Raw genomic sequence first — 57,671 nt, 5'->3', positions numbered from 1 at the left:
CGTCGCCTTCGTCGCTGTCGACCTCCAGCGTGTTGCCGTTCACGGCGTAGACGGCGAACGCGTCGGCTTCATCGTCCGCGAGGACAGTCTCGCTGAACTCGTACGTCACGACGTCACCGTTGACCTCGACGTCCTCAAGGTCGGGGTACGTTGTCGAACCGCCGTTCGCTACGTCCACCGACTGAAGGACGCTATCGGCCCCGGAAGCAAGTGCCGTCCCGTGGTCGATGTTGATCCGGCGGATCTCGTCGTCGTCGTCGTCAAGGTCAAACTCGACGGTCACGACCTCGTCATCGACGTCCACCACACCCTCACCGGACTGGCTGGCAGTCTCGTCATCGTCGTCGACGTACACAGCGTTGAAGCCGTCCTCCCCAAGATTACCGGCATCGGTGTCGATGTCCTCGTCGAAGACGAACTCAACCTCAAGGTTGTCGGCGTCGTTCTCGTCGATGTCGCCGACGTCCATCAGGTTTGGCAGGTCAGCCAGCCCGTCGAACTCCAAGTCCTGGTACCCGGCCGAGCCCTCGGGGTTGGCGTCCCCGGCGGCAGTGCTGACCGTCCCGTACTCGACGGTTCCAGCGGTCACGTCGTCCAGATCCAGATTCAGATTCTGGAAGTCGACGTTCACGACGTTGTTGTCGTCGGCACGAGCCGCCGCATCTCCCTCCTCGGATTCCCCGAAGGCATCGTGGAGGTAGAACCCTTCTTCGTCGATGTTGGCGTCGCCAGCGACGACGTCTTCGTCGAACTCGAACGCAACGCGAGCGGTGCTGCCGACCTCGCTCACCAGGTCAACGGACTGCAGCTCAGGACCATCGACGAACCCGACTGCCGGGGTGACCTCAGTGGTGGCCGCCGACTGGATCGCGCTCTCGACGTTGGCCGAGACGGCAGCGGTGCCACCGAAGATGGTGATGAGGTCGATCTGCGCGGCGTTGTCCGAGGCGTAGTCCTCGATCGCGTCCGGCAGCTCGTCGCGGATGTCGTTGATCGGCAGGAGCGGGCTGGTGTTCTCGCCGCCGTACGGGGCCGCCGCGAGGGCGTCCGCCGGGACGTTGTCACCGTCCGGGTTCTCCGGACCGAAGCCCGTGGCCACGAGGACCTCGCTGCTGTCCGCGAAGTCGTCGTCGTACTGTGCGATCTCGATCGCGGTCTCGAAGCGGGTGTCCCCGTCGAGGCGCTCCACCGAGTCGTCGCCGGTGATGTCCTCGATCTGCTCGACGACCTCGTCGCTGACGGCACTGCCGCCACCAAGGACGAGCACGTCGTCCACGTCGAGGTTCTCGAGGGCGTCAGCCGAGAAGTCCGGCAGGTCGTTGACCTCGGTCAGCAGGATCGGGTAGCCGTTGCCCTGGGCGAGCGGCCCGACCGACAGCGAGTCGGCGGCCACGCGGCCGGTGGCCACGACGGCGGTGTCGACGTCGTCGCTGTCGAACTCGCCGGCCATCTGCGCGGCGGTCTCGAAGCGGTCCTCACCGTCGAACCGCTCGATGTCCCAGTCGCCCTCGAGCTCAGCTTCGATGCTGGCGCTGACCGCGCTCTCGCCACCCGCGACGTGCACGGTGCTGGGGTCGAGGCGGTCGAGCTCGTCGAGCGTGTCGTCGGTGGCGCTGTCCAGCACGTCGTTGACGAGCAGGATCGGCGCGTCGACCGCGCCCGAGAGCCCGCCCGAGGCGAGCGCGTCGGGGAAGTTGAAGCCCGCGGCGATGATGACGTCGTCAGCATCGTCGTAGGTCTCCTGCGAAGCCTCAGCCGCTGTCTCGAACCGGTCGTCACCCTCGATGCGCTGGGTTTCCGGTTCGTGCTCATCGGCTGCGGCCGGAGGCGCGTAGACGACCACGGACGCGACCAGCGCGAGTGCGGCAAGCACCGCGAGGGCGCGTCCTGGTGCGCGCACTACGGATGTACTCAATTTGACCTCCTGGATCTGTGGTTCCACAGATGGAGCCGCCCCTGCGGGGCAGCCTCCGTGCTGGTGACCGGCCCGGATGGGTCGCACCCGGAGCCGTCCCAAGCTCTTTCGTCGTCCACCGCCGGCACGAGGAGTGCCGTCGGCTCGCCGGTAGTGATCTTGCGACCGGGGCGATACCTCACCGCCCGTGGTCGCGGATGGGGCGTCACGTACGATTCGTGCTTCCGTGACACGACCTCACTTACTGACGGGCAGCCCTCCTCGTTTGTCGCTTGCGGTGACGCTCTTGCCATGGCCTCAGACGCGTGGGGTGACCGGACCGTTGCGGGTGGCCTTCGCCTCCTACCCGGATCTTCCCGGACGAATCCGGTCTGACCGCTTTTCCGGTTTACCCGCTTTGCGGGCATCTATGCCCGGTCCAGTGGGCCACTGCGCGTGAAGCCCCAGCCGTCGACCGATGTCGTTCCTCCGCGTTGCCCGGGCGCGCGGTCAATTGCGAGCGCCTCACGGCGCGCGTTCGCAGCTGGCCCGGGGGGTCGAGGCCGAGCGGGACCTTAGCCGACACAACGGACGAGGGCAACGAACCCGATCGGAGAAGCCCGGCGGCCAATGGAGCCCTGAGCCGATCCGGCCGCGAATGCGCTCGACGTCACAGCTGCGCGTCCACCGGACACCGCAGCTCTGGGGCGCCCGGGCCAGACCCGGGCGCGGCCCGGCTGAACTACCACGCCTGATGACTCTGAGTCACCTTCCCTTACAGGGCTCCCCTCGGGGGCGAGACGGCCGACCCGTCCCGCGAAGGCCAGAAATCGGAGACGCGATGTCCGCCACCGCCGCTGCCGCACTCGCCGCGATCTCCGGCCTCGCGCTGGGGGCCGCAGCCACGCTGCTGTGGCGCGTGTCCGGCTCCGGCGGTCCCAGCACCCCGCGTTTCCCCGACCGCTTCGACCTTCAGGCCCGGCTGGCGGGACTCGGCCCGCGCGTGTAGGAGGCACGGCTGATGGTGGTGCGGATCCATCCGCCGTGGGTGGTCGCGGGTGACCTGGAGTCGAACCCGAAGGGCGGGCACCGCGCCCTCGGAGCGGAACTGGTCGCCGCCTTCGGCAGCGACGCGGTGTTCCAGCTGTCAGCGGGCGAGTACGCGGTCCTCGACCCCGAGGGCGGCGCCAACTCGCGCGCTGCCGACCGAGCATGGCGCGCCGCGCGCGACGCCGGCCAAAGAGCGGGGCTGGGCGACCGGGTCGTCTCCGGCTTCAGCGAGGGCCAGTCCGGCGACGCCCGCAACCCCGACGCCCTTTGGGAGCGCGCGGAAGCCGCCGCCGGACGGGCCGTTCGCGACGCGGTCCCGACCGTGTCGTTCGCCCGGCTGCCCCTGCCCCCGATCCCCGTCAGTGCACCGCAGACCGAGGCCGTCCGCGAGACTCTGCGCAACGCGACGTTGCGGGTCGTGTACGAACCGGTGGTCGACCTCTTCACGCAGCAGCTGGTCGGGTACGACGTGCAGCCGCGACCGGCGCAGCGCTCCGAACTCGCCAGCAGCAGCCAAATGCTCGCCACCGCGCAGCGGATCGGCGAGACCCGCGCGCTCGAGGCCCTCACCCTCCTAACGGTACGCACCGACGGACCCGGGTTCGGCATGCCCGCGGACGCCCGCTTGTTCCTGCGCGTCTCGGCCGCCCACCTCGACGAGGAGGCGTTCTCGCGCGACGCGCTCGTGACGTGGGCCAAGGGCTGTGGCCTCACGGTCCCCCGATGCGTGGTGCTGCTCGATGGCAATCCGACCGACACCACGACCGAGCGGGTCGCGGAGCTCGCCGCCGCCGGCTTCCAGATCGGCGTGGACGAGGTCGGACACCCCCACACGCCGCTGCACCTGCTGACCAGCATGGACGCCGCCTACGTGCGTCTGGACGGGGCGTTCCTCGCGAGCGTCCTGGGCAGCGAGTCCGGCCGCGCATGGGTGCGCGGCGTCTGCGCGGCCGCCGCGGAGGTCAGCGCGACCGTGATCGCTCCGCAGCTCGAGGACGAGGACCGGCTCGCTGCCGTCCGATCGCTCGCCTCGCAGCCGAGCCCGGTGCGTGCCGCCATTGCCGGCCAGGGCGCGGTGCTGGGGGCGACCACGCCCGACCCGGGGACGACGGTGGAGTCCGCGGCGGCGGAGGCCGAGGACGACCGTGCCGAGCAGCCGGTCCCCGACCTGCCTCGGGCCGTCGAGGCGGACGACGGGTGAGCCTGGTGGGTGGCGGGGGATGCGGGGCGCCCGAGCCTCGACGAGGCTGACGCGGACCGATCGGGGCCTGCTCCCGTTTCCGCATCCACACCCGTGACGGGTCCCGCTGGCGGCGAAACGAGCCAACGAGCCCCTGATGGCCATCACAGGGGGGACATCACGCAGGGGGCCATCATGCAGGGGGTCATCACGCAGGGGGCCATCATGCAACTGCCGCAGCCAGGCTGGTTCGAGGACCCCACCGACGAGCGCATGCTGCGGTACTGGGACGGCAACCAGTGGGCCGAGCAGTGGCATCCCAAGCAGGACGCCGACCTCCCCCCGTCGGCGGGGCGGTCGTCGTCCGAGGAGTCGTCGCAGCGTCCGGTCCCTGCCGAGCACCCTCCCCCCGGCTGGCACGCCGATCCTTACGGGCTGCCGGGGCAACGCTGGTGGGACGGCGATAGTTGGACCGAGCACGTGAGCGACGCAGGAGGCGCGGACGCGCACGCCCCTGCGGCCTCGACGGACCCGCTGCGCTTCGGCGAGGCGATCGTCACGGTGTTGCGGAAGTTCAACCACTTCGACGGACGCGCGCCCCGCGCGGAGTACTGGTGGTGGGTCCTGCTCCAAGGGATCGTCTCGCTGGCCGCGTGGGTCATCGGCTCCGAGTGGCTCTCGCTCATCGTCTTCCTCGTGTTGCTGCTTCCCTACCTCGCGGTGACCACGCGCCGCTTCCACGACCTCGGTCGCAGCGGCGTGTGGGTGCTCGCGCTGCTGGGACCGCCGTTGGTCCTGAGCCTGCTGCCGCTGCTGTTCCTACAAGCCGGGGCCCTCGGGGCACTCATCGTCGTCACGCTGCTGCAGCCGGTCAGTTGGCTCTTCGTGATCGCGTTGCTCGTGTTCTGCGCGCTGCCAGGACAGCCGCACGCGAACCAGTACGGGACGCCGCCACTGCACCCCTCACCGGCCACGGATGCCGCACGAACCGACCGCCCAGGAGGCAGGTCGTGACCGAACCGACCGACGACCAGGGTCGGACGATCGGGCCGAGGGGGATCAGTCCGTGAGGTACTGCGAGCAATGCGGATCCCGGTTGAGCACCGGGGTCGCGTACTGCATCGAGTGCGGGACCCGGGTCGATCGGGTCGACGAGACGGCGGAGCTCCCACCCCCGGAACGGCCGGACGGCGGTGCGGGCACCGCCTCGGGGCCGCCGCCTCCCCCGCCCGAGCCCTCGTCGTCATCCGGTCCGGCCCTACGGGCGACGGCGTCGCCGCCTCCGCCTCCACCTCCACCTCCACCACCGCCACCGCCAGCTGCCCCCACGGCGCGGGCGCAGCGCAAGCCGCCCGATCGGCTCCTGTGGGGTCTCGGGGCGCTGCTGATCGTCGGCGTGATCGGCGTAGGGGTACTGGCATGGTTGCACCTGGCCGAGCCCGCCCTGTTGGACCAGCTGCTCACCGGCGACGTCGACCCCGAGACCCACAAGGTCGACGAGGTCGACGAGGTCGACGAGCCAGCCGGGGACGTGCCGCCCGACGCGCCTCGCGAGGACGCCCAGGACGAGCCGCGCTCCGCGGCAGAGGGCCCCCATAAGGCCGAGGCATCGGGCCCGGCAGACGGGGACGAGACATCGGCGACGTCCAGCGCGCACGAGCTCACGCGAGCGTTCGAGCGCTACCACGCGACGATGGACGCGGGCGACGTCGACGGCGTCCTCGCGCTCCAGTCGCCTGGGCTCCGCAGCGAGGACGGATGGTCGTCCGGTGACGTCGCCGCGTTCGTCGAAGACACGATCGTCGGGGTGGATGTCGTCGACGTCACCAACGTGGAGCCGAACAGCGGGCGAGTCGAAGGGCGGGTGGAGTTCGCCCTGCCTGACGGCGCCGTCTCCAAGGAGCTCCTGCGGGTCGAGTTCGTCCCCGACGATGAGGGTGACGTGCTGCTGCTCGACGACTACGAGGTGCTGGAGGCCGAGCACGTCCCCGAGGGGAAGGTGGAGCCACGATGAGCCACGGAGCGTGGCAGGCCAGCGACGGCAACTGGTACCCGTCCGAGCAGCACCCCGACCCGGCCTACCGCGCGCGATACGCACAAGCTCCCCCGGATCCGCCGCCCGCGGTCCGCCGCCGGCGCGACCCCACCCTCGCCGCGCTGGCGCTCGCCGTCGTCGCAGCCGCCGGCGTCACGGTCGCCACGTTCACGTTGGGCGGCGACGAAGGCGAGGCCGAGGGGACGGTGGACGCGAACGACGTCGAGGAGACCGCCGACCCGAACGACGCGGACGGGACGCTGGTGCGACTGCTGGACGCGATCCCCTACCGCGAGACCGGCGGGGCGCTGCCGTTCCTCGTCCTCGGCGACCTGGAGCTGGGCTGGGAGGTTGCGCCCGCGGGACGACCCGCCGACGCGCGCGACTGGCAGGCCCTGGACGCGGACACCGCGACTGACCATGACCACCCGCTGAGCGGCACGCGAGGCTCGCTGCCGCCGGGCAACGATTTCATCGCGGCGATGATCCGGCTCGAGGAGGTCGCGTTCGGCGACGAGCTCGGGTTCGGCCCGGTCGACGTCGACCAGTTCGTGGAGTGGCACGGGGGCTCGGCTTGGGCCGGCACGTTGCGCGACGAGGCGGCTGAGGTCGCCGCGAGCCTCGACGAGCATGACCGCTGGGGACGCCGCGACGACCCGACGTGGTTCGAACGCGAGGGCGAGGACTCCGTGCTGGCCAACGCGAGCGCGATCGTGCCCGACGGGGACACGGTGGCGATCGGCGAGAGCCCGACCACCGGCGGCCCGGAGGAACTGCCCACCGCGCTCGGCCCCGACGCGCGACGGCTCAGCGACGTGAGTGGCCTGCGCACGCTCGCGGCGGCGCTGGAAGGGCGGAGCGCCTACGCGTGGGTCTTCCACGCGCCGCCGGCGATCGACCTTGATTGGGGCGAGCTGGACGGCGCCGAGCACCTGCCCGAGCCCTACGCGGCAGGGGCGTACGCGACTGTGGCGGACGGGCCGGAGCTCACCCCGACCCTCGTGCTCGTGCACGACGACGACGGGACCGCCGAGACCAACGCCGAGGCGCTGCGTGAGCGCAGCGACGACGAAGCGGGCACCATTGCCAGCGTCGAGCGCGAGGGCGCGGTCGTGTGGGCGACGGCCGATCCCGACGAGGCGGGCGACGTGGTGCGGGCCATGAGGCGTCTGGACCGGACCGTTCTCGAGCAGGCAGCCCCGGGCGACTGACGCGCGACGACCGGCCGCCCACGGGTTCACAGCCGGAGTTCGATCGTGTCCATCACTGATCGCATTGACAGCGAGCTCGGCGGCGGCGAAGCGCTGCGGGCCCGGCACGCGCGTGACGGTGGACGCCTCGGCGCGCCGGCCCGCCTCATCGAGCGCCTCCTCGGGCAGTGCCGCCGGGCCGGGCCACCGGAGGATCCCGGATAGCCCGCCATGGCCCGCCGCGCCTCCGCCCGCACGATCCGTGGGGTTGACCGGACGGCTGCCGCGCCGGCAGCGAGTGTGAGGATCGAGACTATGAGACCCCCTCGTCGAGCCGTCCTGAGCGTGCTGACACTGTCGGCCGTGGCGGTGGCCGCCACGGGGATCAGCGACCCGTGGGTCGCCGATGCCGAGGAGCCGACCGAGGCCGCGGGCGGCCAGACGGTCGCGTCGTCACGGCTGGCCGGCGACGACCGGTTCGCCACCGCCGTGGCCATCGCCGAGGCCGCCTACCCCGACGGCGCCGACACCGCGTACCTCGCGCGCGCCGACGAGTTCGCCGACGCGCTCGCCGCCGGAGCCTTGGACGACGGACCGACCCTGCTGACTCCCAGTGGCGGCCCGGTCCCCGACGTGGTCGTCGACGAGGTCGAGCGCCTCGACCCGGCACGCGTGGTCGCCTTGGGCGGCACGGCGGCCGTCGAGTCGGCGACGTTGACCGAGGCGGCAGGCGGCCGCGCCACCGACCGCTTGGCCGGCGACGACCGGTTCGCCACCGCCGTGGCCATCGCCGAGGCCGCCTACCCCGACGGCGCCGACACCGTGTACCTCGCGCGCGCGGACGAGTTCGCCGACTCGCTGGCGGCCGGGGTCATCGACGCGGGCCCGGTGCTGCTGGCCCGCGACGCCGCCCCGCTGCCGGGCGGACTCGCCGACGCGATCGAGGCGCTCGACCCCGCCGAGGTCGTCGGGCTCGGCGGGCGCTCGGCGCTGTCTCGCGAAGTGCTGCTCGAGGCCGCGGAGGGCCGCGCCGTCGATCGCCTCGACGGACGCGACCGCTTCGACACGGCCGCGCGCGTCGCCGACGAGGCTGCCGGCACCGCCGACGGAGACGCGTCGCGGCTCTACCTGGCCCGTGCCGACACCTTCCCCGACGCGCTGGCCGCCGGCGCGCTCGACGACGGGCCCCTCATGCTGGCCCCCCGCACCGGCCCGGTGAGCCCGACGGTGTTGGAGGCCGCGCGGCTGCACGCCCCCGACGAGGTGGTGGCCCTGGGCAGCGACGCCGCGATCGACGACGAGGTGCTCGCGCAGGTGGCGGCGGCCGCCGCCGGGCAGGCGGCGCTGCGTGCCGACGGCGAGCGGCTCACCGGGGTCGTCGAGCCGTTCCACGGCGGCGCGCCGCGCCTGCTGGACCACCTCGACGGGCACCATGGCCAGCAGGTGCGCCTTGACCTCGCCCTGCGCGTCGACGCGGACGCCGCGACCCGCCCCTTCGACAGCGAGCCGCTCGCGGGCGCCACCGTGCTCGCCGTCGACGGGGTCGGCGAGCGCTGCGAGCCCGGCGACGCCGGGTGCGCTGTGGACTTGGCGGTGTTCGGCGTGGACGACGCCGCCACGAGCCTGGAGCGCCACGCGACGTCGTGGCGGCTACGGGGCGCCTTCGACGTCGATGCCTCCTCGACCGCCGGCTCGGGTGACCGCCGTGTCATCCTGCGCGCCGACGGTGTCGGGCCCGACGCGCAGCGCGAGGGTGTGCAGCGCGCCGGTGAGGCCTTCGCCGACGCGCTGCGCCGCGACGATCGCGACGCGGGCCTCGCCGCGGAGGACCGCCGCCTTCGTGGCAGCGTCTACGATCGGCAGCGCGAGGTCGCCGATCGATTCGGCGGGCCCGACGCCTACATCGTCGGTCCCGAGTGCGGGCATTGGGGGTGCGACATGTTCGCGGCCACGCACGGCGGCGTCATCATCGAGCCGCGCCGCGGCGCGCCGCGGGTCATCGGCTCGCCAGGCGAGGCGGCCAACTTCGTCGAGATCAGCCCCGATCCTCCGGTGCCGACCTGCGTCACCGACCCACGTGGCGCGCCGTTGCTCGACGTCCCCGGTGGCGTCGAGATGGGGCGCGCCGGCTTCGGCGAGTGCTCGCTGCAGGTCGTGCCCGGTGAGGACGGGGTGACCCTCGGGCCCGAGGGTGAGGCGCTGCGCAGCGCCCGCTGGGGCGTGCACGCGGGCGTCGTCCCCGACGAGGCGGTGGAGCCGCCATGAGCCGGGGAGCGTGACAGGCCAACGACGGCTTCTGGTGCCCGCCCGAGCAGCACGCCGACTCGGCCTACCGCGCGGTTCGCGCAGACTCCCCCGGAGCCCCCGGCCGTGGATTCAACCCCACGGGTCGCGCGGCCGACGGGCAGGCGACCAAGCGGGCTGTCCCGCGCGAGCGGACAAGAGGAGTGACGGATGCGCGTGCGGCTGATCGTCGCGCTCCTGGTGGGCGCGCTGGCCCTGGCGAGCTGCGGGGAGGGGGAAGAACCCGAGGCGACCGCCGGTGCCGACGGGACCGACGACGCGACCCCGCCGGCCGACGAGCCACCCGACGCACCCGAGGGATCCGACGGATTCGACGGATTCGACGGATTCGACTCCGACGGAGCCGACGACCCCGACGAGTCCGACGAGGACCCCGGCGAGGTCGACGACGACGGACTCGGCGGAGATGCGGGCCACCACGACGGCGGCGAGGACGACCCCGAGGAGGACGACGAGCCGACCGACGAGGACGACGGCGGGTCGAAAGAGGCCGCGGACGGCCCCCTCGACGGCGCGGTGGTCGCGATCGACCCCGGCCACAACGGCGGCAACGCGGACCATCCCGAGGAGATCCAGCAGCCGGTCGACGCCGGTGGGCTCACCAAGCAGTGCAACACCGTCGGCGCGGTCACCGACGACGGCTACACCGAGGCGCGGTTCAACTGGGACCTGTCACGGGTCGTGCGCGACGAGCTCGAGGACGAGGGCGCCGAGGTCCACCTGACCCGCGAGGACAACGAGGGCTGGGGACCGTGCATCGACGAGCGCGGCGCGTTCGCCGGCGAGGTCGGCGCCGACCTGCTGGTGTCCATCCACGCCGACGGGGCACCGGCGCAGGCCCACGGGTTCCACGTCATCCACCCCGACGCCGTCGAGGGCCACACCGAGCACATCGTCGAGCCCTCGGCGATCCTCGCGGCGCACATCCGGGACGCGTTCCTCGATGCGGGCCGCGAACCGGCGACCTACGTCGGCGAGCACGGCCTCGTCCAACGCGACGACCTGGGCACGCTGAACCGCTCGGACGTGCCCGCCGTGCTCGTCGAGGTCGGGAACATGGGCAACCCCGACGACGCCGCCACGCTGGCGAGCGAGTCGGGGCGCGCCGAGCTCGCCGACGCCCTCGTCAGCGGGATCGAGGCCCACCTCGACGAGGTCGCCGCCGACGAGGACTGATCTCAGGGCCGCTCGACCCACTCGCCGTCGGGGCCCAGACGCAGCCGCAGCGTCTCCTCGATGCTGGGGCAGCAGCGCGGGTCGTCGTCGACGTACTCGTAGCGGGTCAGGCGCAGCCCGCCGTCCTCGAACGCGGGCTGTGAGCCGACCAGGCGACCACCGACGTCGATGACCTCGCCGTCCTCGACGCCGAACACCTGCACCTCCCCCCAACCGGTCGACGCCCCCAACGCGCACGCGAAGGTCACGAGCGCGACCTCGCCATCGTGGCCCTCCACGTGGCCGTACTCCCACGCGACGCCGTCGACGTCCAGGCGCAGGGCGTCGGGCGCGTCGCCGGGGCCCGGCACCCACTCGCCGTCGCGCACCTCGCCGGGCTCGCCGTCGCACAGCGGGTCGTAGGCGCGCGTGGCCCAGTCGACGTCGCGGACGCCAGCGGGCCCACCCTCCTCGGGAGGCTCCTCGCCGGCGCCGGAGTCGTGAGGCTCGTCGGCAACGTCCGGCGCGCCGGGATCGTCTGGGTGGGCCGCGACGTCGGGATCGCCGGCGCACTCGACGGCGGTGGCGGCGTCGAGCACGCCGAACGGCTGGCCGCCCACGTCGCGGCCGTCCGCGGAGGCCAGCAGACACGCTCGGGCCTGCTCGGCGGTCAGGTCGGGCTCAGCCGCCATCATCAGCGCGGCGGCGCCGGTCACGATCGGAGCGGAGAAGGACGTGCCGTACGCGAGGTCGTGCACCCCGCCCTGGCACCCGCGGCTGATGGCCGGCGCCCAGGCACAGGCGCTGGTGGAGGTCGAGAGGATGTGGTCGAACTCGTCGCCGACGCGCCCGGCCCCGCTGCGCCCACCCGGCGCGGCGATGTCGACGCTGGCGCCGCGGTTGGAGAAGTCCGACAGCTGCTTGTGCTCGGTCGTCGCACCCACGGTGACGACCGGGACCGGCACCTCGTCGGCCACGCTGCCGGGCCAGAGCAGTTCCTCCTCGCAGGCGTCGTTGCCGGCGGCGACCACGATCAGCGGCTCGTGGCGGTGCTCCGCGACCGCCTGAGTCAGGACCTCGACCGTCTCGAATCGGAGGTCGCGCAGGTGCTCGCGGACCTCGGGATCGTCGAACACCGTGCAGTCAGCGCCATCCTCGAGTTGCGTCCCGAAGCTGAGGTTGATGACGTCCGCGCCGTCCTCGATCGCCCGGACCAGCGCCTGATGGACCAGGGGCCGGGACAGCACGTGGTCGCCGGCTTCGTAGCGGAGCCCGTCATCCTCGGGGTCGTCGGGGTCGGGGTCGTCGGGGTCGGCGTCGGGGGCCGGCAGGTCGGTAAGGGCGTTCCAGAACACGTCGTGGCCGTGCAGATCGCAGTCCCAAGCCACCCCGCTGATCCCCGCGCCGTTGTGGCCGTCGGCGCAGGCGACGCCGGCGACCATGCTGCCGTGATGCTCGGCGGTCGCGCGCTCGCCGTGGACCGCGGCGAAGTTCAGATCAGGGTGGCTGGGGCTGAAGTCGCCGTCGATGACGGCCACGTGCACCCCGCCGGCGTCGGTCTGGTGCCCCCACGCCTCGGGCACGCGGGCCTGCTGGAGGTGCCAGTTGTTGCCGCGCGGCTCGCCGTCCCAGCTGTCGTCCCAGAGCGGCGCGGCGGGCCTCGGAGGGTCGGCCTGGCCCGCTGGGCCGCCACCGAGCACGTGTCGGGTGGCCGAGGCGACACGGTCGTCGTCGTCCAGTCCGGCGAGCGCTCCCTCCAACGCGTCGTGGGCGTCGTCGGGGTCGTCGGCGCCGTCAGGGTCGTGGGCGTCGTCGGGGTCGTGGGCGTCGTCGGGGTCGTGGGCGTCGTCGACGCGGAGCTGGTACATCGCGGCGGGCGGGGTGGCGCCCACCACCGTGGCCCCGTGGTCGTCGGCGACGGCGCGCGCGGTGGCGGCCGGACCACCGTCGGCCTCCTCGCGGTCGATGACGACCAGTGCCTCGTCGACCACCGCACGTCCGAGCGGGCGGGCCTCGCCGATGCGGTGGGAGGCCGGCTGCAGCGGCCGGTCGAGCGCGCCGTCGCCACCGGCGGCCACCACCTCGACGGTCACCGCCAGCGGGCCTCCCGCGGACCCGTCGCCGTCGCGTACCGCCACCTCGCCCGTCACGGTGTCGCCGACATCGGCCTCCGGCGGCGCCTCGGCGACCAAGGCGAGCTCGCCCGCGCCGGCCGGCAGTGCAGCGTCCGGCACCGCGTCGACGACGGCCAGGGCGTCGGCCAGCTCGTCGGAGACCTCGACGTGCGGATCGCTGACCCCGTCAGCGGCCTCGAAGCCAGCCACGATCGTGGCCGCGCCGCCCTCGGCGACCTCGACGACCACCTCGTCGTCCTCCCAGGCGAGTGCGCCCGCCTGCGCATCGGCGGTGCTGCCTGCCGAGTCACCCCCGGGGCTGCCAGCTGTGTTGCCGCCGCTCACTTCGGCATCGGAAGGCGCCCACAGGAGCCTTACCGTGCCGACGCCGCCGACGGCGACCGCCAGGCCCGCGGCCGCGAGGGCGACCGCGGCGCGGCGTCGGCGACGGGACCGGACGCGCCCCGCCGACGCGAGCCGATCCGGCTCCCGCGACGCGGCGGCAGCGAAGCGAGCACGATGCGCCGGGTCAGGGTGGCGCTCCGGGCTGTACCACTCGCCGTCGCTGGCCTGCCACCAGCCCGGCCCCGGCGGTTCACTCATCGGCCGGCTGCCTCCGTCGCGGCCGGACCGGCGCAGGCCGCCGCTCGTCGAGGGCTCATGGCCGCCATCATCAGGGTCGTGGGCATGGTCCCGCATGGTGGGGTACGGGGGATCTGTGCGCGTGTGACAGGACAGTCACGATAGGGCCTCCACGCTGAAAGTGACGATATTGTCACGAAGGGGTAGGCAGGAAGCGGGACCGGTGGAGAGGCGCCTACCGATGCGCCTCGCCCAGAGCCCTGTGAGTGGGACCCTGGGCCTCAGCGCGTACTCCTCTCGTTCGACAGGAGGGCGGCTTGCCTTCACGAGCTTTCACGGGCCGCGGACCCCGCTGGGGCTGCGTCCCAGTAGTGCAGACGTTCGATGGATGGCAGCGCAGACGTTCGATGGATGGTAGTGCAAATGTTCGATGGATGGTAGTGCAAATGTTCGATGGATGGTAGCGTAGCGAGTCAGTGCACCGGACTGTCCCTCTGAGTTACCAGAGAGGGGGTACATGGCCGGCTATATCCGTCGCGTCGTCGATGACGAGCTCGACGAGGTTCTGCCGCAGTTGCCTGCCGTCATGCTCGACGGGCCAAAGGGCGTGGGAAAGACCGAGACGGCGCTCCGGCGCGCGCAGAGCGTCTGGCGGCTGGACGACCCAGCTCAGCTTCAGATCATCCAGGCCGACCCAACCATCGTCACGAAGGACCCACCGCCGATATTGATCGACGAGTGGCAGCTGTTCCCTGCGGTGTGGGACGTCGTCAAGCGCGCCGTGGACGCTGACGCGGCTCCCGGCACGTTCGTGTTGACTGGATCTGCAGCGTCACGAACCACCACCCACTCCGGCGCCGCGCGGATCGTCACCGCGAGGATGCGCCCGATGACGCTTCCAGAGCGGAGCGACTACGAGCCGACCGTGAGCCTCGCCGAGCTGCTCACCGGCACCCGTGGGCCAGTGACCGGCACGACTAGCCTTTCGATGAGCAACTACACGCACGAGATCATCTGGTCCGGGTTCCCTGGGCTGCGCGAGCACTCCGGGCGAGCGCTTCGTACGCAGCTCGACGGTTACCTCGACAGGATCATCGACCGCGACGTCGGTGAGGTAGGACACAGGATCAGAAGCCCGTCCAAACTCCGTGCCTGGTTTACTGCCTACGCCGCCGCAGCCGCAGAAGCGGTCTCCTATGAAAAGGTGAGGGATGCCGCAACTCACGGCCATGGGGAGAAGCCAGCGAAGACGACGACCTCGCCCTACATCGACGCCCTCACCGACCTGCGCATCCTCGATCCACTACCCGCCTGGCACCCCGGATCCACCCACCTTCATCGACTCACGCAGACGCCGAAGCATCACCTTGCCGATCCAGCCCTCGCAGTGCGCCTCCTCGGTCTGGACGCCAAGGCGCTCCTCGCCGGTGACAGCGGCGGCGTGACCCTGCCGCGGGATGGCGTTCTGCTCGGTGGGTTCTTCGAGTCGCTGGGGGCACTATCGGTGCGTGTGTTCGCCCAGCACAGCGAGGCGACGGTGTCGCATCTCCGTACCTATGGCGGCGAGCACGAAGTCGACCTCATCGTCGAGACCGGAGGCGGTGACGTCGTCGCGATCGAGGTAAAGCTGTCCACGACAGTCGACGATTCCGACGTCCGGCACTTGAACTGGCTCGAGGAGCAGATCGGGAACCGCGTCCTCGACAAGGTCGTACTGAACTCGGGACCGCAGGCTTACCGACGAGCGGACGGGGTAGCCGTCGTTCCTCTCGCGCTCTTGGGCGCGTAGGCAACGCGGCACTCCTGCTCATCCTGGTCTTATCCCAATGCAATCGACACAGGAGCTTGTGCCCACCCGGCCCGCCCGTGCCCCCGGGATCGCCCGGTCTGCCACACTTGACCACGACGGCGGAAGGCCGACCGGCGGGGCAGGACGGGATCGACAGGGGGCGGGTGACACATGGGCGCCGACGCGTGCCGTGGGTGCGGGGAACAGCTCTCGGGGGAGCAACGGTTCTGCGAGCAGTGCGGCCAACCGGTCGCAGATGCCCCGCCGCCGCCGGAGGGTGAGTCTGCCCCGCCGCCTCCGCCACCTGACGCGGGACCGCCCCCTCCCGCGCCTCCGGGACGCGCCGCGCCGCCCCCTCCGGCCACGGGGACGGCAGCCGGCCCCGGCGGTGCCGGGTGGTCGAGTGACGTCGGGGAGGAGACGCCACGACGCTCGCGCGCTGGGCTCGTGGCGGCGAGCCTGCTGCTCCTCGCGGTCATCGGCGCCGCAACGGTCGCGGCGCTGACGCTGTTCACCGACGTGTCGCTGCTGCCCGGCTCCGACGACGAGGAGCCCGTGCCGGTCGCCGACGACGAGGCCTCCGATCCGGACGAACCCGACGCGGCTGCCGACGCCGAACCGGAGGACGCCGAACCGGAGGACGCCGAAACCGCCGCCGACGACGAGGAGCCCAGCGACGACGAGGAGCCCGACGACGGCCTCGAAGGGCTCGGAGAGCCGGACGACGCCGAGGGCGAGGCCACCGCCCGGGGGACGCTCCGAGCCGACGGCGACCCGGTCGGCGGGGCGCGTGTCACCGTCTTCGAACAGGACGGGACCGAGGTCGCGTCCACCTCCACCGACGACGACGGGGGGTGGGAGCTCGACCTCCCCGGCGCCGGGACCTACGACGTCGAGCTGGATCCCGAAACCCTGCCCGACGGCGTCGAACTCGACGAGGCCCAGTCCCCCACCCACACCGTGGAGATGGCCGACGGGCAGGGCCGAACCGTGCTCTGGCGGCTCGAAGCCACCGCCTCCACGCCGCTCGGCGAGGCGGTCACCCGACGGCTCGAGGACGAGGAGTTCCCCGGCGAACAGCTCCGGGTCGACTGTCCCGAGCTCGACCGGTTCGTCGCCGGCGACCTCTACACGTGCGAGATCGTCGACGCCGACCCGGGGACGGACGTGACGAGCGACGCCGTCCTCGTGAGCATCCACGACGCGGACGGGGAGCACGTCGCGTTGCCGTGGACCGGCCCGGGCTCCCCTCCCGACCTCGACGAGGTCGTCGACGGGGCGGGAGGCAGCGGGCAGTTCTGCGCCGACGTCGACGCGCCCGGCTTCGGCTACCAGGAGGCCGTCGCCTACTGGCACCGCGAGGGCCAGCCCGACCGCATGGACGCCTCCGGTGACGGGATCCCCTGCGGCACGGTCTACCCCCCGAACGAGATCGACGCCTACTGGGACGCGGTCAGAACACTGCCGGACGAGCGGTAGGGGCAGGCGATGGCGGGAACGACACCCGAGGCGGGCTGGTGGCAGGCCAGCGACGGCAACTGGTACCCGCCCGAACAGCACCCCGACCCGACGCACCGGGCACAGCCTGCCGATGCGACGGGGCCGGGCGCGGGCGGCGGGGCCGGGCGCACGGCGGCCGACAAGGGGTTGCCCGCGGGGGGACGTGGCGCGCTGCTCCTCGGCGGTGTCATCGTCGTCGCGCTCCTGGCCGTGCTCGTGGTCGTCTGGGCCGTGCCCGGCGGGAGCGCCCACCTCGCCAACGCCGACCCACGGTCGTCGATGTACGGCTACAACCCGGACGGCTCCATCGCCGAGCCGGGGCCCGCGCCCGGCGAGCCCTCCGCCGAACCGGTCTGGACCGCCGAGCTCGACGTCGGCCCCGGCGAGTCCCCTGAGCCGTGGGCCAACCTGGTGTCCGTCGGCGGCCAGCTGTTCGCGCGCACCCATGACGGACGGCTGCACCGCCTCGACCCCGACAGCGGGGACATCCACGGGTCCGAAACGGTGGACCCGCAGGGCCCTGAGCTGTGGGTCCACAACGGCGTCGTGCACGCCCGGGGCGCCGTCGGGTTCGACGGCGAGCACCGGTGGAGCGAGCCGGACGACGCAACCCCGCTGGTGATGGTCGACACCGACGTGCTCATGCACCGCACGGACCAGGACGGCTTCGGCGAGCGCATCGCCCGCGTCGATCTCAACACCGGCGAGGACCGTTGGGAGCAGCACCTCGGCGACTTCGACCCGGCCTTCCAGTTCAACACGTTCGCGGCAGCGGAGGACACGGCGTTCCTCCGCCTCGATCGTGGCGCGGGACCCGAACTCGTCGCGCTCTCGGGGGAGAGTGGTGAGGAGCGATGGCACTACGCGCTCAGCGGCCGTGGCATGGCCGACCACCGCTTCACCGCCGGCGCGACCCCGGTGCTCGGCAACACGGTATTCGCCGCATTGTCGCGCGATGTCGGCGACACCACCGCCCACGAGGTGGTCGCGGTGTCGATCGACAGCGGCGAGGAGCGCTGGTCCACGTCGCCCGGGCCCGACGACGGGCAGCTCACTGCGGTCGGCGACACGCTGGTCTGGGAGGAGTGGGCCGCGGGCCGCCTGGTAGGGATCGACCCGGCCGACGGGGAGCAGCAGTGGGAGGCCACGCCCGAACTGCCGGACGGCAGCATCTCCGCGGTCACCGGGGTCGAGACGACGCTGGTGGGCGTCGTCTCCGGCGGCGACGCGCCCCGCCTGTTCGCCATCGACAGCGACACCGGGGACGAACGGTGGTCGCTCACGCTCGACGCGGTCGACTGGGCGTGGACGAACGACGTCACCGTCCGCGACGGTCGGATCCACGTGGCCGGCGTGACCGAGGACGGCGATGTCGAGGTGGCGGCCTTCGAGTAGTCACCGCTACGCACTCGACCCCACCGGGGTCCGTCGCTTTCGTGGCTGTTCGGCGAACCAGCGCGACGAACCCTCACCAAGACCCACTACAGCGACCACCACCCTCACAGCGAACACCGAAAGGAGGCGGGATGGCGTTCTGCGAGCAGTGCGGAACCCGACTGGGCGAGGACGAGCGCTTCTGCACCGGCTGCGGGACCGCGGTGGCGGAGGGTCCGGCAGGCGACCCGGCCTCGTCCGCCGGCACCCAGCGCCTCCCCGAGGATCCGCCTCCGCCCCCTCCCCCGGGGGCCGGTCCAGGCGCACCACCGCCACCGCCCCCACCGGGCGGGGGCGCACCGCCTCCGCCGCCCCCGACCGGCGCAGGACCGCCTCCACCGCCCCCGAACACGGGGGGTACACGGCCTCCGCCGCCCCCGACCGGCGCAGGACCGCCTCCGCCGCCACCTCCCCCAATCGACGGCCCTGCACAGGAGTTCGAATGGGAGACCGGTCCATCGCGTCGGGGCTCGCGGCGTGTGCCCTGGATCGTGCCGGTGGTCGTCCTGCTGCTCGCGCTGACCGGCGGCGGCGTCGCCGCGTGGTCCCTGTTCGGCGGCGGTGAGCCCGAGGAGCCGGAGCCAGCCACCACCGACGCATCGGACACCGACGACGCGGACGACGACCCCGACCCCGCGCCAGCCGAGCCCGACGACGGAGCGGTCGGCGACGACGAGCCCGAGCAGGAGGGGGAGGACGACGACGACGACGAGGGGGAGGCGGAGGACCTCGACGTCCCGCCCGACTTCGAGGCCGTCGCGGACGACGCCGCCGGCTCCATCGTGTCGGTGGCCGCGCTGTCGTGCGGTTCGGGCCACACGCTCGGGACCGCCGTCGTGACGGACGACGGGGTGCTCACGGAGACCCGGATCACCGAGCGCGCGATGGTGCTGGTGCTCGAACTCGGCGACGACACCGTGGCCCAGACCCGGGCTCGCCACGTCGACGACGCGAGCGGGGTCGCCGTCCTCGACCGTCCCGGCTCGGCCGAGGATGCCCTGTCCCTCGCCGACGATCCCGATCCCGACGACCCGCACCTGGCGCTCCTGCGGCTCGGTGACGGACGCGTGGCACCCGACCCACTCGAGGCCGACGGCGGGGACCTGAACACCCTGCCGCTGAGCACCGAGGCGCGGGATCGCGGCGCCCCGATCGTCGATCGGGACGGGCAGCTGCGGGGGATCGCGACGAGCACGGGCGACCCCACGGCCGTCGCCGACACCGGCATGATCGACCAGGCCCTGACCGCCTCCGACGACGGCGTCGAGCCGATCGAGTTCGAGACGTGCGACGACCCCGAGCGTCCCGAGCGTGACCTCGACGTGGTCGTCGATGAGGCCCTCGCGCACGACGAGACCGAGGCCGTCGCCGCCATGTACCGGGACTACTTCGGGGGGATCAACCGCCGGGAGCTCGACCTCGCCTACGCGCGGTACAGCTCGTCCTGGCGTGACGCCAACACGTTCGACGGATTCGCCCAGGGAGTGCAGACCACCCACTACCCCACCGACCCGCAGTTGGTGGCGTTGACCGACCGCAGCCCGGACCTGGTCGCGCGGATCGAGTTCGTGAGCCTGCAGCACCCCGGCGAGGAGCACGCCCCCGAGCCGGGCGAGACGTGCTCGGTGTGGGAGATCGAGCACCTGCTCGTGGCCGAGGACGGGTCGTGGCGCATCGACGGGATTCCCGACGACGCCGACAACGGGGCCGTCCACACTCCGTGCCCGGGCTGAGCTGCACGGGCTGAGCTGCACGGGCTGAGCTGCACGGACTGAGCTGCGCTTCCCGGTGCTTCCCGGTGGGCGGGCCGCCCCACCCAGTTCGCGTGGGCTGCGGGCTACGCGAGCTGCGCGCTACGCGAGCCGCGGGCTACGCGAGCTGGGGGCTACGCGAGCTGCGTCCCGCACCCGCCACAGAACTTGCCCTTGGAGGTCTTGCCGCAGTTCGGGCAACTACGACCCTCGGGCGGGCCGGTGCTCACGGCCTCGTCGGGCGTCCCGCTCGAGTCCGGCCCGACGTCGGGCTCGGCGGGCAGCTCCGAGGTTGGGTCACTAGCCGGTGGGTGGCCGGGTGCCGGCGGCTGACTCGGCGGAGGCGGCGGCGCCTCTTGGCTGGGAGGCGGGGGCGGCGGCTGCTGACCCGCCGGCGGCGGGGGCGGCGGCTGCTGACCCGCCGGCGGCGGGGGCGGCGGCTGGCCACCCGGCGGCGGAGGTGGCGGCGGCTGGCCACCCGGCGGCGGGGGCGGCGGCTGCTGGCCGTGGCTGCCCTGGGACACGTCGGTGTCCAGCGCGGTTCGAGCCGAGTCGCGGGCGGCGCGCGCCACCGACGACGCGAACTGCCCCGGGGACTGGTCGGACTCACCGAGATCGAGGTTCGGCAGCGTCGCCCACGAGTTGGTGCTGTCGTTGACCGCCCTCGCGTAGGCGACGGCACTGGCGATCGCGACCAGCAGTACCACCTGCAGGAAGACAGAGAACGGCAGGCCGGACACCTGAGGATCGACCGCTCCGCTCAGCCCGCCGGTGGCGTTCACGGGGTCACCGGAGGCGGCGAGCTCGACACCACCCAGACCGAGCAGCACCGACATGCCGATCCATGCGACGCCGAAGCGGATGCCCGTGAAGATCCAAAACTGCCGAATGGACGTGCCCACTTCGGCGACCCAGCCCCACACGGCGACGAGGGCGAGCGTCAGCACCGGCAGCAGCCACAGCCACGGATGGTCGGCGGCGACCGAGAAGAAGCCCTCCTGCACGCCGTACACCTCGACGGGCGCACCGACCGGCCACAGCGGCGCGACCACGGCCGCGTTCACGCTCAGGAGCAGGCCGCCCAGAGCAGTGACGGCGCTGCCCGCGGCGCCCTCGAGCTCCTCGAAGACCAACAGCATCCCGAGCAGCCACGCCGCCCCGGCGAGACCCAGCAGACCCCACAGCACGAGGCGGAACTCCCGGACCCACGTGACGGCCCACGCGACGACCCAGACGAGCGCGGCCCCGACGATGTGGTAGCCCGGCCGAGCGGTCGCCTCGAGCGCCAGTTCCCTCTCGGCGGTGGGGTCGAGGCTCACCGCGCCGGCGATCAGCCCGACGATCAGCCACAGCACGACGGACATGCCGCCGCCGATGAGCACGACCCGCCAGCGCAGCATCCCCCGCAGCCCCGGGAGAACGCTGACGAGCAGCCCCGATCCCACGACCAGGAGCAGCGCGAGCGTCGCGGCCTGCAGGTCGCCACCGAGGTCGGCCGCGAAGAAGTTCAACTCGACGCGGTTGCCGAGCAGGAATCCCAGGGCCGCGAAGAACAGCGGGAAGGCCCCCACCCCGGAGGGTGTCGCGGGCGCGACTGCCGCGGTCCCGACGACCGCGAGAACGACCGCCACGAGTACGGGCACGGCCGCTCCGAGGAGCAGCCGACCGTACGTGAGCCTCGGCCTGGCAACATGCTGACTCGCCATCCCACCGCACTCCCGTTGTCCTTGCGTCCTCCGGGCCGCCCCGCGACCAGAGACCCTACGAGCCGCGAAGTGCGCTCGACGATCCCCGTCACTCCCGCCTCACGGCTCCACCCGCCGCCGATCCCGGGCTACCATGCATCTCTCGGGTCAGTGTCGGCGGACCCCCTGGCTCGGTCAAGCTGATCTGACACAGACTTTGCACGCCCACGGCGGGGCGGCAGCATTGGCGGCCGGCTGGTCCGGTCGCACGCGCCGCATGTCGTGCCCGGTGGGGCTTCGCGGGTCGGGGTGAGCGATCGGCGCGTCGCGCGAGGTGGCGGGTAGGCGAAGGCGGGAGCATCGGAGTCGGCAATGTCGAGCACACCCCCGAGTGGTTGGTGGCAGGCCAGCGACGGGAACTGGTACCCGCCCGAGCAGCATCCCGAGGGACCCGAGGTGGCGTATCAGGGTTGGTGGCAGGCGAGCGACGGGAATTGGTACCCGCCTGCGCAGCACCCGGATCCCGGGCATCGCGCGCGCTTCGCGAGGCCGGAGGCGGACGGTGCGGGCGCGACCGGTAAACCCCCTGCCGGCGCGTCCACTGGCGGCACGACCTCACCGGCGGTGGCGGGTCCCGGTCGGCGACTGGTGCTGGTCGGCATCGCCGTAGCCGCTGTCCTGCTGGTGGGGGGCACCGCGGTCGCGTTCTTCGCCCGTGAGCCCGCCCCGGAGGACGCGTTGCTGACGGGGATCAGCAGCCTCGACGAGCCGGCAACCATGACGTTCGGGCTCGAGGGATCGCTTGACTACGACGCGCTGCCCCCCGGCGAGGCCGCCGACGCGCGCGCCGCGTTCGGCATCGCCGAGAGCGTTGCCACCGACGCGCGCGTCACGGTCGCCCACGACGCCCGACGGATCTACACCGCCTTCGACGTCGGGGGCCTCACGGCGTTCGAGCTCGACGTCGACACGGTGACCCCCGAGGAGGCGCTCGAGGCGGCTCGCGACCGTGGCGGCGACCCGCCCGAGCAGGTCGTCGCCGAGCTCGAGGGGCTGCAGCGCCTGCCGGAGGCCGTCACCGCCCGGGTCGATCTCGACGCGTTCGCCGCGCTCGACGACGGGGCCGGGCCGATGGGTCCCGACGCCGCGGCGGGGCTCGGGTTCCTGCACCCGATGCTCGAGGAGCTCGCGGGCGGTCAGCCGGTCGCGGTCACCGAGGTGGCCTGGGTCTGGGTCGCCGTCAGCGAGGCCTTCCAGGAGCTCGCCACCGGCGAGGGTGTGCCGCTCGACGAGGACGAGCTCGAGTCGCTTGTGCGCGACCTCGTGGAGGCCTCCCGGGACTACTACGACGAGCACGTGAGCGTCACAGAGGTCGACGAGCCCGCCCCCGAGGGCGTCCCCGAGAACGCGAGACCGCTCGAGGTTCGGGTGCCGGTCCCCGAGGCGCTCGAGGCGCTCGCCGACCGGGCGCCCACGATCGCGGAGCTGTTCGGCGACGACCCGGCCATGCCCGCCGCCGCCGAGATCGAGGCCGAGCTCCGCGACGCCGCCTCCCGGCTCGAGGCGGGCGGGCAACCCGTGGAGCTGCGCCTGCTCGCGTGGATCGACGGCGACCACCTCGTCGGCGCCAGCCTGCCGCTCGGCGACCTCGTGGACACCTGGGCTAACGGCCTCGCGGCCATCGACCCCGGCGATCCGTTTGTGCAGGACGCCGCCGAGGTCTCCTCCGTGCTCAACGACATGGCCCTGACCATGACCGTCGAACCCGGGGGCATCACCGCCGAACCGCTCGAAGCCACGAGCAGCGCCGACCTCACCGAGCTCGTCAACGACGTCGGCCAGCTCGGCGGCACCACGCTCGAACCGGGTCGCGAGTACCCCGACCTCCTCGACCTCCTCCGGCCGCTTACCGATCCCACGCAGCTCCCCGGCCCCGACCCGCTCGAGCCCGACCAGGAATCCCTGGACCTCGAGCCGGCGCCACTCGATCCCGAAGGGGCGCGGGCGGCGAGGTGTTCACCGAGGGCCAGGACGCCTCGGCGTTCCTGGAGGGCGACGCGGCCGAGACCGCCATCACCTGGCTGCAGGACGCCTTCGACGAAGAGGTCCTCGCGCCCGGGTTCAACACCGCGGTCGAGGACGACGCCCGCAACCTGTTCCAGGCCGGCGACGCGATCTTCATGCGCAACTGGCCCTACGCGGTGCCGCTGCTGGAAGGCCAGGAAGAAGACGACCCCAGCGAGGTCGAGGACGACTTCGACATCGCGCCCCTGCCGACCTTCGACGGTGAGGGCACCATGAGCACGCTGGGCGGGCTGAACAACGCCGTCTCAGCGCTGTCGGACAACCAGGACCAAGCCATCGAGTTCGTGCTCTGGCTGGCCACCAGCGACGAGGCGCAGAACATCCTCGCCGACATGCAGCCACCACCCACCATGGCCTCGATCTACGAGGAACGCGCCGACGACGAGCTCTACGGGCTACTCAACGAGATCCAAGAGGACGCCCGCGCCCCCGCCCACCGGTGCCCGGCTACAACTCGTTCTCGCTGGCGGCGCAGGACAACCTGCACCCGGTCTACACCGACGCCGGCGCCGACCCCACCGACGCCCTCCAAGCCGTCGACCAAGCCGCCGAAGAAGCCCTCATCGAAGAGATCGACATCGAGGATCGCTAACTGCTGCGACGAACCCACCTGAGGACTCCAGCACACCGGGCGCACGCGACCAGCGATCTAACTCTCCGCAGTGGTTCGGTACGCGCAGTGGGAGTGGTTCAGGACGTGGCCACAGCTGCCGACAGACCGGTTGGACCCGATCACGGTGCGGGCGGACGGCCCAAGCCACGCGACGGAAAGCGACGAGGCACATGCCAGGCTCTATTGAAGGACAGGCCACGCAGCGCACGGGGAACACGACCGGCGTCATGATCTGGAGCGACGGGGCCGAAGGGCTCTGCATCCGGGTCGCCGGAGGGGAGTACGCCGGCGACTGGCGGCTGCGCGACGACGCCCGCATCGTCATGAACCAGGAGGTGATGTTCCGCCTGGAGGGCCGCCACACCGGTCAGGAGATCACCCTCACCGCGCGCGAGGCCCCCTGGCTCGAGTTGGACGCGGTCGTCGTGCCGAGCTGTGACCGTTGCGCCGGCCCCGCCCCGCGCGGGGCGTGCGCCGACTGCTGATCCCTGCCCGGGTCGACTCACACCTGACGCGTCCGCCCGGCGCGAAACCCCGCGGCCGCACGACGCAGAGCCCGGGAAACCGCACGGCGTGGCGGGCAGCCGTCAGGGATCCCCGCCCACCCGGGATGCCGGCCCGGCATCCAGCAGCGACACTGTCCTCCGGGACTAGGCGGGCGCGAGGACGACGCGATGGGTACCGCGGACACGGCCGAGCCACGACAGACCCCCGTCACGGTGGGGCTGCTCGACGACCACGAGTTCTTCCGGCGCGGGGTTCGTCCCGCGCTCGAGGAGCCCGGCGAGCCGGCGCTGCGCGTCACCGTCGATGCCGGCGACATCGAGTCCTTCAACCGGGCCTGCGCCCGCCTCGGCGATCCGACCGTGGTGCTGTGCGATCTCTACCTCTCCCGCGAGACCGGCGCTCGGCCCCACCTGCCGGTCATCTCCTCCCTCTCGGCGCGCGGCTGCCGGGTGGTGGTGATCTCGGCCGGCGGCGAGCCCGCCGACGTGTACCGCGCGCTGCGCGAGCACGGCGCGATGAGCTACGTGGTCAAGGACATGAAGGCACACGAGCTCGTCGAGGTCGTGCGCGGGGTCGCCGCCGGGCGGCGCCCCATCCCGCCCGAACTGGCCGACACGCTCCTGCAGTACGCGCCGCTCACCCGACGCCAGCACGAGGTGCTCACCCTCATCGCCGAGGGCCTCACCTACCGGGAGTTGGCCGAGGTCCTCAACCTCACCACCCACACCGTCGAGACGCACGTGCAGAACATCTGCGACCGGCTGGGAGTCAGCGGACGGCGCGACCTGACGCGGCTCGCGTACCAGCACCACCTCCTCGCCCCGCCTGACGACGCGGTCGGTCGCTAGCCGCCCCTGCGACGAGCCTCCAGCGCCGCGGTATCCTCGCCACCGGCTCACAGATGCGGCGGGAGCACTCCGATGCCGGTGGACCACGGTGACGCGGCCACGCTGCTCAAGGCCGTGCGCGAGCTGCTCACGTGCCCGCTCGAACCACGGGTGGAGGTCCCCGAGGAGGTCGCCGGCTGGCTCGAGCCGCAGCCAGGCGAGCCACGCGACGCCCGCGGCCAACGACCGGTCGCGCTCGTGGTCCACGAACTGTCGGAGCGCTGGCGCCAGGCGAACATGAATCGCCTCGATCGGCGCGTGGCGGCCGCCTACTACGGTCTCGCGGCGTTCCCCGTCGACCTCGCCGGCGAGGACGCCTCCTCGGTCGCGTCGCGGATCGCCGCGGAAGGCAGTGCGAGGCCCGCCGCCAGCACGCTCGATCTGCGCCGCCGGCGCGCGGTGGCGGCGGTCGCCGAGGTGCTGGACCCGAGGCCCGCCGTGCCGCGCACACCGGACACGTGCCCGACCGACCCGGGCGACGACCGCTGGTGGGCAGAACCCTGGGCGAGCCCCGGCGCCGCGTTGATCGCGCGCAGCCCGCACCCGCGGCGCAGCGAGCTGCTCGTCCGCCGCGCCGCGCTCGACGCGACCGAGGACGACATCGCCGTGGGCGGGCACCGCGAGGCGCGCCTCCGCGACGCGCTCTGCGTCCTGCGCCGCGACGTCGACCGGGCCCTGTCCGGACGATGGCAGCCTCCGCCCCGCGCGTTCCGCCCCAGCACGGTCGATCGACGTCGGATCCGCGCGGCCGCCACCGTGGAGCTCTGGGAGCTGCTGCAGTCCCGAGCACGGACCGCCGATGCCCTGACGACACCTCCCCCGGATGCCCTGACGACACCTCCCGCGTCTGTGTTGATCTCCGGTCCCGTGCCCCAGCCAAGTCAACGCACCGCCCCGTGGCACCCGGTCGTTCCCGCACCGACCGACACGAGCGACCACGCCGGGGTCGAGCGACTCGAGCGCGAGATCGAGGCCGCGTGGTGGGCGCTCGCGACCGGCCCGCAGGCTCCCCGCAAGGGGGAGGCCCACCTTGCCCGAGCGCACGAGGCCTACGTCGCCCGAGCGCACGAGCTGACCTCCGCCCTACCGCGCGAGACCCGCGTCCGACTGAGGAGCAAAGCGGTCGCGTTGTTCGCCCGCGAGGGGGTCGGCCGCGGGGACTGGGGCGCCGTGGTGGCCGCTCGTCGGCTGAGGACCACGGTCGGCGCGTCGTTGGTGACGTTCCCCTCACTCATCGACGGGGCGATCGCCGCGACCGCGCACCGGCGCTTCGACGTCGCCGAACGGTTGCTCGCCGACGGCCACGGCCTCCTCGGGGCGTGGCGCGCCCCCGCGGCGCTGCCGTGCCCGTGGGAGCCCGCGCGCGAGCGACAACGCGCGGTCGAGCGCACGGAGTTCGCCCAGCAGCTCGCGCTCGTCGCGGCGAACGTCCAGCGTCGGCGCCTGCTCACGCTGCTCGCGGAAGCGCACCCCTCACGCGAGGCGGTGGCCCGCGAGGAGGTTCCCGTCGTGCTCGCGTCGGCCCGGCGGTTCGCCGCCCGGGCGGACCAGTTGCTCGAGTCGTTGCCCGACGGCTGGGACGGGCACGGCGACCCGCGCGAGCGACACGGAGGCGACGCGACCGGCGCCTGGCGGATCCTCCCCCGCGTCATCAAGGGCGAACTCGAGGCCTGCGCCGCCCTCTGGCGCAGGACCCAACCATTCTCCGGAGTGCACGTGCGCGGGGACCCGCTCGATCGAGCGGCCGAGCACCTCGCGGAAGCGCGGGCGTGCGCCGCGGCCGGCCCGCGCGACCTCGCCATGCTCCACCAGCTCGGCACCGGCATCGCCTACTTGGCTGGATCGCACGACGCCTCGCACCCCACGGAAGCCGGCCCGCCCCCCGCGGAGGCCGGCTCGCACCCCGCGGAGGCCGGCTCGCCTCCCGCGGAGGCCGACTCGCGCCCCGCGGGCGCCGCGGCGCCCGGCGACGCTGCCTCCACCGAGCTCGCCACGCAGCTGCGCCGCATCCTCGACGCCGACCTGCCGACGCCGGCGGCCTAAGCCGACGCCCGAGCCCTAAGCCGGCGGCCTAAGCCGACGCCCGACGCCCCAAGCCGGCGGCCTAATCGGAGGGCTCCCGCACGAGCTCGGGCTGGCCGTGCACCGCCCCGAGACCGCCGAGCACGTCGGTGTAGGGGTAGGCGACGCGGTCGGGCCGGTAGCCCTCGACGGCCGGGTTCGCGAACAGCGGCAGGTGCGGCACCTCGTCGTGCAGGATCGGCTCCAGCTCCTCCCAGACGACCCGGCGCGCGTCGGCGAGCTCGTCGGCGCGCGCGAACGCCTCCGCCGCCTCGTCGTACGCCTCGTGCGCGAACGCGGCGTTGTTCACCGGGCTCGCCGAGGTCCAGAAGTCCTCGTAGAAGACGGGGAACGCGGGGCTGCCGAGCCCGAAACCGAGGATGACGAGGTCGTGCTCCGGCCCGTCGGTGGGGTCGACGCGGTCGAGCAGCTGCCCGAACTCGGTCGCCTGCGCGTCGACCGGGACACCGAGCTGGTCGACGAAGTCGGCGATGTGCAACCCGGCCGTGTGCCGCAACGGGTCATACCCGGCGGTGGGGTGCGCGAGCTCGACCTCGCGCACCGGCTCCCCTTGAGGGTCCCGCAGGCCCTCGCCGCGCACGATCGCCTCCTCCTCCGGGGCCTCGGGCTCCGCGCCGTCCCACGTGTAGCCCGCGTCGGCGAGCACCTCCTGGGCGGCCTCGACGCGCGCGCCCATGTCGTCGTAGCGCCACCGGTCCGCGACCTCGGCCGCTCGCGCCTCGTCGTACCAGCCCTCGTTCGCCGGCGGCAGGAAGGTGTAGCGGGGCTCGGCCGCCCCGCCCATCACGGTGTCGGTGATGAACTCCCGATCCACGACCGTGGCCACGGCCTGACGGAACGCGCGGTCGGCCATCGGCTCGTGCGACAGGTTGAAGCCGAGGTAGTGGAGGCCGTAGGTCGGGTTGGCCACCGTCTCGACCGTGTCGGCCTCGAAGAGCGCGTCCTCAGCGGCCTCCCCGAGACCGGGCCCGGGGAGCACGACGTCGACCTCGCCATCGACGAGCGCTCCCACCGCGACCGACGGGTCGCTGGACACCTCGTAGTGCGCCTCGCCGGCGAAGGGACCCACCGTGTAGCTCGCGAGGCTCTCGTCGTCCTGGCTGTCCGTAGCGCCGAAGCGGCCCTCGAGGTCATCGGCGTCGATCTCGACGCTGCCATCCGCGTAGTGGGTGACGGTCGCACCGGTGAGCGCGTAGTGCTCGTTGGCCTCGGCGACGGCGAAGGCGCCGGGCTCGACCTCGTCGAGCGTGAACGGCCCGCACGTCGGGGCGCCCTCCCCCGAGGCCTCGAGGAGCGCCTCGGCGTCCTGAGCCTCGTCGACGATCTCGTCCCAGTGGTGCGCGGGCATGATCGGCGCGTTGCCGAGCCCCATGGGCCAGGTCGCGAGGCCGGGCTCGCCGGAGAACTCGAACCGCACCGTCGTGTCGTCCACCGCTGTGACGCCCGTCGTGATCCCCGCCTCGAGGGTTTCGGGCTCGTACGCGCCGAACCACCCGCCTCCGAGCTCGAGGTCGACGATCGTGTCCCACGTGAACGCCAGGTCGTGGGCGGTCAGCGGCTCGCCGTCGCTCCACCGCAGCCCGTCCCGCAGGCGGACCTCGACCACCCACGCGTCGTCGTCGTGCCGCGCCTGCGGCCAGTCCTCGGCGGCCAGCTCCGGCGCGAGCGCGAAGGTCGGCGCCGGCAGGTCGTACAGCGCGCACGACGTGGGCTCGAGCACGTAGCCGGTCCAGGTGTCCGGCGCGTTGAAGTAGGCCCAGAAGTTGGCGGTCGCCGGCCCCTTGAAGACGCCCACGTTGTAGGTGAAGCCGCCGTCGGCCCCGGCATCGGGGAGCCCCCCACCGGGAGGGCCCGCGTCCCCGTCGCCCTCGTCAGCCCGCGCCTCGTCGTCGGCTCGCGCCTCCTCGTCGGCCTCCGACCCCTCGCCGGCACCGACCTCGTGGTCCTCGTCGCGGTCGGTCGCGTCGTCCTCGGCACCGTCGCGTTCGCACGCCGCCGCGAGCACGACGATCGCGACACCGACGAGCAGCCAGCGCCGGTGACACCGTGCCAGACCGGTCATCCCGCCCCTCCGTTCCTGCGGCACACGGAATCGCAGGGCCGCCCGTCCACCATGTCGCCCGCGCCACACGCGTTGACTCACCCGCCCCGAGATCCAGCCGCGCTCCTACCGGTTCCGCAGAGTAGAGGATCTGTCGCCAAGGGCTGGACGGCGCAACCCGAACGGCACGGATACGGGACCGCAACTGGCCCGATCCGCCGCGCGTCCTCATCCTCTGATCGCCGGCCGCGAGAGAACCCACTTCGGCCCCGCAAATCAGTAGGGGCCGATTGGGTGAATCCGACACAGAGTACGCAGCCCACCCGCTGTTCACTTACCGTGATGCGCCACGGAGTCCTCCAGGGCGGGCTCCGGAGGGATCCTCGGCGGGATCATCACGCGGGAGGCAGCATGCGTTCCACCAACGTCGACGCGCACCCGAGCAGCGACGAGCACGCCCACGACGGTTGGCCTTGGGACCTCCGCGTGATCCACGAGCTCGTCGAGCGGGACGACCGAGAAGCGGGGGAAGCGGCGCGGGACGAGGAGTCGAGCACTGGAGCCGACGAGTCGACCGCCGTAGGTGAGGCGGCGAACATCGCCGCCAGGCCGGCCAACACCGGAGCCGCAGCGGCCAACCCCGGAGCCGGAGCAGCCTCCCGCTCGCCGCGTGAGCCGGAGGGGCCGAGCTCGGCCTCGGCGCTCCACGACGACTGGCGACGCACGCTGCACGACGAGGTGCTGCACCACCTCGTCGCGGCGCGCGACGCGCTGGCTCACGACCCCGACCGTGCGCAAGCGCAGATCCAGCTCGCGATCGTGGGCGCCCGGCAACTGTGCGAGTCACCCCGGGACCTGATCGAGTTGCCCGGCGACCTCGACCTCGTCCTCCGGCGTGTCGCGCGCGAGGTGATCGACGAGGGTGCCCACGGCGCGCCGGTCGTGACCGTCGAGGTCCAGTCCCACCCACCGATCGGCCAGCCACAGCTCGACGCGACTGCTGGCGCGGTGCGCGAGGCACTGCGCAACGTCGCCCGGCACACACCCAGCGGGACCGCGACCCGCGTCCGGGGCGCGCCCACCGCTGACGGTGGACTGCGGGTCAGCGTCGTCGACCGCGGCGGCGGTCCTTCGCGGGACTTGCTCGACGGCTTCGGGGTGCGCGTTTCGATCGTCGAACGCGTCGCATCCGTGGGCGGCCACGCGCAGGTGGAACCGCTCGACGACGGCGTGCGGGTCCTGATCTGGATGCCGACGGCTGAGCAGTGACCTCGCGCGCCCACCAGCAGGCCAGTTCCCAGCTGGCTCGCCTCGGGTTCCGCCGACTCGAACCGCCCCCCGCCCGGGGGAAAGGGGGCGGCTTCGTGGCCGCCGCGGGTGAAGCCAGGTGGATCCGCTCCATGTCGAGCGCATCAGACGAGCGCTCGGAGCGAGCGACCGCAACGACCTTCAGCTGCGCCGGATCGGGCCCGCGTGGAGATTCGCGAGCTCGGTTCCGGCGCTCGACCGCGCCGCTGCTCCACCACTGACGGGAGCATCGGACCGCGCAGCGGCCGCGTCGGCGCCGGGCACACCGGCCCGCGCCGTGGTCGCGTCGGCGCCAGCAGCCGAACCGCTCACCGCCGAGCGACTGGCGCGACGCTCGCGCCAGGCGTCGTACCGGGCCCGCACGCTCTCGACCACCGTGCGGAACCAGTGGTAGAGGTCGCGCGCCCAGTCGTACTCGGTCGCGAGCAGCGCGAGGGCCGCCAGCGCCGTCAGCGCTCCCGGTCCGGGCACGACCGGCGACGCGAACGCGGCGCTGACGAGCAGCAGCGCGAGGCCGGCGACGGTCACGCCCACCCGGCGCGTGTGGCCCCGCAAGCCGCGGCGCTGCAGCTGCACCTCCGGGGCTCGGCAGTCGTGATCGGCCAGTTCGCCGACCCGTTCGAGCAGCCGCGTCGCCCGCGACGCCCGCGCCTTCGACGAGGCGGGCAGCGCCGCGACGGCAGTCTGCTCGGAGGTCGCGAGGGTCAGCACCGGCCCGCGGCCGGCGTCCTCGGCGGTCTCCACGCCGATCAGGTCCTCCCAAGGCAAGCCGACGTCCGGCTCGTCGCGGCCGGCCCAACTCAGCAGGCAACGCCGATCGGTCAGCACGAGCAGGCCGTGCCGGCGCTCGGAGGGACTCTGGACGTGCCCCCAGTCGAGGATGCCCTCGCCGGAGTCCAGGGTCGGGCGGACGGCCCGCAGCACCAGGCGCTCGCGCAGACGCCGGATCGGGCCCTCCTGCGCGGGGGTGCTGACCGTCAGCCCGCGTGTGCTCATCGCAGCCGAGAGTAGTCGAATCGGGGGCTCGACCCGGCCCGCCTCGACTGTCCGCCCGGACCGGGAGGGGGCGGTTTCGCGGTGACTCCCCCGGTCATTCCCCCGGCGGGGTGGCGCCGGCCGGGCGGCACGCGTCGACGTCGTAGACGAACTCGCCGCTGACGGTCACCGAGCCCGCGACCTCGTCGTCGTCCGGGGGCAGCGTGCCGTGGAACCGCCCCTCGAGCCGACGAGCGACCGTCGTGTCGAGGTCGTCCAGGTACCGAGACTCGTGGCGGGTCAGGTCGAGCTGCCCGGTGCCCGAGAACCGAGCGACATCGTTCCAATGGCTCATGGGCGGGGTCACCGTGCCGGTCTGGCCGGCAGGCATCAGCGCGCCCTCGGCCTGCACGTCGCCGAACTCGGTCACCGTCTCGGCCGAACTGAACGCGGCCCCGAGCTGGATCGTCGTGAGATCGCCGGCGTCGTCGCTGCGCACGAGGATCAGCGAGAGCAGGTCCTCGATGTCGTCGCTCGCGTCGTCGTAGACCCACGTCTCCGAGCCGCTGCCGGCGCCGCTCCACTCGACGGTGTACCAGCACCCCGCGACCGAGACGCCCTCGACGCGATGGCGGCTCTCGCCGCCGTCGGGCAGATCGACGACCGCCTCGAGATCCAGCGGCGCCGACGTGTCGACGCCGGCGGGCAGCTGCCAGGCGCCGTCGACCCGGTAGATCGCCGCGCCGTCAATGTCCCCCACGCGGGAGGCCTGTGCCGCGTCGAGTCGGTAGCTCGTCGGCGAGCGCTGCCCGTCGACCTCCAGGCGCACCGTGTAGTCGCTCCGCTCGCCCGGGTCGGGGAGCACGCCCTCGACCTCGACGGTGACCTCGAGCACGTCCTGGTCGTCACCGCCGAGCGTGAGCCCGTCGGTCGAGGCGAGCTCGGTGCCGTCGGACGCGAGCAGGGTCGCGACCTCGCGCAGGCGCAGATCCTCGCGGCCCTCGGCACGTCGCAGCTCGGCACCGTCGCGATCGACGGCCAGGCCCTCGTCGCGCAGGGTGTCGAGCGCCTCCTCGGTGGTGACCCCGCGCTCGGCGAGGTCGGTGTAGAAGCGGGTAGCCGCGTCGGCGGCATCCGCGCTGTCGACGGCCGCGTCCCACCCGAGGAAGACGGTGTCGCGCCCGGTCGTGAGCGCGCCCGCGAGGTCCGAGCCGGAGTAGGTCTCGCACGCGTTGATGAACACGATCTGCGGCCCCGTGTCGGGCATCGCGCGGAACGTGTCGGCCGAGAGCGCGCTGCCGGTCCGCCCGCCGCTCACCTCGATCACCTCGCCGGTGAAGACGTCGCGCTCGAGGTCGCCGATGTCGAGGCCGGTCGACACGCGCGTGTAGCAGTCGCCGTCGTCGCACGCGTAGCTGCCGTGCGTGTCGAGGTGCACGACGTCGTGATCGGGGATCGACTGGTAGTCGGCCGCGGTCACGCCCAGGCGCGCCTCGTTCGCCGACGTGTCGTAGACGTTCTCGTGGTAGGTGACCGACCCGTAGCCGCGGGTGCCGCCGAGCAGCGCCGCGACCTGCTCGCCCTCGCTCTGGTCGAAGTCCCAGGCGTAGGGGGAGAGCACGAGCGCCGACTTCTCGTCGGGATCGTCCCCGGCGACGCCGCGCGGCTCGGCCGGTAGGGTGCTCGCCGTGGTGGGCGCGTCGGGCTGGGTGGGCGCACTCGTCGCGGTGGCCGCGTCGGGCGGGCCCACCGGCTCGTCGGCCACGACCCAGGTCGGCCGGCCGCCCGCGAGGCGAAACATCAGCGACGCCTCCCCACTCGCGACGGCCTCCACGTCGGCTCGGTCGGCGAGCCAGTCCGCGACCTCCCCGAGCGCGTCGCCGTCCCGATGGCGCGCGTCGGCGTCGAGGGCGAGGTCGACACTGGCGTCGAGGATCGCGGGGTCGGCCTCGGCCCACGAGCACGGGTAGCCGGCCTGCTCGCAGGCGAGCGGCTCTGCCCCGGGCGCCGGCCCGCTCGCGTCGATGCCCGCGAGCTCGAGCGCGTCCGCGAACACCGCGTCGCTCACCACCGCGGGTCCGCCGAGCGCCTCCAGCGTGCCCGGCCGCTGCTCGGTCAGCCACGCGCCGGTCGCCGCGGGCACCTGCTCGTCGCCGAGCAGCAGCAGCGGCGCGCCCGCCGCACCCCCGTAGGGACCGCCCGCCAGCGCGTCGACGCCCAGGTTGCGGACCCCGTTCGCGACGAGCGCGTGATCGCCGTCCACCCCGCCGGTCTCGTCGACGAGGTAGCGCGCTACCTCAGCGGCGGTCTCGTACCGGTCGTCGCCCGCGAGCCGGCGCGGGGCGGCGTCGCCGGTCACCTCGGCGAGGCGGGCCTCGACCGACTCGCTCACGGCCGCCGGGCCGCCGAGGATCACCACCTCGCTGATGCCCAGCTCGTCGAGCGCGGCCTCGGTCGCGGCCGGCACCGTCGCGCCGACCAGCAGCACCGGGCTCGGGCCGGCGAACGCGAGCGGCCCGCCCGCCAGCGCGTCGGGGAAGTTCTCCCCGGTCGCGACGATCGCGGTGTCGCTCGCGGAGAACGTCGTGGCGATCTCCGCGGCGGTCTCGTAGCGGTCGGCTCCCGCGTGGCGCGCGGCCGTGTAGCCGCGCGCGTCGAGGTCGGTCGCGACCGCGGGGGCCACGGCCGCGTTCCCGCCGATCACGTGCACGGTTTCGACATCGAGCGTCGCGAGCGCCTCCGCGGTCGACGCGGGGAGCCGGTCGCGCATGGTGAGCAGGACCGGCGCGTCGAGACGGCCGGCGAGACCCGAGGCCGCGAGGGCGTCGGGGAAGTTCTCACCGGTCGCCACGACCGCCTCGTCAACCCCGTCGGGGAAGGCCGCCGACGCGATACGCGCGGCCGTCGCGTAGCGGTCGTCGCCCGAGAGCCGTCCGGCCCCGCGGGCGTCGAGCTCGAGCGCCGGAGCGGCCTCCGCGGTGGAGGCGGCCTCCAGGGTGCGAGCGTGCGGCTGCGCCTCGACCTCCTGCGCCTCGGCCGGCGCGAGGGGAATGAGCCCTACCGGGCCCTGCAGAAGGAGGCTCGCGCCAGCGGTGAGCACCACCAGCCAGCGGACCGTGCACGTGGATGACGCCGCGCGTTGGCCCATCTGCCACCCCTCCGCCTCGCTTTCCACCGAACGCGCTTACGTTACGCCTTCCCTTCAAGAGGCGGGAACTTGCCGCGATCCCGCGTGCTGTAGCCGCGGGGCGGCAGAAGTGCTGATCGCCTCCGGCGCCGGGCCCCCTCGGCTGCCCGTGAGCTCGTAGCCAGCTACGACGCCGCGCGTGCGTACCCGTCCTTGGACGCTCCGAGGGTGTCCCGGCGATGTCCCGCCAGACCGGATTCCGGCGCCTCGCGAACTCCCTGCCCCGGCCACGGTCGTTGCAGGCTCCTTACCCCGTCCGCAGCGATCTCGAGGGCGTTGGCGGTGCGTGGGATGGCGTGACGCATACTCGCCTTGCTGCTCTTGTCGCCCCGGAGTCGCGGAGCGATCATGGACGAAGCCAGCCGCCACCGACTGCGGACCCTGCTCGCCGCACAGCTCGGCGACGAGGCCGCCGACCACCTCATGCAACAACTCCCGCCCTACCAGTGGACCGATCTGGTCACCGTCGACGTGCTCCAACGCGAGCTCGGCGCGCTGCGCTCCGAACTCAAGGCCGGCCTCGCCCACCAACGCGACGACATCGCCGCGCTACGCAACGAGATCGCCAGCCTCCGAAGCGACCACGGCAACGAGATCGCCAGCCTCCGAAGCGACCACGGCAACGAGATCGCTAGCCTCCGCAACGAGATCGCCAGCCTCCGCACCGTGATCGCACGGCAGACGTGGATCATGACCACCGCCCTCGTCGCGGCGATCGCCGGGTCGTTCGCCGTCGCGACGACGCTCGGCTGAGTCCTCGTTCCCGCCATCGCGGTATTCCGGACTCCTCCACCGCTTCGCGGACGCCGCCGCGGGCCGGGTCTCTGACACACGTTCCCCGTCCAACGCTGCGGGTGGAGCGGCGATCGAGAGCGGAACGAGCGCCCAGTGCGAACCGGCTGGCGGAACGAGCGCCCAGTGCGAACCGGCTGACGGAACGAGCGCCCAGTGCGATCCGGCTGACCATCCATCACATCTCAGGCACCTGTGTCCGCACGGACACAAGAGAGTAATCCATGATCCACAAGAACAAGATCGAAGCCCGGGATCGCCCGAATGAGCCGTTATACTTATAACCGAACTGACGTTCCCAGGACGTGGAGGTGCCACGATGTCCCCGTCGGCCCGGGCCGCTGCGGCCGCCACTGGCGGTCGCGGGGTGGTGACGGCTGACGCCCGGGGTGGGAGCACAGGTGAAAGCCCGCCTGAAGGGCACGCCGCCGATGCTCCACCCGAGGGCTCGCGGTGGGGCGGTGAGGGACCACGGGGGGATGGCCGCCGTTCGGGGGACGGCACAGACGCAGGGCCGCACGCCGAGAGGCAGGGATCGGGGGACTTCTCGACGGGCGAGGCGACCCACGCGGCCCTGGAGCTGATCGACCAGGGCCTCGATGCACTGACCTCGTCGAGCTTCGACGAGCTGGACGATCCCGAGCTCGGCGACCTCATCCGCCGCGCTCGGGCCACTCGCGACCGGATCGACGCCGTGACTGCGGAGGCCGTGACGCTGCAGCGACGCCGGACGAGTTGGCGGCGCGACGGCGCGCGGTCACAGAAGGAGTGGCTCAGCGAGCACCTGGGCCTCTCCCGGGGGCAGGCGTCGGGGGTCCTCCGCGAGGCCGAGGGGCTCGCGAAGCTGCCGCGCACTCGCGCCGCGCTCGCCCGGGGGAGGTTGAGCGCCGGGCACGCGCTCGTGGCGACTCGCGCCGTGCGGGATCTCCCGGCCGAGGACCACGACGAGCTCGACCGGATGGTCGTCGGGGAGGCCGCGGCACCGGAGCCAGCGGTCGGCGACGGCACCGAATCCCCGGCGGATGAGGCGCCTGGTGGCGCGGACGATGGCGACGGCGTGGCAGACGGAAGCGGCGAGGGCGAGCCCGGCGACCAAGGCAGCGACGCTGACGACCACAGCGGCGACGCTGACGACAACAGCGGAGCTACGCGCAGGCACCACGGGGCCAGCGGCAACGGTTCGCCGCGGCCTCCGCTGGACCCGGAAGAGCTACGGAGCCGCCTCGACGACTACACCCACGCGAAGCGCGGCGACGCGATGGCCGAGCGCGAACGGCGGGCGTGGGAGGCCCGACGCGTCAACGCCTCCCGCACCGCCGACGGCGCCCCCACACTGGACAACCGACTCGACTTTGTGGGTGGTGAGACGGTCATCACCGCGATCAACGCGCTCGCCGCGCCCAAGGGGGACGACGACGAGCGCACGCCCGAGCAGCGGAAGGCCGACGCACTGGTCGAGTTGGCCGAGCGGGCGCTGCAGTACGACCAGCTCCCCGAGGCCGGCGGGCAGCGCCCACAAGTGACGGTGGTCGTGCCGCTGTCGACACTGCTCGGGGAGGAGCACGCGCCCGCCGCGCACCTCGACCACCTGGGGTCGCTCTCGAGCGCGACCGCGCGTCAGATCGCCTGCGATGCCGAGATCACCCGGGTCATCACCGGTCCTAACAGCGCGCCGCTCGATGTCGGACGGAGCAGCCGGAGCGCGACACGGCCGCAGCGCCGCGCGCTGGCGGTGCGTGACGGCGGATGCGTCGGTTGCCATGCTCCGGCCAGCTGGTGCGAAGCACACCACTTGCGCCATTGGGCGGACCGAGGCTCGACCGACCTCGCGAATCTCTGCCTGCTCTGCCGCTTATGCCACACCCACGTGCACCAGGGCACCCGGGTCCTCGTCGGCAACGCCACCGAAGGCTTCCGCCTTGAGCATCCATCACCGGAGGCCACCCGCCGGCGCGCCGGGAGCCCACCCGACCCCGAGGGGACAGGGCGCCACCGCAAGGCTCGCGATCCCGGGCAAGCACCCTCTGGTCCGCACGGTACGGGTCATCGCACGAGCGACGCCGGCGTCGGTCGCCGCGGGGCGGAGGCTGGCCATGACGCCACCTCCGACAGCGACGGCCCCGACGCCGAGGGAGCCCGCAACGCCGGTCGCGGCGCGGGCGATTCCGAGGAAGACCGTAGGGCCGCCCCCAAGGTGGGCGATCCCGAGCCGGAGGATCGTGCCAGCCGCGGGGAGAGCGACCCCGGACCCGAGGACGAGGCCGCGCGCCAGCCGAGACGTGTGTCAACTGCCAGTGAATCCCCGCCGACCTATGACCGCGGACCGACCTTCGACTCCGCGTCGACCTATGACCCCGGGCCGGCCCGTGACCCTGAACTCGGGGCCAACCCGCGGCGACGCGCTGGATTCGAGCCGGTGGTCAACCCGCCGAGACGCGCTGGACTCAAGCCGGAGGCCGACCCGCCGTCCGGGGCGGCATCCCACGTGAGATCCGGGAACGAACCGAGTCCCGAGGATTCGTGGAGGGTTACGCCTTCCTGGACGCGGTGGGCGTCGCGGACCCAGTGGGCGTCGGTGCGCAGCCATCGGGGCCGCAGGCCTCCCCGTCCTGGCCGTCCTGCTCCGTCGAGCCGACCAGGGTGAGCGGATTATGTGCCTCCCAACCGCGCTCCAACAACTGCAAGAGGGTGTCCGCGGGCTGCGCTCCCGACGCACCCATGGCTCGGTCGACGACGAAGAACGGCACGCCGGCGATCCCCAGGCTGCGGGCGGTCGACTCGTCGGCCCGGACCTCCGTGGCGTACGCGTCGCCGGCGAGCACGTCACGGACCTCGGCCTCCCCCAGGCCGGCATCGACCGCCAGGGTCGCGAGCGTGCCCGGATCGCCGACCGGCTGGCCCTCGGTCAGGTAGCCGACCATGAACCGTGTCTTCACGGCGTCCTGCAATCCACGGTCGGCGGCCAGGTGCAGCAGGCGGTGCGCGTCGAAGGTGTTGCCGGGCCGTGCCCGATCGAGGTGGAAATCCAGCCCCTCCTTCGCCGCCTCACCGGCCATGCGATCGACGAAGGCCTGCGCTTGCGTCCGGTCAGTCCCGTACTTCGCCGCGAGATGGTCGAGCAGCGGCTCCGGACGCTCGGTCGGAGCGGAGGGATCAAGCTCGAAGCTGCGCCACCGGACCTCGACCGCGTCGCGGTGCGGGAAGCGGGCCAGGGCTTGCTCGAACCGGCGCTTGCCGATCGCGCACCAGGGACACACGACATCGGACCAGATCTCGACCTGCACGTGACCTCCTCGGTTACCGTCGGGAACAACGCACCGCCCAAGGCTGTTCATTCCATGCGCGTCCGAAGACCCGTCGGCACACGAGCCGACCGATCGGGACACAAGCACGACATTCCGATAGGACACTATCCAACCACCCAACGTTCGGCGTACGCTGCTCTCGCACCACGCTGGGGGGCGGGGGTCTGGTGCCCGGTGCGCCGGACCGGCGCGGGAGTTCGAGGAGCCTGCGCCGGTGCGGCCCCCGGGAGGCGGGAGTGAGCATGGAACTGGTGTTCGTGTTGTTCGGCACGGCAGGGGCTGTCTGCGCAGGGACGGCGGTCGCCACGCGCCTTCAGCGTTTCGATCTGGCGGGCCGGTTGCTGGTCGCCGCGCTGGTCACCGTCGCCTGGTGGAGCCTGACGACGGTGGGGGTTCTCGCGGCGGGTGACCTCGAGCCGACCCTGTGGTGGGTCCAAGTGCCGTACGTCGCGATCGCGGCGCTGCCCGCGCTGCTGTTGCTGTTCACGTGGGCGTTCGCCCGGGTAACGCGCGCATTGCGTTGGTTCGTGATCGCGCTGCTGTCCCTCCCCGCAGCGGTGACCGTCACCGCGGCGTGGACGAGCCCACGGCACGGACTCCTGATCGGGTTCGCCGTATCGGCGCTACTCCTGGCCTGGGCGGCCCTGCGGATCCCCCGCGGGTCCGCGCCGATCACCCGGACCCAACTCCTGGATCGGATGCGCGACCCGGTGGTCGTGACCGACGAGCGTGGGCGAGTCGCCGAAGGCAACGATTCGGCGAACGCGGTCCTGGGCTGCCCCCGGCGCGAGGCGGAGGGCCGGCCCGCGGCCGAGGTCCTCCCGGGGTGGGAGCACCTCCGTCGCGTCCCCGACGGCACTCGCGTCACCCTCAGCCCGCCCGAGGCCGCAGGCCGCGTGTACGAGGTCGACGTCAACCGGATCGTGCCCGATTCGGACGACGACGCCCGGCTCCTGCTGTTCCGCGACGTGACGGACCAAGTACAGCTGCACGCGGAGCTCGAGCGGCTCGCGGTCACCGACCCGCTGACCGGGCTCGCCAACCGTCGCGAGTTCCTGAACCGCCTCGCCACCGCGTTGCGTCGGGCCGACCGGGCCGCGGACCTGGTCGGCCTGATCTACCTGGACCTCGACGACTTCAAGAACATCAACGACACGTTCGGCCACAGCATCGGCGACCGTCTACTGGAGGAGGTCGCGCGCACGCTCACCGGCGAGCTGCGCGCGGTCGACACCGTCGGGCGTCTCGGGGGCGACGAGTTCGCGGTCGTGGTCGACCGGCCCACCGACGTCGCGGACGCCACCCACACCGCACGGCGGCTCGCGGACGCGATCCCGAGGGCCCTCACCGAGGCCGGGTTGCCGCCGGTCGCCGCGAGCATCGGGGTCGCGGTGACCGGGGCGGACCTGTCAGCCTCGGAGATCATCGCCCACGCCGACCGGCTGATGTACGCCGCCAAACAGCGCGAGGCCGGCACGGTCGAGAGCACCGCGGTCGCCTTGGACTCGGATGCGGAGCTCGGCGTTGACGTCGCGAACACCGGGGCCGCGCCAGGGATCGGCTTCTCGCCGGGCGTGAAGACGTAGCCTCATCTGCCTTCGACTCGGATGCGGAGCTCGGCGTTGACGTCGCGAACACCGGGGCCGCGCCAGGGATCGGCTTCTCGCCGGGCGTGAAGACGTAGCCTCATCGGACCGGACGCAACCCGAACGTCCGAGAAGGTCCGAGAAGGTCCGAGAAGGACGACCATCGACGCACGAGGAAAGCGCAGCCAGCGCCACGCGGCCCAGGGCCACAGCCACCCGAGCCTGGTCGGGGGTAGGGTTCGCTCCTGTTCCCCGCACGAGGAGCCACCCGGATGCACGACGGACTCGCAGGCGTCCACGTCGCAGCATTGACCCCGTTCGCCCGCGACCGCGACCGGTCGGTCGCCACCGACGCGTACCTGGCGCACCTGCGGTGGCTCGCCTCGCACGGGGTCGACGGGATCGTCTGCTTCGGCACCAACGGCGAAGGCCCCTCCCTGTCGGTGGACGAGAAGGCGAGGCTGTTCGAGCGGCTACACGACGAAGAGTGGCCGGTCACGCTCATCCCGACCGTCGGCGAGGTGAGCCTCACCGCGGCCCTCGAACTCATCCGGCACTACAACGAGTTCCCCTCGCCGGCGGTGATGGTCAGCCCACCCCACTACTTCAAGCAGATCGAACCGGGAGGTCTGCGCGACTACTACGAGCGGGTGCTCGCCGAGAGCGCCCACCCGGTCATCGCCTACCACATCCCGTCGCATGCGATCGCCGTGCCGCCCGAGGTGATCGGGGACCTGCCGCTGTGGGGCGTCAAGGACTCCGGTGGCGACCTCGCCTACGCCGAGGACGTGTTGCAGCGAGGGCGCGGCGTCCTCCTCGGCGCCGAGCCACTCGCGTGGGACGGGCTGCGCAAGGGGGCGACCGGGCTGATCTCGGGTCTCGCGAACGCGGTGCCCGACCGGGTCGTCGCCCTCGCCGGAGCAGTCGCCGAGGGCGACGAGGCCACCGCGAAAGCCCTGCAGGTCCACCTCGCTGAGTTCCGCAGCATCGTCTCGAGAAACGGGGGGCCGGCGGCGCTGAAGCGGCTCGCCGAGCACCGGCACGGGCATTCGATGGGGACGCTCCGCCCGCCGCTGGTGGACGCGCCCGCGGACCTCGACCCCGAGGCAGCGCTCGCCGTCGCCGCGGCCGTCAGCCCCGCTTGACCGCGCCGTCGGCGAGCGCGTCCGCGGCCTCCCCCAGGCGCAGCCCCACCACGTCGAGGCGGCGCAGCAGCTCACGGCGCTTCATCACTTCGGGCGACAGGGTCTCGACCTCCAGCAGCACCGCCATGCGCTCCTGGTAGCGGCGGCGCACCTGGTTGCTCGCCTTCGAGGCGGCCAGCGCGCTGCGCACGAGCTGAGGGCGATCGGTGAGCGCCGCGACAGCGTTGCCGAGTTCAGCGAGGGAGGCGTCGACCGCGTCGAGGATCAGCACGAAGTCGACATCGTGGATGCCGAACAGCGCCAGCTCGCGGACGAAGTCCTGCAGGTTGTCGAGCACCTCGTCGATCGAGCGGGACACGCGGAACAGGTCCTCGCGGTCGAACGGGGTCATGAGGGCACTGGACAGCACCGCCACCAGCGCGGCGCGTTCGTCGTCGCCCCCGTGCTCGAGGTGGCCCATGCGCTCGTCGAGCTCGACGCTGTCGCTGTACCCGACGGCGGCGCTCCGCGCGACCATCACGCCCTGGCGGGTGAGGTCGACCTGGCGCACGAGCCGCGCGACGAGTTCCTTCTCGACCGAGCCGGTGAGCTCGCGCGCCACCCGCGGCACTCGGGGGCGCGCTAGCGCAACACGAGCCCGCCAGCCGCGGCGAGCGCGAACGCGAGCGGGAACGTCACGACCCACGCGACGAGGATTTGTCCGGCCACGTTCCATCGCACTCTCCGATATCCCTCGCTGACGCCCGTTCCGACGAGTCCGCCCGAGATCGCCTGTGTCATGCTCACCGGCGCCCCGAGCGCCGCGCTGCCGAGCACCGCCGCGGCCGCCGACAGCTCGCCGATCACCGCGTTCGGCGGCCGGATCGGGATGACGCCCCCGACGATCCGCGAGAAGCGCCGCAAGCCCAGCAACGTACCCAGGCCGAACGCGAGCGCGGCGCCGATCAGCATCCACGGGTTGCGTGGCACCGGATCGACGGCGAACCCGGCCGCAACGGCCGCCACCGCGAGCATCTTCTGTCCGTCATTGGCACCGTACGCGACGGCCTGCAGGCCGAAGGCGACGCGGTGGGCCCTGGCGACGAACCGGGTCGTGTCGCCGTTCAGGCGCACGTGGAGCGCACCCTGCGACAGCACGTAGGCGAGCAGCGCCCCCACGAGCGGCGCCGCCGCCGCCGCGAGGAGCACGGCCCCCACGACCCCGTAGTCGACCGGCAGCCCCGCGCCCAGGCCCACTCCCGCGATGCCGCCGATGAGGGCCAGCGTGAGGCTCGTCGGCAGGCCGCTGCGAGCCAGCCCCATCGTCACGATCACCGCGCCGGCGACGCCGATCAACAGCCCCTGCTGACCCAACGGCCCCTCGAACGCGACGAGGCGGCCGGCCAGCGTGCTCGCCACCTGCGTGCCGAGCAGCGCCGGCACGAGCCCGACCATGATCGCCAGCAGCACGAGCGCGATCACCAGCCGCAGCCCCACGACCTTCAGCCCGAGGGTGAGCAGCGTCCCCCCGTCGTTCACCCCGTTCAGCACCGCGAACACGGCCGCGACGAGCAGGAACCACACGTTCGGGTCGGTGACCGCGAGCGTCAGCACCGCAGCCCCCGTGCACGGCACCGTCCGCCTCGGTGGCGCACGTTCATCGAGGTCTCGTTCCTTCGGGCGGTCGGGCCGCGTGGGCGTCGGGCGCGGGTGAGGTGGGGGTCGGGGAGGCCGACCGCGCTCCCGACCGCTGCCGGGCTCCCCGTGCAAGCACGCGGGGCACCGGAGGCTGACCGGGAGGTGATCGGGCCTCTGCGGGCCAAGGACCGGTCCGCTCGGTCAGCCGGGCGGGCGCCGGGCGTTGGGGCGCCGGCTCCCGGGCGACTCGGCGCCGGGCTCCCGGGTGACCGAGTGCCGGACGACTGCCCGACCGGGCGACCAGCCGACCCGGGCGACAGTCGACCCGACCTCGGGCAACCAGCCGCCCGAGTGCCGGACGACGCCCCGACCGAGCGACCAGCCGACCCGACCTCGGGCGACCAGGCGACCGGCGCACTGCCTCCGGCCACCCTGCGGCCACCGTCCATTCACCTTTGGTTTACCTTCGGCGCACCGTACCGCAAGGACCCCCTTCGAAACCAACGCGATGGGCGTGGCCAGAGGTGTCGCGCTCCGGGGTTCGGCGTAGGCTCGCGGCGATCGGTTCCGCCACCACCGTCCGCCACCACCGACCGGGCAGGCTCCCGTCATGAAGATTGCCACCACCGACCACGTCGACCGTGCCGCACTCGAGGATTTCATCCGACCGCGACACCGAGGCGTGCTGCAGACGTTTCGATCGGACGGCCGCCCGCAACTGTCGCCGGTGACCATGGGGCTCGACACCACTGGCCGGGTGCTCGTCTCGACCTACCCTCAACGCGCCAAGGCCCGGAACCTGCGCCGCGACCCGCGCGCGGCGATGTGCGTGCTGTCCGAGGAGTTCGACGGCCCCTGGGTGCAGGTCGAGGGCACTGCCGAGGTACTCGACCTGCCCGACGCGATGGAGCCGCTGGTCGAGTACTTCCGCGTGATCAGCGGCGAGCACCCCGACTGGGACGAGTACCGGGACGCGATGCGGCGCCAGGGCAAGTGCATCGTGCGACTCGGGATCGAGTCCTGGGGCCCGATCGCCACCGGGGGCTTCCCGCCCGACGTCGTCGACGACACTGGCTGAGTCACCGCGCGACCGCTCCCTCCGGAGGTCCAGCGGACCCCAGGGGTCCAGCGGGCCCCATGGGCCCAGCAGGCCCCAGCGGTCTCCGGGGGTCCGGCGGACTCCGGGGATCCAGCGGGCGCCGGGGTCCGCCGGGCTCCGGCGGTCCGGCGGGCCAGCCATCCATGGGCCACGGCCAACCGCACGCCCAGCCCCGACCGGACGGACAAGGCGGACACTCAGCGTCACCCGCCGACCAATGTATGGTACCTGCAATTATGTCGCGCTCATCTCACCCTCCGGCGTCGCTACCCGAACGTCTGGACGCAGTACTGACGGGGTTGCGCCGCTTCTGGCAGCGCCCGGCGGCGCGTGCGCACTTCGACGCGCGCCTCGACCGCGGCCTGGAACCCCGGGACTACCGCACCCTGCGGGTCATCGGCGAGCGGGGAGGCTGCTCGGTGAGCGCCGTCGCACGGGACCTCGTCCTCGATCAGTCGACCGCGAGCCGGCTGGTGGACCGCGTCGTCAACCGGGGATACGTGGCGCGCAACGTCGACGACGAGGACCGCAGGCGGAGCACGCTGCAGCTCACTGAGCAGGGTGAGGCCGCGCTCGCCCAACTCGTGGACGCGCGGCGCTCGCTGCTGCGCCAGCTGATCGCCGATTGGCCGGAGGAGGACGTGACGCGCCTCGTGGAGCTGCTGGAGCGCCTCGATGACGCGAGCCGTTCCGCCGAGCCACACCAGGCACAGACCTCCAAGCCACACACGCCCGAGGCACACGCCCCCGAGGCACACGCCCCCGAGGCACACACGCCCGGGGCGCACACGCCCGAGGCACAGACCTCCGAGGAGGCCTCGCATGGCCTCCGCTGAACCCCCCGAACACGGCCCCGCGACCACGGCGGGCGGGCGGAGCCCGTGGGTCGTGATGGGCGCCGTCCTGCTCGGCACCTACCTCGTCGTCATCAACACGACGGTGCTGGGGGTCGCCCTCCCCCACATCGACCGTGAGCTCGGGGGGACCGCGCCGATCGACGTCGACTGGGTCGTGACCACCTACCTACTCGCCGTGGTCCTCGTGCAGCCGGCCACGGGGTGGCTGGGCGACCGCTTCGGCCGGCGGTCCGTGTACCTCGTCGCGCTCCTGATGTTCGGGGTCGGCTCGATCGTCGGCGCGCTCGCGCCCACCATGCCGTTGCTGCTCGGCGGGCGGGTGCTCCAGGGCCTCGGGGGCGGCGCCCTGATGCCCATTGGCATGGCGATCGTCTACGGGCTGTTCCCCGCCCACAAACGGGGGCAAGCGCTCGGCATCTGGGGCATGGCGCTCATGGCCGCGCCCACGCTCGGGCCGCCGTTCGGTGGCTGGATGGTCACCGCGGCCTCCTGGCGCTGGGTGTTCGCCGCGCTGGTCGTCATCAGCGCCATCGGCCTGCTCGTCGCGTGGCGAGTGCTCCCGACCGCAACCCGGACCGATCCTCGACCGCTCGACATCGGCGGCTGGGTGCTCGCGGGTCTCGCGATGCCGGCCATCGTCCTGCTCGCTCGCAACGCCCAGTCCTGGGGGTTCGCGTCGGTCGAGACGTTCGCCCTCGCCGCCCTCTGCGTCGTGCTGCTCGCCGTGCTCGTCGGGCGGTCGCTGCGCCGCGCCAACCCGCTGATCGAACTGCGCGCCTACACCGTGCCCACCTTCGCCGCCGGGTCCGTCGTCCTGATCCTCGTGACCATGACCCAGTTCGCGACGATCAACTACCTGCCGGTGGAGTTGCAGGTCGTCCGCGGCCTCTCCGCGCAGACGGTCGGGCTGTTGATCGTCCCGAACGCGCTGGCCGCCGCGGCGATGATGCCCCTGGCGGGCCGTCTCGCGGACCGGGTCGGGTCGCGCTTGCCCGTGTCGGTCGGGCACGCGCTCGGCGGGGCCTCCCTCGTCGGCCTCGGACTCCTGAGTCCGGAGACGCCCATCGAGATCGTCGTGGCGCTGATGGCGGTGATGGGCATGAGCAACGGCCTCTCGCTGATGCCGACCACTGTGGCGGCGATGAACTCGCTGCCAGAGCGGTTCACCGGGCAGGCCTCCGCGCTGCTGTCGCTGACCCGCCAGTTGGCGGGCGCGATCGGCGTCGCCGTCTTCGCTGGCGTGCTCGTGGCCGCGCTGGGGTCGGTCGCGCCCGCCGGCGTCGACACGGCCGAGGCGGCCGCCGACGCGCAGTCCGGCTACAACCTGGTGTTCCTGATCGCGGCCGGCCTGCGGCTGGCCGCGAGTGTGGTCTCGCTCGCCCTGCCCGGGCGGCGCCGAATGGCGGAGCTGCAGAACGCCCGCGCGGCCGAGGCGTCATAAGCCAGGGGCGGAGCCGAGGCCGAGCGGGGGCCGTGGCAGGGCGACCCGGGGCCGTGGCAGGGCGACCCGAGGCCGTGGCAGGGCGAGCCGAGGCCGTTGCCGGGGCCGTGGCAGGGGCCGTGGCAGGGCGACCACCACGTGTGGCCTGCACTCACTTCCGGCTGCACGAAAAGGTCAACGTCGAACCAGCGCGGAATCTTGCACCAGCGCGAATAGGTCGGTCCGGCGCAATCGCCGTCCGGACGCTGCGCAACGACAGAACCACGCTGCGCGGTGACAGCGTGCGCTGGACGGCCACCACTGCTGCACCAGACCGCACAGGTCAATCCCGCGCAGGATCTCGCACCAGAACGAACACGTCGATCCAACGCAACGCCTCCGACCCGACACCGCGAGGCGGCCGCACGCCGCGCGCCGGCCGCGAGGCGGCACGAGCGGGCCGATCAGTCCGGGGTGCGCACCCGGTCCTTGCCGAGCCGCTTGGCGTCGTAGAGCGCCCGGTCAGCAGCCCCGAGCAGATCCGGGACCGAAGCGACACGGTCGAGGCTCGCCACGCCGGCGCTCACCGTGATCTCCAGGCCCGCGTCCACCTCGTCCCACTCGTGGTTCTTGATCCGATCGCGCAGCCCCTCGGCGATCGAGCGGGCCGCGGCGAGCTCGCAGCCGGGCAACAGCACGACGAACTCCTCGCCCCCGTAACGCGCGCAAAGGTCGGTGGGGCGCGTCCACTCGCGCAGGATCGATCCCACCGCGCGGAGGACCTCGTCGCCGACCGCGTGCGAGTGCTCGTCGTTCACGCGCTTGAAGTCGTCGAGGTCGAACAGCACCGCGGCGAGGTCCTCGCCCTCGGCGCGGGCGCGCTCTGCGAGCTCGGCGAGGCGTCGATCGAGCTCGCGGCGGTTGGCGAGGCCCGTCAGTGGGTCCGTGGCGCTGTCACGCTGCAGCCGGTCGAGCTGGAAGTGCACCTGGAGCGTGCGCAGCCGCAGGTCGGAGGTCTCGTCGAAGATCGCGCGCTCCAGGTCCCGCAGCCGGCGGTGCCAGGACAGCGCTTCGGACGGTCGGCCGGCCAGCTCGTGAGCGTCGGCCAGCGCCTCGGCGGCCCGCGCGGCCTCCTCCCTCAGCCCCCGCTCGTTCGCCTCGCCGAACGCGCGCTCCAACAGCGCGATCCCCGCGTCGAGCTCCCCCCGCTCGACGCGCAAAGAGCCGAGCCGCGCCCGCGCCTCGCACGCCCCGTGCACGTGGCCGGTCGCGTCGTAGACGTCGATCGCCACCAGCAGGTACGCGAGGCCGTCCTCCTGCCCTCCCAACTCGATGAGGGCCACCGCGGTGTTGTGCAGGCTCATCGCGAGGCCTCGGAACTCGCCGGTCTTCTCCCAGCCCGCGCAGGCCGCGGCGAGATGCTCGAGCGCAGCGTCGTGGTGGCCGCGGGCGGTCGCGACCTTGGCGAGGTTGTTCCGCATCCCGGCGAGCCCGACGGCGTCGCCGAGCTCCTTACGCAGGTCCAGGCTGCGCTCGTAGGCGCGCTCGGCCTCGTCCAGCTCGCCGTGGTGGAAAAACGTCATGCCGAGCTTCGCGAGGGCCTGCGCCTGACCCTCGACGTGCTGTTCGCGTTCGTGCAGGTCGAGCGCCTCGAGCAGCCGCTCGACCGCGGTCGCGTGCTCGCCGAGGTAGCTGTCGATCGCACCGGCCTCCTCGAGCGCGATCGCGCGGTCGCTGTCGGGGCCGCTGTCGAGACGCGAGAGGGCCTCCCGCAGGGCCCGCAACGCCGAGGGGTAGTCGCCCCGGATGCGCTGGATCGCCCCGACGAGCGCGAGCGCGCGCCCGACGCGGGACTCGTCGCCGGCCGCCGCAGCCTCGTCGCGCAACGCCTCCGCGGCCGCGAGCGCCTCCCCTGGATCGCTGACCCGTTGCTCCCACGCTTGAGCGACGCGCGTGTCCCACTCGGCGAGCCGCTGCGGGCTCCAGGTGAGCGGCACATCGTGCAGGCTCGCGGAGCCTCTCGGTGGCCTTCCGGCGCCGCCGGCTGCTTCCGGCGTCGTGGCGGCGCTCGCGCCCTCGTTCTCGCCCTGCGGCCTGCCCCCCGTGACCGGGAACGCCTGGGCCGCGCGCGGACGGGACGCCGCACCGCCGCGTTCCTCGGTCACATCCCACCCCCTGCCGGGCGCTCCCTCGCGGACGGCCCACGCGAGGTCGTCAGCCTTCGCTGGAAGCGCCTCACCCCGCATTGTGACACAGGAACAACCCTGCGTAACCAGCCCCTGTGATGCGACGACCCCGGAAGCCCCCGATTGTAGCAACGAGGGCCCGGACCGGCCTTCGGACCGGACCGGTAGGATCACACACCGTGGCACACCGAACAGGGCCGTGCGCACCCGGCCGGGGGGAGGCCACGCGCACCCGGCCGGACGAGGCCGTGCGCACCCGGCCGGGGGGAGGCCACGCGCACCCGGCCGGAGGAGGCCACGCACAGCCGGGGGAATGCCCTCGCCGCTCACTCCCAGCCGTTGCGTGCGCCGAGGCCGCGCGACACGAACGCCGCGAGCTCGTCGACGACCACCTCGGGCACCTCGCTGGCCTCCGCCCAGAGGACCCACCGCATCCCCACGAGCTCGCCGGCGCCCATCAGCGCGTACGCGAGCACCTCGGCGTCGGCCTCGACGATCTCGCCCTCCCCCATCGCGCGACGCAGCCCCTCGACGTACCCGGCCGCGATCTTCTCGTAGTGCTCGCGCAGCGTCGCCGGGGAGACGAACTCCGCCTGGCGGATGATCCGGTACAGCGCGGGATGCTCGGCCGTGAACCGCAGATAGGCGGCGAAACCGTGCCGCTCGGCCTCGGCGCGGGTGGTGCCGCGGGCCGCGCCCTCGCTCATCGCGTGGCGCACGCGGCGGTTGAGGTCGACGACCAGCTCCTCGAAGATCGCCTGCTTGGAGGAGAAGTAGCGGTAGAACGTGCCCTGCGCGACGCCGGCAGCCTCGGTGATCTTCACGATCGAGGCCTCGTGGTAGCCGAGCGCGCCGAAGACCTGCTCGGCCGCCTCGAGCAGGGCCCCGCGCGTGCGCTCGCCCTTGCGCGACAGCGTGCGGCCCTCGACCGAGGTCGGGGCGGGCGCCTCCTCGATCGGCCACTGGGCCGTGCCCGCCGCGAGCCCGTTGCCGGTTCCCTCGTCGCGTGTCATGTGCTCCCCGGGTCGCTGTTCGGTGTGTCGTGCCGCGCGGACAGAGCATGGCACGAACTCATGCGCGCGCCCCAGGTCGGCGCGCGAGCTCGCCCTTCATCACCTTGTTCATCGACGAGTACGGCAGCTCGTCGACCAGCACGACGTCGCGGGGGACCTTGAACCGGGCGAGCGAAGTGGCGCAGTGCGCGCGCAGGTCATCGGGGTCGGGCGCCGCGCCGGGCGCGGGCACGACCGCGGCAAGGCCCGCCTCGCCCCACCGGTCGTCGGGCACCCCGACCACGGCGACGTCGGCCACCGCGGGGTTCGCGTCGAGCACGGCCTCCACCTCGGCCGGGTAGACGTTCTCGCCTCCCGAGACGTACATGTCCTTGGTGCGGTCGCGGATGCGGTAGAAGCCCTCGTCGTCGCGTTCGGCGACGTCGCCGGTGGCGAGCCAACCGTCGGCGTCGACGGCGGCGGCCGTCGCGTCGGGAACGCGCCAGTACCCGGGAAACACGTTCGGTCCCCGCACCAGCAGCTCGCCGGTCGCCGGACCGTCGAGGCGCTCACCGGTGGCCGGACCGTCGAGGCGCTCGCCGGTCGCCGTGTCGCGCAGCGCGACGTCAACGTGGAGATACGGCTTGCCGGCGTAGCCGACCTTGCGTGGCGCGTCCTCGGGGGGCAGGCCGAGCACGTTCGGGGCCGCCTCGGTCAGCCCGTACCCCTGGACGAGCGCCACCCCGCGGTCGAGGTACGTCTCGAGCAGCGCCTCGGGCATCGGCGCGCCCCCCACGACGGCTTGGCGCAGGCTCGAAAGGTCGGCGTCGGCGAACCGCTCGTGCTGGGCGAGGAACCGGTAGAGGGCGGGCACGCCCATCATCGTCGTGACGCCCTTGCGGGGGACGAGGTCGAGGACCCGCCCCGCGTCGAACGCGGTCTCGAGCACGACCGTCGCGCCCTTCCACCACGCGAGCAGCGGCTGCACGTTCCAGCCCCCGACGTGGAACTGCGGCAGCACCTGCAAGACCACGTCGCGGCCTGTGACGTCGATCGTGCGGTCGAGCGAGATGTTGGTCCAGAAGCAGTTCGCGTGGGTGAGCAGCGCGCCCTTGGGGCGGCCGGTCGTGCCCGAGGTGTAGACGAGCAGCAGCGGGTCGTGGTCGCCGGGGGCGACCCCGACCGGGAGCGGCTCGTCGGAGCCGAGCTCGTCGAGCGCGCCCCACGAGAGGCGCACGCGCTGCGGCACCGCCGTGTCGGCCGCGTCGAGCGCGGCGTCGGCGGCCGCGTCGTAGTCCGCGCCGACGAGCAGCCAGCCCGCGTCGCTGTCGTCGAGCTGGTAGGCGAGCTCGGGCGCCGCGAGGCGCACGTTCAGCGGCAGCAGCATCGCACCGAGCTTGGCGCAGGCGAACAGCACGGCGACGGTCTCGGGACGGTTGCCCGCGAGCACCGCGACCCGGGAGCCGACCCCCGCCCCCGCGCGGGCGAGTCCGGCGGCCACCCGCTCGCTCACGCGATCGAGCTCGGCGTAGGTCGTGGCCTCGCCCTCGCAGTCGATCGTCACGCGCTCCGGCGTGACCACCGCGCGGTCCCGGATCCACCGGTCGAGGGTCAGCTCCCCTGTCACAGGTGCGCTTCCTCCCTCACTCGCGCGCGTCGTCGAGGTGGCGGGCGAGCGTCTCGGCGAACCGATCGGGCTCCTGCACGAACGGGAAGTGGCCGACGCCCTCGCGCCACACCGTCGACAGCGGCCCCGGATGCGCCTCCAGGACCGCCCGCAGCTGGCTGACCATCGGCTGCGGGGGGAACTCGTCCTCGCCGGGCCAACCCGGAACCGCGCCGAGCTGCCCGAGCGTGCCGAGGTCGGCCAGCGAGCCGTCGGCGATGATCCGGTCCTCGGCGCCGTGCAGCCACATGATCGGCACCGCCGGTCCCTGGCTCGCGAACGACGAGAGGTCGCAGTAGCGCGGGCTGATGGCGTTCAGCACGCCGCGCTTGCCGGGCGAGACGTACGGCCAGTACGAACTCTCCACGGAGTCACCGGGGTAGAAGTCGTCGCCGATCCGTCCGGCGAGCATGGCCTCGACGAGGGCGTCCTCCTCGCGGACGAGCTCCGGCGAGGGGAAGAAGAGGTCCCGGACGACGCGCCGCGGGCTGGCCTCGCTCTCGTCGGAGCGGTCGCCCTCGTCGATGCGGCGCACGAGGTCCGGGTTCGCGACACCGCCTCCCGAGCCGGCGTAGTCGGAGGCGCACGGCGTCCCGTCGGGTCGGGTGCCCCCGAACCCGTACGGCGACATCGCCGACACCAGCGTGAGCGAACGGATGCGGTCGGGGTGGTCGAGGGCGAGTTGCATCGCGACCCCTCCGCCCATCGAGTGACCGACGACATGGCAGCCGCTGATGTCCTCGACCTCGAGCAGGGCGGCGAGGTCGTCACTCCAGTCGCGGAGGCCGCGCGTCGCGTCGACCGGAGCCGGCTCCGTGCTGCCGTACCCGCGCAAATCGGGCGCGATGCCGCGATAGCCGCTGGAGAGGAACCGCAGCTGCTCGTACCACGCGCTCCCCGACGACAGGTTCCCGTGGACGAACAGGATCGGCTCACCGTCACCGCGCTCCCAGGTGCGGATCGCGAGCCGATCGGTGCGCACGGTGCGTTCCACCGGATCGGTCATGGTCTCATCGCCCCCTTCTCGGGTCGGTCACCCCGCCTCGGCGGTGGTGTCACCCGCCTCGGCGGTGGTGTCACCCCGCGGATCCTGCCCGACCAGGAAGCGCGCGACGAGTCCCGCCACCGAGCGTGGCTCCTCCCAGTACAGCAGGTGACCGACCTCCTCGAGCGTGACGAGCACGGCGCCAGGCATCGTGTCGGCCAGCAGCGCGGCGTTCGCGGGATCGAGCACGACGTCGTCGGAGCCGTGCACGACGAGGGTTGGGGCGGCGATCCGCGCCTCGCGGCCGCCGGAGTCGTAGCCGGCACCAGCGGCCGCCTGCGCCCGCCACCCGGCCGGATCCTGCGCCGTGGCGCTGCGCAGCGCCACGATGCCGTCGACGAGGTCCGGATCGCGTTCACGGGAGCGGGGTGACAGCGCGTTGGCGGTGAGCGCGTGCAGCGCCTCGCAGGGGTCCATCTCCTGCGCCCGTGCCAGCAGCTCCTGGGTGGGTGGGGGTATCGGCGACGCGCGATCGCCCCCCGGCTCGTGGCCAGCAGCACGAGGCGGTTCACCCGGTCGGGCCAGCCGAGCGCGACCTCCATCGCGATCATGCCGCCGAGGCTCGCGCCGACGAGATGCACGCGGTCGAGACCCGCGTCGTCGAGCACCGCGATCACGTCGCCGGCCATCGTGGCGGCGTCGTAGGGGCCCTCGGGGACGTCGCTCTCGCCGATCCCGCGGTTGTCGATGTGGACGAGGTTGACCGTCGACGCGAGCTCGTCGGCGAACGGTCCCCAGCCGCCCCGCGGGTAGCCGAGGCCGTGCACGAGCACCGCCCACGGCGCGTCCGGGCCCGCCTCGTCACTGAGCGCATACGCGACCCGGGTCCCGTCGTGGGTGGCGAAACGCGTCTCGGAGGTCGGTGGCATACGCATCACTCCCGGGTTCGGTCGTCGACGTGCTTGGCGACGGCGGCCGGATCCGCCTTCCCGGCGCCCGCCGCGGCCAGATCCCCCGGTGGCGCGGCCTCCCCCCACAGCGCGGCCTCCCCCTGCGGTCCGGCCTCCCCCCGCGGCGCAGCCTCCCCCCGCGGGCCGGGTCCGTCGGTTCGAGCGCCACGACCGCTCGGAGCGCTCCTGGTGCGGTTGCCCGCGTATCCGCGGGTTGCTGCACCGGGCCAGTGGAGCCCGTCATCGACTCGCCGAGTCGTGGTGCGGTTGCCCGCGCATCCGCGGGCAACCGTACGGCGTCTCGGGAGGAGGCGTCCGGTACGTGCACGGCGACGGTACTGCCGACCGGGGTCGGCGCCGGGAACTGCAACGCCGCGGCACGCCACGGCCAGGGCAGCCTGAGGCACCGCCCGCGCCGGGGGAGGCATCGCTCGCGCGCGCCCGCGCCGGGGGAGGCATCGCTCGCCCCCGGCGCCCGCGCCGAGAGCGGCACCACCCGCACCGGGTGAGGCATCGCTCGCGCTCGCGCCCGCGTTCGTCACGACGGACCCGCCCCCCACCGCACGACCGTGGCCGCCCAGGTGTAGCCCGTGCCCGCCGCCAGCAGCAGCACCAGGTCACCATCCCGCACGACGCCACGCCGCGCCGCACGGTCGAGGCCGAACAGCGGGTCGACGCCCGACATGTGGCCGGTGTCGTCGAGGTACATCGCGCGTTCGGTGTCGACGCCCAGCTTCGTGGCGATCGCCTCGTGGATCGACCGTTTCATGTGGATGCCGCACAGCACGTCGATGTCGGCGAGGTCGGCCCCGGACCGCCCGAGCGCTTGCTCGGCGACCTCCAGGAACCGTGGCAGCGACACCGGGTCGAGGCGCTCCTTCATGTCCTGCGGGTCCGGGACGTCCAGCGTGTGGCGCCCCGCGTCGACCGACTCGTGGCTCGGCGGCTCGACGCTGCCCCCGGCGGGCACCTTCACGTCCATCGAGAACGACCCGTCGGTCAGCGTCGCCGAGCCGAGCACCTCGCCGCGCCACGGCAAGCCGGCCGGCTCGCTGGCGAGCAGACCGGCCACCGCCCCGTCGCCGAAGTTGAACATGAACCGCGCCCGCTCGTTCGCGTAGTCCAGCAGGTACGACTCGCGCGACGCGGCCACCGCCAGCACCGTCCCCAGGTCGGGCTCGGCGGCGAGCAGGTCGCGGCACACCCGCAACGCGACCGGCGTGCCGCACGACACGTAGTCGAGCTCCAACGCGAACGTCACCCCGCAGCCGAGCTGCTCGGCGATGCGCGGGGCGGCCTGCCAGACCGCGTGGTCCTTCCACGTCGACCCGAAGTACACGACCGCGCCGATGGCCGCCGCGTCGACCCCGGTCTCGGCGAGCAGCCGCTGCGCGGCGGCGACCGACAGGTCGCTCACGTGCTCGTCGGGGGCGGCGATGTGCTTGCCCCGCAGCCCGAACCGCTCGACGAGGACGTCCTCGGGGATGCCCGAGGCCTCCGCCAGCTCGGACGCGGCCATCCAGCGCTGCGGCAGGTACCCCGCGGTCCCGACGATGCCGACGCGCCCGCCACCCATCACGCACCTCCCGTCTCGTGGCCGCGGCGTCGGCGCGCGCCCACGACACGGTCGAGGCCGAGCCGCGCCGGCAAGCTCGCGATCCCGCCGGGAGCGAACATGACGAGCGCCACGAAGATGACGCCGAGGATGAACATCGGCTCGGTGAGCGGCCCCTCGAGCCACGGGGGGAGGTCATCGAACACGCCGGCGCGTTGCAGGTCCGGCAACCGGTGATCGAGGTAGCCGAACAGCAAACCGCCGAGCGCGGCGCCCCAGAGCCGCCCGAGCCCGCCCAGCACGACCATGATGATCACGTTGAGCGTGAAGATCGCGGTCCCGACCTCGGGGTTCGCGCCGCGGATCACCAGCAGGTACACCGCGCCACCGGCGGCCGCCAGCGTCGCCGACATCCCGAACGACAGGAGCTTGAACCCGAACGGGACGAGGCCGAGCAGCTCGACGCGATCCTCGTTCTCGCGGACCGCCTGCCACACGCGCCCCGCGCGGCTCGAGACCGCGTGCCGGCAGATCACGAACGTCAGCAGGGCGAACAGCAGCGCGAGCCAGTACACCCACTGGAGGTTCACCACCCCGGTGAACAGGTCGGGGATGTGGTCGCTCGACAGCGGCAGGCCCTCCTCGCCACCGGTCACCGACAGCGGGTCGGACTCCACGAGCACGTGGAACGCCTCGGCGAACGCGAGGGTGACCATGGCGGACGCCACGCCGCGCACCCGCAACGCGACCGACCCGAGGACCGTCGCGACCACCGCGACCCCCACGAGGGTGATCGGCACGGCGGCGAAGTACGGCAACCCGCCGTACACCATCAGCATGTTCGACCCGTAGATCCCGAGCGCGAAGTAGAGCGCGTGGCCGAGCGACAGCATGCCCGTGTACCCGAGCAGCAGGTCGTAGCTCATCGCGAGGCCGGCGAAGACGAGGGCCACCGCGAGGATCTGCAGTGTGCCCGGCGACGACAGGTCCCCCGAGAACACCCCCGGCAGGGGCACGTCGACGAACGGCAGCACCGCGAACACGACCCCCAGGGCGCCCACGATCCACGGGAGGGCCCGCCCGCGCTTGGGCGGCGGGATCGCCGCGGACTCGCCGGCCTCCGGTTCCTTGGTCTGCACGCTCATCGCGCCACCGCCCCGAGCAGGCCCTGCGGGCGCAGCAGCAACGTCGCCGCGAGCAGCGCGACCACGGTGAGGTCCCCGACCCCGGCGCCGGCGAAGAAGTTCACGAAGTGGCCTCGTTGTCCGGCGCCCCGCCGAAGTAGTGGTTGAGGAAGTCGATCTCCGGCCCGGCCGGCCCGTAGAGCGGCCAGGTCGCCTGCTCGGCCAACCCGGTCGTGACCGCGTACTCGTCGAGCACGCCCTGCTGCTCGAGCGTCTCCCACATGGCCGGGGTCGTGTCGCCGGCCCAGGCGACGAAGACGAGCTCGGGGTCGGCGTCGGCGACCTGCTGCGCGAAGGGGGTGAACTCCGTCGCGGACAGCGGCACCTCGATCGGCACGACGTCGGCGCCCACGTCCACGCCGAGCACGTTCTCGACCGCGGCGACGTTCGACTCGCCGAACTCGGAGTCCTGGACGAACGCGACGACGGTCTCGCCCTCCAGATCCTCGACGAGCGCCGCGGCGGCCGCGACGTCCTGGTAGGTCTGACGGCCGGAGCGGAACGTGTAGTCGTTCGCGCCCGTGATCGCATCGGTCACCGCCGGCCCCGACAGGTAGAGCACCTCGTTCTCCTCGGCGAACGAGGCCATCTGCACCGCCACACCCGAGGAGGTCGTGCCGCCGAGGATCGTCACGCCCTCGCCGACGAGGTCGACCGCCGAGCTGATCGCCTGGTCCGGCTCGCCCTCGTACCGTGTCCAACTCGATCGGACGACCGTCGACCGCACCCGTGCCGTCGGTCGCCCAGTCGAGGCCGATCTCGAGGCCCTCGAGGTAGTCCTGCCCGTAGCTGCCGAGCAACCCGCTGGTCGAGGTGATGACCCCCACGGGGATGGGCTCGCCATCGGCCTCGGCGGCCTCGGCCTCGTCCGCCTCGTCCTCGTCGTCAGGCTCGTCGTCGTCAGGCTCGTCGTCGTCAGGCTCGTCGTCGTCCGGCTCGTCGTCGGGGGTGTCCTCGTCGTCGGGCTCCTCGGTGTCATCGCCA

The 57,671-nt window shown here is 73.0% G+C and carries 42 protein-coding genes and 3 pseudogenes (1 of these 45 cut by a window edge); 26 read left to right on the top strand and 19 right to left on the bottom strand.

The window, feature by feature from the left end:
- Positions 1 to 1,873: the 5' portion of a cell wall-binding repeat-containing protein gene (locus ER308_RS14995; protein ID WP_131155732.1), read on the bottom strand. The gene continues 530 nt to the left of window position 1, outside the view; the window shows 1,873 of its 2,403 coding nt (coding positions 1-1,873); the start codon lies at positions 1,871 to 1,873; its stop codon lies off the left edge, out of view.
- Between the two features lie 862 nt (positions 1,874 to 2,735).
- On the opposite strand from ER308_RS14995, the gene ER308_RS21735 reads away from it, so the two are divergent.
- The 8 genes from ER308_RS21735 (at position 2,736) to ER308_RS22850 (ending at position 10,829) form a co-directional block, all read left to right on the top strand.
- The gene (locus ER308_RS21735) at positions 2,736 to 2,903 is read left to right on the top strand and encodes a hypothetical protein (protein ID WP_165492127.1); all 168 of its coding nucleotides are present in this window, start codon (positions 2,736 to 2,738) and stop codon (positions 2,901 to 2,903) included.
- Between the two features lie 12 nt (positions 2,904 to 2,915).
- On the top strand, positions 2,916 to 4,145 hold the full coding sequence (locus ER308_RS14990; RefSeq protein WP_131155731.1) for an EAL domain-containing protein: 1,230 nt from the start codon (positions 2,916 to 2,918) through the stop codon (positions 4,143 to 4,145).
- A 174-nt stretch (positions 4,146 to 4,319) separates the two neighbouring features.
- The gene (locus ER308_RS14985; protein WP_131155730.1) at positions 4,320 to 5,138 is read left to right on the top strand and encodes a DUF805 domain-containing protein; all 819 of its coding nucleotides are present in this window, start codon (positions 4,320 to 4,322) and stop codon (positions 5,136 to 5,138) included.
- 82 nt (positions 5,139 to 5,220) lie between these two features.
- Positions 5,221 to 6,138 carry a hypothetical protein gene (locus tag ER308_RS14980; protein ID WP_131155729.1) on the top strand — a complete coding sequence of 306 codons (918 nt, stop codon included), beginning with the start codon at positions 5,221 to 5,223 and terminating at the stop codon, positions 6,136 to 6,138.
- Positions 6,135 to 7,370, top strand: a complete 1,236-nt coding sequence (locus ER308_RS14975) for a hypothetical protein (protein WP_131155728.1) — start codon at positions 6,135 to 6,137, stop codon at positions 7,368 to 7,370. The genes ER308_RS14980 and ER308_RS14975 overlap by 4 nt, the downstream gene beginning before the upstream one ends.
- A 45-nt stretch (positions 7,371 to 7,415) precedes the next feature.
- The gene (locus ER308_RS21730) at positions 7,416 to 7,574 is read left to right on the top strand and encodes a hypothetical protein (protein ID WP_165492126.1); all 159 of its coding nucleotides are present in this window, start codon (positions 7,416 to 7,418) and stop codon (positions 7,572 to 7,574) included.
- A 90-nt stretch (positions 7,575 to 7,664) separates the two neighbouring features.
- Entirely contained in the window at positions 7,665 to 9,614 is a 1,950-nt protein-coding gene (locus tag ER308_RS14970; protein WP_165492125.1) for a cell wall-binding repeat-containing protein, read from the top strand.
- A 189-nt stretch (positions 9,615 to 9,803) separates the two neighbouring features.
- Positions 9,804 to 10,829 (top strand): N-acetylmuramoyl-L-alanine amidase, encoded by a 1,026-nt coding sequence (locus ER308_RS22850; protein ID WP_131155726.1) that lies wholly within the window; start codon positions 9,804 to 9,806, stop codon positions 10,827 to 10,829.
- A 2-nt stretch (positions 10,830 to 10,831) separates the two neighbouring features.
- Here ER308_RS22850 and ER308_RS14960 read toward each other — a convergent pair whose 3' ends face one another.
- Positions 10,832 to 13,525, bottom strand: a complete 2,694-nt coding sequence (locus ER308_RS14960) for a S8 family peptidase (protein ID WP_131155725.1) — start codon at positions 13,523 to 13,525, stop codon at positions 10,832 to 10,834.
- A 496-nt stretch (positions 13,526 to 14,021) separates the two neighbouring features.
- Here ER308_RS14960 and ER308_RS14955 point away from each other — a divergent pair, with 496 nt between their 5' ends.
- From ER308_RS14955 to ER308_RS21725, 5 genes and pseudogenes are all read left to right on the top strand, one after another.
- Positions 14,022 to 15,293, top strand: a complete 1,272-nt coding sequence (locus ER308_RS14955) for an ATP-binding protein (RefSeq protein ID WP_131155724.1) — start codon at positions 14,022 to 14,024, stop codon at positions 15,291 to 15,293.
- A gap of 447 nt (positions 15,294 to 15,740) precedes the next feature.
- Positions 15,741 to 16,772, top strand: coding sequence for a carboxypeptidase-like regulatory domain-containing protein (locus ER308_RS14950; RefSeq protein WP_131155723.1), 1,032 nt, complete (start codon positions 15,741 to 15,743; stop codon positions 16,770 to 16,772).
- A 9-nt stretch (positions 16,773 to 16,781) separates the two neighbouring features.
- On the top strand, positions 16,782 to 18,188 hold the full coding sequence (locus tag ER308_RS14945) for an outer membrane protein assembly factor BamB family protein (RefSeq protein WP_131155722.1): 1,407 nt from the start codon (positions 16,782 to 16,784) through the stop codon (positions 18,186 to 18,188).
- A gap of 131 nt (positions 18,189 to 18,319) precedes the next feature.
- Positions 18,320 to 18,385: pseudogene (locus ER308_RS23380) on the top strand (zinc-ribbon domain-containing protein); the annotation flags it as partial.
- A 321-nt stretch (positions 18,386 to 18,706) separates the two neighbouring features.
- Positions 18,707 to 19,960, top strand: a complete 1,254-nt coding sequence (locus ER308_RS21725; protein ID WP_165491683.1) for a hypothetical protein — start codon at positions 18,707 to 18,709, stop codon at positions 19,958 to 19,960.
- A 152-nt stretch (positions 19,961 to 20,112) separates the two neighbouring features.
- Here ER308_RS21725 and ER308_RS14935 read toward each other — a convergent pair whose 3' ends face one another.
- On the bottom strand, positions 20,113 to 21,621 hold the full coding sequence (locus ER308_RS14935) for a hypothetical protein (RefSeq protein WP_131155721.1): 1,509 nt from the start codon (positions 21,619 to 21,621) through the stop codon (positions 20,113 to 20,115).
- Positions 21,622 to 22,278: 657 nt separating this feature from the next.
- Entirely contained in the window at positions 22,279 to 23,280 is a 1,002-nt protein-coding gene (locus tag ER308_RS23265; protein WP_205745641.1) for a hypothetical protein, read from the bottom strand.
- 395 nt (positions 23,281 to 23,675) lie between these two features.
- On the opposite strand from ER308_RS23265, the pseudogene ER308_RS23260 reads away from it, so the two are divergent.
- The 5 genes and pseudogenes from ER308_RS23260 to ER308_RS14915 all read left to right on the top strand — a co-directional run.
- Positions 23,676 to 24,002: pseudogene (locus ER308_RS23260) on the top strand (extracellular solute-binding protein); the annotation flags it as partial.
- A 185-nt stretch (positions 24,003 to 24,187) separates the two neighbouring features.
- Positions 24,188 to 24,340: a hypothetical protein gene (locus tag ER308_RS22545; protein WP_240731821.1), complete on the top strand. Its 153-nt coding sequence runs from the start codon at positions 24,188 to 24,190 to the stop codon at positions 24,338 to 24,340.
- A 191-nt stretch (positions 24,341 to 24,531) separates the two neighbouring features.
- Positions 24,532 to 24,846 carry a hypothetical protein gene (locus ER308_RS14925; RefSeq protein ID WP_131155720.1) on the top strand — a complete coding sequence of 105 codons (315 nt, stop codon included), beginning with the start codon at positions 24,532 to 24,534 and terminating at the stop codon, positions 24,844 to 24,846.
- Between the two features lie 189 nt (positions 24,847 to 25,035).
- Positions 25,036 to 25,716 carry a LuxR C-terminal-related transcriptional regulator gene (locus ER308_RS14920; protein ID WP_131155719.1) on the top strand — a complete coding sequence of 227 codons (681 nt, stop codon included), beginning with the start codon at positions 25,036 to 25,038 and terminating at the stop codon, positions 25,714 to 25,716.
- A gap of 72 nt (positions 25,717 to 25,788) precedes the next feature.
- Positions 25,789 to 27,798, top strand: a complete 2,010-nt coding sequence (locus ER308_RS14915; protein ID WP_131155718.1) for a hypothetical protein — start codon at positions 25,789 to 25,791, stop codon at positions 27,796 to 27,798.
- 61 nt (positions 27,799 to 27,859) lie between these two features.
- Here the strand turns inward: ER308_RS14915 and ER308_RS14910 are convergent, their stop codons facing one another.
- Positions 27,860 to 29,899 carry an ABC transporter substrate-binding protein gene (locus ER308_RS14910; protein ID WP_131155717.1) on the bottom strand — a complete coding sequence of 680 codons (2,040 nt, stop codon included), beginning with the start codon at positions 29,897 to 29,899 and terminating at the stop codon, positions 27,860 to 27,862.
- 390 nt (positions 29,900 to 30,289) lie between these two features.
- Between ER308_RS14910 and ER308_RS14905 the strand changes: the two genes are divergently transcribed.
- Positions 30,290 to 31,147 (top strand): sensor histidine kinase, encoded by an 858-nt coding sequence (locus ER308_RS14905; protein ID WP_131155716.1) that lies wholly within the window; start codon positions 30,290 to 30,292, stop codon positions 31,145 to 31,147.
- A gap of 180 nt (positions 31,148 to 31,327) precedes the next feature.
- Here the strand turns inward: ER308_RS14905 and ER308_RS14900 are convergent, their stop codons facing one another.
- Both ER308_RS14900 and ER308_RS14895 read right to left on the bottom strand, forming a co-directional pair.
- Positions 31,328 to 32,182, bottom strand: a complete 855-nt coding sequence (locus ER308_RS14900) for a PGPGW domain-containing protein (protein WP_131155715.1) — start codon at positions 32,180 to 32,182, stop codon at positions 31,328 to 31,330.
- Between the two features lie 94 nt (positions 32,183 to 32,276).
- Positions 32,277 to 35,309, bottom strand: a complete 3,033-nt coding sequence (locus tag ER308_RS14895; protein WP_131155714.1) for a cell wall-binding repeat-containing protein — start codon at positions 35,307 to 35,309, stop codon at positions 32,277 to 32,279.
- Positions 35,310 to 35,696: 387 nt separating this feature from the next.
- Here ER308_RS14895 and ER308_RS14890 point away from each other — a divergent pair, with 387 nt between their 5' ends.
- Together ER308_RS14890 and ER308_RS14885 are read left to right on the top strand one after the other, a co-directional pair.
- Positions 35,697 to 36,101 (top strand): CCDC90 family protein, encoded by a 405-nt coding sequence (locus tag ER308_RS14890; RefSeq protein ID WP_131155713.1) that lies wholly within the window; start codon positions 35,697 to 35,699, stop codon positions 36,099 to 36,101.
- 358 nt (positions 36,102 to 36,459) lie between these two features.
- On the top strand, positions 36,460 to 38,784 hold the full coding sequence (locus tag ER308_RS14885) for a DUF222 domain-containing protein (protein ID WP_131155712.1): 2,325 nt from the start codon (positions 36,460 to 36,462) through the stop codon (positions 38,782 to 38,784).
- On the opposite strand, the gene ER308_RS14880 is transcribed toward ER308_RS14885, so the two are convergent.
- Positions 38,669 to 39,424: a DsbA family oxidoreductase gene (locus tag ER308_RS14880; RefSeq protein ID WP_205745639.1), complete on the bottom strand. Its 756-nt coding sequence runs from the start codon at positions 39,422 to 39,424 to the stop codon at positions 38,669 to 38,671. The genes ER308_RS14885 and ER308_RS14880 overlap by 116 nt on opposite strands.
- Positions 39,425 to 39,687: 263 nt before the next feature.
- On the opposite strand from ER308_RS14880, the gene ER308_RS14875 reads away from it, so the two are divergent.
- Both ER308_RS14875 and ER308_RS14870 read left to right on the top strand, forming a co-directional pair.
- Positions 39,688 to 41,031 (top strand): diguanylate cyclase, encoded by a 1,344-nt coding sequence (locus tag ER308_RS14875; protein WP_240732108.1) that lies wholly within the window; start codon positions 39,688 to 39,690, stop codon positions 41,029 to 41,031.
- A 272-nt stretch (positions 41,032 to 41,303) separates the two neighbouring features.
- A complete protein-coding gene (locus tag ER308_RS14870) occupies positions 41,304 to 42,176 on the top strand; it encodes a dihydrodipicolinate synthase family protein (RefSeq protein ID WP_131155709.1) in 873 nt (290 codons plus the stop codon).
- Here the strand turns inward: ER308_RS14870 and ER308_RS14865 are convergent.
- Both ER308_RS14865 and ER308_RS14860 read right to left on the bottom strand, forming a co-directional pair.
- A complete protein-coding gene (locus ER308_RS14865; protein WP_165492124.1) occupies positions 42,163 to 42,777 on the bottom strand; it encodes a DUF47 domain-containing protein in 615 nt (204 codons plus the stop codon). The genes ER308_RS14870 and ER308_RS14865 overlap by 14 nt on opposite strands.
- 20 nt (positions 42,778 to 42,797) lie before the next feature.
- Positions 42,798 to 43,769, bottom strand: a complete 972-nt coding sequence (locus ER308_RS14860) for an inorganic phosphate transporter (RefSeq protein ID WP_165492123.1) — start codon at positions 43,767 to 43,769, stop codon at positions 42,798 to 42,800.
- 634 nt (positions 43,770 to 44,403) lie between these two features.
- Between ER308_RS14860 and ER308_RS14855 the strand changes: the two genes are divergently transcribed.
- The 3 genes from ER308_RS14855 (at position 44,404) to ER308_RS14845 (ending at position 47,190) form a co-directional block, all read left to right on the top strand.
- Positions 44,404 to 44,871, top strand: coding sequence for a PPOX class F420-dependent oxidoreductase (locus tag ER308_RS14855; protein WP_131155706.1), 468 nt, complete (start codon positions 44,404 to 44,406; stop codon positions 44,869 to 44,871).
- A 257-nt stretch (positions 44,872 to 45,128) separates the two neighbouring features.
- Complete coding sequence (locus tag ER308_RS14850; protein WP_165492122.1) at positions 45,129 to 45,728, top strand: MarR family winged helix-turn-helix transcriptional regulator; 600 nt, start codon at positions 45,129 to 45,131, stop codon at positions 45,726 to 45,728.
- On the top strand, positions 45,715 to 47,190 hold the full coding sequence (locus tag ER308_RS14845; protein WP_165492121.1) for an MDR family MFS transporter: 1,476 nt from the start codon (positions 45,715 to 45,717) through the stop codon (positions 47,188 to 47,190). The genes ER308_RS14850 and ER308_RS14845 overlap by 14 nt, the downstream gene beginning before the upstream one ends.
- 443 nt (positions 47,191 to 47,633) lie before the next feature.
- Here ER308_RS14845 and ER308_RS14835 read toward each other — a convergent pair whose 3' ends face one another.
- From ER308_RS14835 to ER308_RS14795, 9 genes and pseudogenes are all read right to left on the bottom strand, one after another.
- A complete protein-coding gene (locus tag ER308_RS14835; protein ID WP_131155703.1) occupies positions 47,634 to 49,334 on the bottom strand; it encodes a diguanylate cyclase in 1,701 nt (566 codons plus the stop codon).
- A gap of 347 nt (positions 49,335 to 49,681) precedes the next feature.
- Complete coding sequence (locus ER308_RS14830; RefSeq protein ID WP_131155702.1) at positions 49,682 to 50,368, bottom strand: TetR/AcrR family transcriptional regulator; 687 nt, start codon at positions 50,366 to 50,368, stop codon at positions 49,682 to 49,684.
- Between the two features lie 58 nt (positions 50,369 to 50,426).
- Positions 50,427 to 51,974: an AMP-binding protein gene (locus ER308_RS14825; protein ID WP_131155701.1), complete on the bottom strand. Its 1,548-nt coding sequence runs from the start codon at positions 51,972 to 51,974 to the stop codon at positions 50,427 to 50,429.
- Positions 51,975 to 51,990: 16 nt separating this feature from the next.
- Positions 51,991 to 53,019 carry an alpha/beta hydrolase gene (locus ER308_RS14820; RefSeq protein WP_131155700.1) on the bottom strand — a complete coding sequence of 343 codons (1,029 nt, stop codon included), beginning with the start codon at positions 53,017 to 53,019 and terminating at the stop codon, positions 51,991 to 51,993.
- Between the two features lie 27 nt (positions 53,020 to 53,046).
- Complete coding sequence (locus ER308_RS22540; protein WP_131155699.1) at positions 53,047 to 53,475, bottom strand: alpha/beta fold hydrolase; 429 nt, start codon at positions 53,473 to 53,475, stop codon at positions 53,047 to 53,049.
- Positions 53,397 to 53,927, bottom strand: a pseudogene (locus ER308_RS23255) (alpha/beta fold hydrolase); the annotation flags it as partial. The gene ER308_RS22540 and the pseudogene ER308_RS23255, both read right to left, overlap by 79 nt.
- 559 nt (positions 53,928 to 54,486) lie before the next feature.
- Positions 54,487 to 55,524, bottom strand: a complete 1,038-nt coding sequence (locus ER308_RS14805) for a 3-oxoacyl-ACP synthase (RefSeq protein WP_131155698.1) — start codon at positions 55,522 to 55,524, stop codon at positions 54,487 to 54,489.
- Positions 55,524 to 56,648 (bottom strand): branched-chain amino acid ABC transporter permease, encoded by a 1,125-nt coding sequence (locus ER308_RS14800; protein ID WP_131155697.1) that lies wholly within the window; start codon positions 56,646 to 56,648, stop codon positions 55,524 to 55,526. Before ER308_RS14800 ends, ER308_RS14805 begins: the two co-directional genes overlap by 1 nt.
- 100 nt (positions 56,649 to 56,748) lie before the next feature.
- Positions 56,749 to 57,414 (bottom strand): ABC transporter substrate-binding protein, encoded by a 666-nt coding sequence (locus ER308_RS14795; RefSeq protein WP_165492120.1) that lies wholly within the window; start codon positions 57,412 to 57,414, stop codon positions 56,749 to 56,751.
- Between the last annotated feature and the right edge of the window lie 257 nt (positions 57,415 to 57,671).

The organism is Egibacter rhizosphaerae, from assembly GCF_004322855.1.
GTDB classification, from domain to species: Bacteria; Actinomycetota; Nitriliruptoria; order Euzebyales; family Egibacteraceae; genus Egibacter; species Egibacter rhizosphaerae.
The sequence above is the reverse complement of the archived record's forward strand: the minus strand, read 5'-3'. Positions and strand labels throughout refer to the sequence as shown.

What these genes read in the sequence shown, in the direction of transcription:
- ER308_RS21735 (WP_165492127.1), top strand. Translation starts at nt 2,736, where the DNA reads ATGTCCGCCACCGCCGCTGCCGCACTCGCCGCGATCTCCGGCCTCGCG.
- ER308_RS14990 (WP_131155731.1), top strand. Translation starts at nt 2,916, where the DNA reads ATGGTGGTGCGGATCCATCCGCCGTGGGTGGTCGCGGGTGACCTGGAG.
- ER308_RS14985 (WP_131155730.1), top strand. Translation starts at nt 4,320, where the DNA reads ATGCAGGGGGTCATCACGCAGGGGGCCATCATGCAACTGCCGCAGCCA.
- ER308_RS14975 (WP_131155728.1), top strand. Translation starts at nt 6,135, where the DNA reads ATGAGCCACGGAGCGTGGCAGGCCAGCGACGGCAACTGGTACCCGTCC.
- ER308_RS14970 (WP_165492125.1), top strand. Translation starts at nt 7,665, where the DNA reads ATGAGACCCCCTCGTCGAGCCGTCCTGAGCGTGCTGACACTGTCGGCC.
- ER308_RS22850 (WP_131155726.1), top strand. Translation starts at nt 9,804, where the DNA reads ATGCGCGTGCGGCTGATCGTCGCGCTCCTGGTGGGCGCGCTGGCCCTG.
- ER308_RS14960 (WP_131155725.1), bottom strand. Translation starts at nt 13,525, where the DNA reads ATGAGTGAACCGCCGGGGCCGGGCTGGTGGCAGGCCAGCGACGGCGAG.
- ER308_RS14955 (WP_131155724.1), top strand. Translation starts at nt 14,022, where the DNA reads ATGGCCGGCTATATCCGTCGCGTCGTCGATGACGAGCTCGACGAGGTT.
- ER308_RS14945 (WP_131155722.1), top strand. Translation starts at nt 16,782, where the DNA reads ATGGCGGGAACGACACCCGAGGCGGGCTGGTGGCAGGCCAGCGACGGC.
- ER308_RS14925 (WP_131155720.1), top strand. Translation starts at nt 24,532, where the DNA reads ATGCCAGGCTCTATTGAAGGACAGGCCACGCAGCGCACGGGGAACACG.
- ER308_RS14920 (WP_131155719.1), top strand. Translation starts at nt 25,036, where the DNA reads ATGGGTACCGCGGACACGGCCGAGCCACGACAGACCCCCGTCACGGTG.
- ER308_RS14915 (WP_131155718.1), top strand. Translation starts at nt 25,789, where the DNA reads ATGCCGGTGGACCACGGTGACGCGGCCACGCTGCTCAAGGCCGTGCGC.
- ER308_RS14910 (WP_131155717.1), bottom strand. Translation starts at nt 29,899, where the DNA reads ATGACCGGTCTGGCACGGTGTCACCGGCGCTGGCTGCTCGTCGGTGTC.
- ER308_RS14905 (WP_131155716.1), top strand. Translation starts at nt 30,290, where the DNA reads ATGCGTTCCACCAACGTCGACGCGCACCCGAGCAGCGACGAGCACGCC.
- ER308_RS14900 (WP_131155715.1), bottom strand. Translation starts at nt 32,182, where the DNA reads ATGAGCACACGCGGGCTGACGGTCAGCACCCCCGCGCAGGAGGGCCCG.
- ER308_RS14895 (WP_131155714.1), bottom strand. Translation starts at nt 35,309, where the DNA reads ATGGGCCAACGCGCGGCGTCATCCACGTGCACGGTCCGCTGGCTGGTG.
- ER308_RS14890 (WP_131155713.1), top strand. Translation starts at nt 35,697, where the DNA reads ATGGACGAAGCCAGCCGCCACCGACTGCGGACCCTGCTCGCCGCACAG.
- ER308_RS14885 (WP_131155712.1), top strand. Translation starts at nt 36,460, where the DNA reads ATGTCCCCGTCGGCCCGGGCCGCTGCGGCCGCCACTGGCGGTCGCGGG.
- ER308_RS14875 (WP_240732108.1), top strand. Translation starts at nt 39,688, where the DNA reads ATGGAACTGGTGTTCGTGTTGTTCGGCACGGCAGGGGCTGTCTGCGCA.
- ER308_RS14870 (WP_131155709.1), top strand. Translation starts at nt 41,304, where the DNA reads ATGCACGACGGACTCGCAGGCGTCCACGTCGCAGCATTGACCCCGTTC.
- ER308_RS14855 (WP_131155706.1), top strand. Translation starts at nt 44,404, where the DNA reads ATGAAGATTGCCACCACCGACCACGTCGACCGTGCCGCACTCGAGGAT.
- ER308_RS14850 (WP_165492122.1), top strand. Translation starts at nt 45,129, where the DNA reads ATGTCGCGCTCATCTCACCCTCCGGCGTCGCTACCCGAACGTCTGGAC.
- ER308_RS14845 (WP_165492121.1), top strand. Translation starts at nt 45,715, where the DNA reads ATGGCCTCCGCTGAACCCCCCGAACACGGCCCCGCGACCACGGCGGGC.
- ER308_RS14830 (WP_131155702.1), bottom strand. Translation starts at nt 50,368, where the DNA reads ATGACACGCGACGAGGGAACCGGCAACGGGCTCGCGGCGGGCACGGCC.
- ER308_RS14820 (WP_131155700.1), bottom strand. Translation starts at nt 53,019, where the DNA reads ATGACCGATCCGGTGGAACGCACCGTGCGCACCGATCGGCTCGCGATC.
- ER308_RS22540 (WP_131155699.1), bottom strand. Translation starts at nt 53,475, where the DNA reads ATGGACCCCTGCGAGGCGCTGCACGCGCTCACCGCCAACGCGCTGTCA.
- ER308_RS14805 (WP_131155698.1), bottom strand. Translation starts at nt 55,524, where the DNA reads ATGGGTGGCGGGCGCGTCGGCATCGTCGGGACCGCGGGGTACCTGCCG.
- ER308_RS14800 (WP_131155697.1), bottom strand. Translation starts at nt 56,648, where the DNA reads ATGAGCGTGCAGACCAAGGAACCGGAGGCCGGCGAGTCCGCGGCGATC.